This is a genomic window from Pseudomonas sp. AC247 (genome assembly GCF_979258015.1).
This window is the reverse complement of record NZ_OZ409829.1, coordinates 849723-900000: the sequence shown is the minus strand read 5'-3', so window position 1 is coordinate 900000 and position 50278 is coordinate 849723. Positions and strand designations below refer to the sequence as shown.

Below are 50278 nucleotides of genomic sequence, written 5' to 3'. Positions count from 1 at the left end.
AGCAGCAGGATTTCTGATCCTTGCCTTAATGAGTGGCGTTATGCATTTTTCGCTGTTCGAGGACGCCGAAATCACCCTGCCCCTGATTGCTTGCGGCGTCTTTTCGGTATTGTTTGTACTAGCTCTTGTTGCCGGGCGCAAAATCAAGTTTGACCCGGTGCTTCGCTAAGCCGGATCACATCCAGCAATTGATATACCGCGTCGACCAGATCACCCGAGTTGTCGATCATATGTACTGCCCCATCGCTTGAGCGCCTGTCCTTGAACAGTGCATTGCGAGCAAGACGCGCCTCTATCTGCTCAAGCGTCTCTCGACCTCGTCGAAGCAGACGCTCACGCAAAACCTGATCGTTTACCGTCAACAGAACCGGAACCAGCGCCGGATAACGATCAAGCGCCTGGCGCAAGTTGGCGCGAGATCCGTTTACCAGCACATGTCGCCCGGCCGCCAGCCAACGATTCATCTCGATAGGAATCCCATAGGAAAGACCGTTCGCCTGCCACGCGAGAGAGAAATCCCCCGCACGCTCACGCCGCGCAAACTCTTCTGGCGTCACACCGATCGCATCTTCGCCCACGGACTCGGCTGATCGTGTGATGACCCGCCGCATGATCTCGCAGTTCATCACCCGCAATGGTTCGCGCGCAGCTTCCAGCAGACTGTCCTTGCCCGAACCGGAAGGCCCCATCAGGTAAATAAGCTTGCCATCCATCCTGAAAACGCCCTCCGGCCCACGCCTGCCACTAGTAAATCGGCAATTTGCCACTATCCTGTAGAGACATGGAGCAAGGATAGAAAGCCGCTAGCATGCACGCTCTGAGGTCTTCGGACATCAACTGATGTGCAACGTGAAGCGACCAGTAGTGCGAACCAGGGCGAAGTTTTCAAACCAGTCCGCATTTCTGATGATTGGTGCTGGCATTACGCCTTTACCCAGCTCAATATTTGTCACAGAATTGACGCCAATGATCTGGCAATTTTGAGGCATGATGCCGGCCTCTTAACAATTCAGGTTGAACCATTTGGCGCGGATGCTTGTCCTACCACACATCCTGCGGCCAATCCCGAGAACCGCTCCCCTGAACTAACCGGTTAAATATATGCGCCCATTGAAACAGGCAATTTATTCCAGCCGTACGGCTGACAAGTTCGTCGTACGTCTGCCAGACGGAATGCGTGAACGCATTGCCGAGGTGGCTCGCAATCATCATCGCAGCATGAACTCCGAGATCATTGCGCGCCTTGAACAGAGTCTTATTCAGGAAGGTGCACTGGGCGAAGAGCTGAGCATGCGCCTGGACAGCCCTGAGCTGTCGCTACACGAGCGCGAGCTGCTGCAACGCTTCCGCCAGCTGTCTCACCGCCAGCAGAACGCTTTGGTATCTTTGATTGCCCACGACGCCGAAATGGCAGCAGACGCGTCCTGAGCCACACCGAACACCTCAAGCCAGCTTGATTGCTGGCTTTTTTTTGCGTGGATTTTAAGTATTCGCAGGCACAAAAAAGCCCGCCAATCAGGCGGGCTGTCTCGACACAGCAAATCAGAGCAGGAAGATTGTTGCTAACCCAAGGAAGATGAAGAAGCCACCGCTGTCGGTCATGGCAGTGATCATTACGCTCGCCCCCATCGCCGGATCTCGACCCATTTTCGCCAGGGTCATCGGGATCAATACCCCCATCAATGCAGCCAGCAGCAAATTAAGTGTCATCGCAGCTGTCATGACCACACCCAACGACCAACTTCCGTAGAGCAGATAGGCAACTACACCGATCACACCACCCCAAACCAGACCATTGATCAAGCCAACGGCAAGCTCCTTGCGCATGAGGCGTGATGTATTGCCGGTGCTGACCTGGTCAAGCGCCATGGCACGAACGATCATGGTGATCGTCTGGTTACCCGAGTTACCACCAATACCGGCAACAATCGGCATCAATGCCGCGAGCGCTACCAGCTTCTCGATCGAGCCTTCAAACAGGCCAATCACCCGCGAAGCGACAAATGCGGTGATCAGATTGACCGCCAGCCAGGCCCAACGGTTGCGCAGCGACTTCCAGACGGAGGCGAAGATATCTTCCTCTTCACGCAGACCCGCCATGTTGAGGACTTCGTTTTCGCTCTCTTCACGAATCAGGTCGACCATTTCGTCGATGGTCAGACGGCCGATCAGCTTGCCGTTCTTGTCGACCACCGGGGCCGAAATCAAGTCATAACGCTCGAATGCCTGGGCGGCGTCGTAGGCATCTTCATCCGGATGGAAACTCACCGGATCGCTGGCCATCACTTCGGCCACCTGCTTCTCAGGATCATTGACCAACAATCGCTTGATCGGCAGCACGCCCTTGAGCACGCCGTCGTAGTCCACCACAAACAGTTTGTCGGTATGGCCCGGCAGCTCTTTAAGGCGACGCAGGTAACGCAACACCACTTCGAGACTGACATCCTCACGGATCGTCACCATCTCGAAGTCCATCAGCGCACCGACCTGCTCCTCGTCATAGGACAAGGCCGAGCGGACACGCTCGCGCTGCTGGTTATCCAGACTCTCCATCAGCTCATGGACGACGTCTCGCGGCAGCTCGGAGGCCAGGTCAGCAAGTTCGTCGGCGTCCATGTCCTTGGCCGCAGCCAAGAGTTCGTGATCGTCCATGTCGGCGATCAGCGTTTCACGAACGGAATCGGATACTTCGAGAAGAATATCGCCGTCGCGATCAGCCTTGACCAATTGCCAGAGCGTCAGACGGTCGTCCAGCGGCAAGGCTTCAAGGATGTAGGCAACGTCGGCGGAGTGCAGGTCATCGAGCTTGCGTTGCAACTCGACAAGGTTCTGCCGGTGTACCAGGTTTTCAACCCGGTCGTGATGCGCGCCTTCCTGGCGGTGAGTGAGGTCTTCGACGACCCGTTGACGCTGCAGCAGCTCGACGACTTGAGCCAGGCGATCCTGCAGGCTTTCCTGTGTTTTCTTTACTTCGATTTCAGACATAGGCGAACTCCACTCCCAGCAGCGGGGCACGCCGGAAGGATCAATCAGTCAATTCATGATTGGTGAAACTGTTTACTGAGTAACTACTGGGTAAGTCCATGGAGGTTTTCCATAAGCCCCGGCGGGGCTGACGGGCGCAATGATACACCGCCTGACGGTTTTAAACGTTAAAAAATCACGGTCGAAACAAGCGCTTGCGAAACAAACCTGAGCGCTGTCCTGATCCTTGCAAATGCGACGACTCATTCTGAAAAGAAAACACACCTGCGTTAAAAAATGCAGCGACTACCCTTCAGCGTAGATCGTCACGGAGGACGTCGAATGCCATCAAAGCCAATTCTTTTCCTGTTGCCCTGTCTGCTCTACCTGCCACAAAACGGTGAGGCGGCAACCTTGCATCGTTGCGAAGCGGCGGACGGCAGCCTCACATTTACATCAATGAGTTGCGCGCAAGGCGAACGACTCTCGAAGCAGGAGGTTCACCCCTACTCGCCCGGCTCCGTCGTAGCGATCATGCCGGAAGCGAATCACGAAAAAACAATCGGTGGTCGAGAGCCCGGCATCATCGGCGGCGCAGAGCACATATGCGGCAACGTGATCGATGCCAGGCAACGCCGCGAAGCCATCATCAATCGGCGCGTCATTGCCGGGATGAGCGCACAAGATGTCGAGAGCGCTTTAGGCAAACCGGACAAGGTCAATATCAGGACATCGATGACGAGTTATCGATACGACCTCAAGCGAGGCCGTTCTGCTCAAGTCGATTTTGATCAGAGAGGATGCGTAAAGGAAAAAGCCAAATCCCGGACGGCAAAAAGCCCGCGATAAACGCGGGCTTTTTGGTATATGGTGCACTCGACAGGATTCGAACCTGTGACCGCTCGGTTCGTAGCCGAGTACTCTATCCAGCTGAGCTACGAGTGCATTTTGTGTTTTTAGCCCAGACCACAACTGGGTGAAACCAAGTTATTCACATTGCTGCAACTAACTCTTAAATGGTGCACTCGACAGGATTCGAACCTGTGACCGCTCGGTTCGTAGCCGAGTACTCTATCCAGCTGAGCTACGAGTGCATTTGTGTTTGTTAGACCAGATCACACCTGGTTGAAGCCGAGTTATTTACATCGCTGTAACTAACTCTTAAATGGTGCACTCGACAGGATTCGAACCTGTGACCGCTCGGTTCGTAGCCGAGTACTCTATCCAGCTGAGCTACGAGTGCATTTGTTGCGCCGCATTATAGCCCGTCTAATCTCTATTCCAACCACTTTTTCTATTAATTTCAACAACTTACAGAAAAAGCCAGATTACGACGTACTAAGCAAATAATGGCGGAGAACGGGGGATTCGAACCCCCGACACCCTTTTGAGGTGTACTCCCTTAGCAGGGGAGCGCCTTCGGCCACTCGGCCAGCTCTCCGCAACACGGGGCGTATCTTAACCAACCTTTTCCCCGTTTGCAAACATAAAAATCGATAAAAATTAATGGCTTGGTTCTTCGTCCTTCTCTTTCTTTATACGCAGGTAAATTTCCTCACGGTGCACGGCAACCTCTTTCGGGGCGTTGACGCCGATACGCACCTGGTTTCCTTTAACGCCGAGCACGGTCACGGTGATTTCGCCGTCACCGATAATCAGGCTTTCTGCGCACCGACGGGTCAGAATCAGCATACCTTTCTCCTTACGCAATTCAGTTCAGGGACAACAGTCTGCAAAAAAAAGGCACCCGACCTACAACCGGAGCGATCGTAGCCCTACATGCCTGAGTATTGACCAGCGCGAGCAAAAGAACAGTTCAGGGCTCGCGCCATTCAAAAAATAAAGGGCGCGGTCAGACCGCGCCCTTCAAGAATTGGAATTACTCGCCTTGACGGGCAGGCGCATCCAGTTCGAAAGCCGTGTGCAGGGCGCGCACGGCCAGTTCCAGGTACTTCTCTTCAATCACTACGGAAACCTTGATTTCCGAAGTCGAGATCATCTGGATGTTGATGCTTTCTTTTGCCAGGGATTCGAACATGCGGCTGGCCACACCGGCGTGGGAACGCATGCCGACGCCGACGATCGAGACCTTGGCAATCTTGGTGTCGCCAACCACTTCACGGGCACCGATCTCGCGAGCGGTATTTTCCAGCACGGTCTGTGCGGCCTGATAGTCGTTGCGGTGTACGGTGAAGGTGAAGTCGGTGGTGTTATCGTGCGCGACGTTCTGCACGATCATGTCGACTTCGATGTTCGCGGCACTGATCGGGCCGAGAATCTTGAACGCCACGCCCGGGGTGTCTGGCACGCCACGGATGGTCAGCTTGGCTTCATCGCGGTTGAAAGCGATGCCGGAAATGATCGGCTGTTCCATGGTTTCCTCTTCATCAATAGTAATGAGGGTGCCCGGACCCTCCTTGAAGCTGTGCAGTACGCGCAGCGGAACGTTGTACTTGCCGGCGAATTCCACCGCACGGATCTGCAACACCTTGGAACCGAGGCTGGCCATTTCCAGCATCTCTTCGAAGGTAATCTTGTCCAGACGCTGAGCGACCGGCACAACGCGCGGGTCAGTGGTGTAGACACCATCGACGTCGGTGTAGATCTGGCACTCGTCAGCCTTCAAAGCAGCAGCCAATGCCACACCGGTAGTGTCGGAACCGCCACGACCGAGGGTGGTAATGTTGCCGTGCTCGTCGACGCCCTGGAAACCGGCGACAACCACCACGCGACCTGCTTTCAGATCACCACGAATCTTCTGGTCATCAATCTGCAAGATACGCGCTTTATTGTGCGCACTGTCGGTCAGGATCCGCACCTGATTACCGGTGTACGACACCGCCGGCACACCGCGCTTGATCAGCGCCATGGCCAACAGGGCAATCGTCACCTGCTCACCGGTGGAAACAATCACGTCCAGCTCACGCGGAACCGGTTGACCGTCGCCACTGATTTGCTTGGCCAGATCGATCAGACGGTTGGTTTCGCCGCTCATTGCAGACAGCACAACCACCAGGTCATCGCCGGCATCGCGGAATTTCTTAACCTTGTCGGCGACCTGCTCGATTCTCTCGACAGTACCGACCGAGGTGCCTCCAAATTTCTGTACGATCAAAGCCATTTCAAAGCCGCCTCTGCCCATGAAGGGCGCCCAATAATCACTCGAACAGCCACCGCGCCCGCCACTAGACTGCGAGCGCGATGGACCGTCTTATAAACCCTGCTCGACGAATGGAACGGTCAGCGCCAGTGCGCCATCCAGTGCGCCGGCATCAACACCGCCGCCCTGCGCCATGTCCGGACGACCACCGCCCTTCCCGCCCACTGCCGCAGCAGCCTGTTTCATCAAATCACCGGCTTTGAGTTGGCCAGTCAGGTCTTTGGTTACGCCTGCAACCAGAACGACCTTTTCCTCATGGACACTGCCGAGCAGGATCACTGCGCGGCCGAGTTTGTTCTTCAACTGATCAACCAGCGCCAACAGCGCCTTGGCGTCCTGACCATCCAGACGTGCGGCCAAAACCTTCACGCCCTTGACGTCCAGTGCCGAGGACGACAGATCGTCGCCCGCCGCGCTCGCCGCCTTGGCTTGCAACTGCTCGAGTTGCTTCTCCAGTTGGCGATTGCGCTCCAGCACAGCCGACAGCTTGTCGATCAGGTTGTCGCGGCTGCCCTTGACCAGGCTGGCCGCTTCCTTGAGTTGTTCTTCTGCCGCATTCAAGTAGGCCAGAGCCGCAGCACCGGTCACTGCTTCGATACGACGCACGCCCGAAGCCACACCGCCTTCGCTGATGATTTTCAGCAGGCCGATGTCGCCGGTACGGTTGGCGTGGATACCGCCGCACAGCTCGACGGAGAAATCGCCGCCCATGCTCAGCACGCGCACGTTGTCGCCGTACTTCTCGCCGAACAGCGCCATCGCGCCTTTGTTCTTCGCGGTTTCGATGTCGGTTTCTTCGGTTTCAACCGCGGAGTTCTTGCGAATCTCGGCGTTGACGATGTCTTCCAGCGCTTTGATCTGCTCAGGCTTGATCGCTTCAAAGTGGCTGAAGTCGAAACGCAGGCGCTGGCTATCCACCAACGAACCTTTCTGCTGAACGTGCTCGCCCAGAACCTGGCGCAGTGCCGCGTGCAGCAAGTGCGTGGCCGAGTGGTTCAACGAAGTGGCGTGACGCACTTCGGCGTCGACGTGGGTTTCCACTGGCGCGCCGATGGTCAGGCTGCCCGAATCCAGCACACCGTGGTGCAGGAACGCGCCGCCGGTCTTGGTGGTGTCACGTACGTCGAAACGTGCGCTGCCGGCCTGCAGATAACCACAGTCGCCGATCTGGCCGCCGGATTCAGCGTAGAACGGCGTCTGGTTCAGCACGATCACCGCCTCTTCGCCTTCATTCAAGACGTCGACCGACTGGCCATCTTTATAGATAGCGACGATTTTTGCCGAACCGCTGGTGTCTTTGTAACCGGTGAACTCGGTGGCCACATCAACCTTGACCAAGGTGTTGTAGTCCAGACCGAACGAGCTGGCCGAACGCGCACGCACACGCTGGGCTTCCATCTCACGTTCGAAACCGGCTTCGTCGACGGTCAGGCTGCGCTCGCGGGCGATGTCGGCGGTCAGGTCCATCGGGAAACCGTAGGTGTCGTAGAGTTTGAACACCACGTCGCCCGGCACCACGGTGCCTTTGAGTTCCAGCAGATCCTGCTCAAGAATCTTCAGGCCGTGCTCCAGAGTCTTGGAGAACTGCTCTTCTTCTGCCTTGAGCACGCGCTCGATGTTGCTCTGTTGCTTTTTCAGTTCCGGGAAGGCTTCGCCCATCTCGGCAACCAGTGCGGCAACGATTTTGTAGAAGAAGCTGCCAGTAGCGCCCAGCTTGTTACCGTGACGGCAGGCGCGACGGATGATCCGGCGCAGCACATAACCGCGACCTTCGTTGGACGGCAGCACGCCGTCGGCAATCAGGAAGCCGCACGAACGGATGTGGTCGGACACGACTTTCAGCGAAGACTGATCGCCGTTTTCGCAGCCGATCGCTTCGGCCGAAGCCTTCAACAGGTTTTTGAACAGGTCGATGTCATAGTTGGAATTGACGTGCTGCATCACCGCACTGATCCGCTCCAGGCCCATGCCGGTGTCGACCGACGGCGCTGGCAACGGATGCAAGACGCCATCGGCGGTGCGGTTGAACTGCATGAACACGTTGTTCCAGATCTCGATGTAACGGTCGCCGTCTTCTTCCGGCGAGCCCGGCGGGCCGCCCCAGATGTGGTCGCCGTGATCGTAGAAAATCTCGGTGCATGGGCCGCACGGGCCGGTATCGCCCATGGTCCAGAAGTTGTCGGAAGCGTATGGCGCGCCCTTGTTGTCGCCGATGCGGATCATGCGCTCGACCGGCACACCGATTTCTTTGGTCCAGATGTCGTACGCTTCGTCGTCGGAGGCGTAGACGGTGACCCAGAGTTTTTCCTTCGGCAGTTGCAGAACGCCGGTCAGGAAGGTCCACGCGTAGGTAATCGCGTCTTTCTTGAAATAGTCACCGAAGCTGAAGTTACCGAGCATTTCGAAGAACGTGTGGTGACGAGCGGTATAACCGACGTTTTCCAGGTCGCTGTTCTTGCCACCGGCACGCACGCATTTCTGGCTGCTGGTCGCACGGGTATACGCACGTTTTTCCTGGCCCAGGAAGCAGTCCTTGAACTGGTTCATCCCCGCGTTAGTGAACAGCAGGGTTGGGTCGTTGCCCGGAATCAAAGAGCTGGAGGCTACACGGGTGTGGCCTTGCTCTTCGAAGAAGCGAAGGAAGGCTTCACGGATTTCTGCGCTTTTCATTAGGTTCTTCCACGGAGGCTGCGGCCAAAGGCCTGTTCGAAACGTCAACAGACGAAGCGACGGCAAAGGGCCGCATTATATCGGCCCTGCGCGCGGGGTACAGCGTGTTTATACGATAGAAACGGTCAATTGGACGGCTAACGCTGTCACTTGCGCGAAAAGTCGACGAATGTCGCGATCACTTGCTCGATTTGCGCGCGACTGACGTCCATGTGCGTGACCATACGCAGACGCGCGGCGGCACTCAACTTGATCCCGCGCTCGGCAGCAAACGCCTTGATCGCTTCGGCCTTGTCGCCCATTTGCACATAAACCATGTTGGTTTGCACCGGTTCGACGATGAAACCTGCTTCACGCAGACCGTCGGCCAAAAACTGCGCGTTGGTGTGGTCATCCGCCAGACGCTCGACGTTGTGATCCAGTGCATGCAGCCCCGCCGCCGCCAGCAAACCGGCCTGACGCATGCCGCCACCGACCATTTTGCGCAAACGGCGGGCCTTGCCGATCAGTTGCTCGGAGCCGCACAGCACTGAACCCACCGGCGCGCCAAGGCCTTTGGACAGGCACACCGATACCGAATCGAAATGTTTAGTGATTTCCCGCGCATCCACCCCGAGTTTGACCGCTGCGTTGTAAAGACGCGCGCCGTCGAGGTGCAGTTGCAGGCCATGGTCTTGGGTGAATTTACGCGCCCGCGCCAGATATTCCAGCGGCAATACCTTGCCCTGCATGGTGTTTTCCAGCGCCATCAAACGGGTACGAGCGAAATGGAAGTCGTCCGGTTTGATCGCTGCCGCGACTTGATCCAGATCCAGCGAACCGTCGGCCTGCACTTCAAGCGGCTGCGGCTGAATCGAACCCAACACCGCCGCGCCACCGCCCTCGTACTTGTAGGTGTGCGCCTGCTGACCTACAACGTATTCGTCGCCGCGCTCGCAGTGCGCCATTAACCCGAGCAGGTTGCTCATGGTGCCGGTCGGCACGAACAGCGCTGCGGCAAAACCCAGACGTTTGGCCAGTTCGGCCTCCAGACGATTGACCGTCGGGTCTTCGCCGTACACATCGTCACCGGTGTCCGCAGCGGTCATCGCGTCGAGCATGGCGGGTGTCGGTTGGGTGACGGTGTCGCTGCGAAGATCGATAACGCTCATGAACCTGGCCTCAATTCAGCAGGGGAAATCCCTTTACGAAGTGGAATTACTGCGGTCATGGCGCAGATTAATCAACCCTTGCGCAAGGATTTTTCGTTTCAATCCGTCTGGAAAATCGATAGCAATCATCAAAAAGGCGCAATGCACCGACACAAAATCTGTGTTAAAAACGCTGCGCCGCCCGAGAAAGGGCGGCAAAAACGTTCTCAGGGCGGGGTGCAATTCCCCACCGGCGGTAATTGCGCGCAATGCGCATAGCCCGCGAGCGCTTGGCGACGACCACGGCATTAAGCGGTGATCGGCGGCAAGGTCAGCAGACCCGGTGTGATCCCGGGGCCGACGGTCATAGTCCGGATGAAGAGAGAACGGGATTAACGCCAAAGGGCCGTCCGCGCGATGTTGTGCGTGAGCGCACCCTTGAATCCCTTTCGATTCATAACGCCCTGTTTTTCACACAAACAGGAGTCAGAACATGCAACCCACCGCTATCGACAGCAAAAGCAAACACCCACACGGCGAGCGCGTTGCGTTCATCCAGGCCTGCTGGCACAAAGAAATCGTCGACCAGAGCCGTAAAGGCTTCGTCGCCGAAATGATCGCCCTGGGTTATCAGGAATCGGACATCGATATCTTCGAAGTCGGCGGCGCTTTTGAAATGCCTCTGCACGCCAAGTTGCTGGCCAAAACCGGTCGTTATGCCGGCATCGTCGCCGCAGCCTTGGTGGTGGATGGCGGCATCTACCGTCACGAGTTCGTCGCTCAGTCGGTGGTCAGCGGCCTGATGCAAGTGCAACTGGAAACCGAAGTGCCGGTGTTCTCGGTGTCGCTGACGCCGCATCACTTCCATGCGGGCGACGAGCATCAGAAGTTCTTCTTTGAGCACTTCGTGCACAAGGGTCAGGAAGCGGCGCGGACTTGCGCGGATACGCTGCGCAAGGTTCGTGCACTGCGCCGTACTGAGCCGCATGCTGTAGCGGTCTAAGCCTCTAACGATCGTTCCCATGCATCGCTCGGGAACGATCATTACCTGTAGGAGCTGTCGAGTGAAACGAGGCTGCGATCTTTTGATCTTTTAACAACAAGATCAACAGATCGCAGCCTTCGGCAGCTCCTACGGGGTTTGGACCGCGTACCAGAGTTTGTGGACCATCCCTGCAGTTAAGTCAGGCGAGGTTTTCGTCGGTGGCCGGGACGATCAGGATGCCCGCGCGCAAGCCGTTCTTGACCTTGGGATTAGGGAAGATGATCCGTGCGCCCTCTTCCTCGATGATCCAGCGGGTATTGGCCAGATCCTCGGCCAGCACATAGCCCATCTCCAGCTCGGAAAAGTTTTCGACGTCCTGTGGCAGGTTCAAGCGAAAGGCATCGCTGTGCTTGATGATTTCCCGCGCCACACTGAACAGCTGCAAACCGTCCAGATGCGCTTCAGCCATCTCTGGCTCAGTGCCTTCAATGATCTGCTGCAGGCGGGTTTCCAGCAACGAGACGTTAACCCCGTCGTTCTGCCCGAACGGCCGCGCCTTGCCCAGTTCCAGGGTGAAAGCCTCGGCATTGAGCTTGTCGTAGGTGTAAGCGCTGAACACGATCGACGGTTTGTTCTGCAGCAGCACCGCTTCCATCCCGGCAGCCCGTAGACGCGCCAATTCCTGGCGCGAATGCTGGCGACCTTCCTTCCACGGATACAGCGCAAATTGTTCGATCTTCGAACCGCGAATCGCCGTGTGCAGGTCGTAGTGCAGGCGCTGGCGATCCGGCAGGCTGAAAAAACTCGCCGCCAACCGTTCCAGCTCACAAGCACGCAGCGCTTCCGAGCCGCTGCTTTGTTCATGACGGCCGTTGAACAGCCGATTGACGTCCTGCTCGATGAAACGCTCGCCTTTGCGAATCGCTTCCGGGTTGCCGAACAGGAACAGAATGCGTGCACGCGGCTTCAAATCGCCGCGAGCGATGTCGTGCAGCAGCCGATCAAGCAATTCGATCGGCGCTGTTTCGTTGCCGTGGATGCCTGCCGACAGCAGCAGGTCCAGGCCATTGTCGCGCGCTTGCGGTGGCCGGACTTCCAGCGCACCTTCGCTCAACCAGCGCATGCGCACGCCTTCGACAGTCAGTTGAGTCTTCTCCGCCGGTTCGCGGCCGGCGAGGGTCAGTTCAAGCAGTTTGCCGAGGGCGAGCATAGAGCGGTTTCCTTAGTGGTCGTGGTTGCAATCCGGGCCGTGCACGTGGTCTTCGTCGTCGCCAACGTCGGCCGGTTCCATTTCCAGTTGCAGACTTACCAGATTAGTCGCCAATGGGCGCAGCAGCAGGTTGGCGTACTCGGCGTCACCTTCTTCAACGTCGACGCCGATCAGCAGTTGGCCACGGCCGTCCTGCTGGATCCACAGCTCTTTGCCTTGCCACATGACCGCAACGCGGGTGCAGGAAGTTTCCAGTTGCGTGCCGTCGGTGTCTTCAAGGATCAGCTGCAGGGAATCGCTCATGTTTTTACTCTCTTGGTGAGACAAGCCGCGCGCCGCGTTCGGGCGACGCGCCGGCCATCAATTGATCTGGAATGGATAAACCGCGCCCAGTTTAAGGATTTGCGTCAGTTCATCCAGTGCCGTCCGGCATTCAAGCAACAATTGCGGGTCCGCCAGATCGGTTTCGCTCAGGCGGTCGCGGTAGTGCTTTTCAACCCATGCGGTCAACGAACCGTACAACGGTGGCGTCATGATAACCCCTGGGTTGACCGCCGCCAGTTCGGTTTCGTTAAGCGCGACGCGCAGTCGCAGGCACGCCGGGCCGCCGCCGTTCTGCATGCTTTGCTTGAGGTCGAAGACTTTCACTTCGCGAATCAGACCGCCGGAGCTGGTCAGGCTTTGCAGGTAAGCCCAGACGCGTTCGTTGGCCTGGCACTCTTGCGGCACGATCAGCAGCATCGAACCGTCAGGACGCGACAGCAACTGGCTGTTGAACAGGTACGAACGCACTGCGTCATCCACGGTGACTGCCGAACGCGGCACACACACGGACTGGAAGTTGCCGCCGACTTTGGCCAGTTTGCTTTGCAGTTCGGCCAGCATCGACTCGGTGTCGAGGAACGCGTCCTCGTGATAGAACAAGACCTCGCCATTGCCCACGGCGATCACGTCGTTATGGAACACGCCCTGATCGATCACGTTCGGGTTCTGCTGGGCGTAAACCACGCCTTCGTCACGCAGACCGTGCAGACGCGCAACCGCTTGCGAAGCTTCGAGAGTCTGGCGTGCCGGGTACTTTTGCGGCGCCGGGAAACGGTTGTCGAACGCACTGCGACCGAACACAAAGAACTCAACGCCCGCCTCGCCATACTCACGGCAGAAACGTGTGTGGTTGGCCGCGCCTTCGTCACCGAACTGCGCCACTGCCGGCAACGCGGAGTGATGAGCGAAGTGTTGCTGATTGGCGAACATCGCGCCGAGTACGCGACTGGTAGTCGGGTGCTCGATGCTGCGGTGGTATTTGCAGTTGAGGTTGGCAGCGGTGAAATGCACACGACCGTCAGCGGTGTCGGCACTCGGGCTGACCGTGGCGGCGTTGGCCACCCACATGCTCGACGCCGAGCAACTGGCGACCAACAGCGGCATGGCTTCTTTGGCGGCGCGCTCGATGACCTGAGCGTCGGTGCCGCTGAAACCCAGACGGCGCAGAGCGGCCACGTCCGGACGTTCCTGCGGCGCCAGCACGCCTTGCTGAAAGCCCATTTCCATCAGCGCTTTCATCTTCGCCAGACCTTGCAGCGCCGCTTCCTTCGGATTCGAGGATTGCTGGCTGTTGCTCTGGGACGCAACGTTGCCGTAGGACAGACCACCGTAGTTATGGGTCGGCCCCACTAGACCGTCAAAATTGACTTCATAGGATTTCATCAGCGAGGCTCCACGAGAATCTGTTGTTATAGGCTTCAGGTAACAATTCAGTCAGACCGCATCGCGGCTATCGCGAGCAGGCTCACTCCTACAGGTTTAGCGCTGAACACATATGTTGTGTACGACAAAAATCCTGTAGGAGTGAGCCTGCTCGCGATGGCCGTTACGCCATTTTCACGCCTGGCGTCAGGGCCGATGGCAACACCAGGCTCGGCGTTTCCAGCGACGCTACCGGGTACGCGCAGTAATCCGCCGCGTAATAAGCGCTGGCGCGATGGTTGCCCGAGGCACCGACGCCACCAAACGGCGCGCTGCTCGCAGCACCGGTCAGCTGTTTGTTCCAGTTGACGATGCCGGCACGGCTTTCCAGCCAGAACTGCTGATAACGCGCTTCGGAATCCGACAACAGACCAGCGGCCAGGCCATAAGCCGTGTCGTTCGCCTCAGCGATCGCCGCTTCGAAATCAACGTAGCGGATCACTTGCAGCAACGGGCCGAACAGTTCCTCGTCCGGACGCTCGGCAACCGCTGTCACATCAACGATGCCCGGGGTCAGCAACGCAGCTTGTGCTTGCGGCTGAGTCATTTCCAGCAGCGACACCGCGCCGTTGGCCAGCAGATGTTCTTGAGCGTCCATCAGCGCTTTCGCCGCGCCGAGGGAAATCACCGAGCCCATAAACGGCGCCGGCTGTTGATCGAATGCGCCAACCTCAATGGTCGCGCTGACTTCAACCAGACGCTTCAACAGGCTGTCGCCCCACGCGCCTTGCGGCACCAGCAGGCGACGGGCACAGGTGCAACGCTGACCGGCAGATATGAATGCCGACTGAATAATCGTGTAAACCGCTGCATCCAGATCCGCGACCTGATCGACCACCAGCGGATTGTTACCACCCATCTCCAGCGCCAGAATCTTGTCCGGACGACCGGCAAATTGCTGGTGCAGATGATTGCCCGTACGGCTCGAACCGGTGAAGAACAGACCGTCGATGCCCGGGTTCGCCGCCAGCGCGATGCCGGTTTCGCGCGCGCCTTGCAGCAGGTTCAACACGCCTGCCGGCAGACCGGCTTCGATCCAGCACTTGACCGTCAGCTCGGCGACTTTAGGGGTCAGTTCACTTGGTTTGAACAGCACGCTGTTACCCGCCAGCAATGCCGGAACAATGTGGCCGTTCGGCAAATGGCCAGGGAAATTGTAAGGACCAAACACCGCGACCACGCCATGCGGCTTGTGGCGCAGCACGGCGGTGGCGTCACCCAACGGGCCGCTCTTCTCGCCGGTCCGCTCGTGGTAGCTCTGCACCGAAATCGCGATCTTGTTGACCATGCTGGTCACTTCGGTCGCCGATTCCCACAGCGGTTTACCGGTCTCTTCACCGATGGTGCGAGCCAGTTCGTCAGCGTGATTTTTCAGCGCGGCGGCGAATGCCTCAAGCACAGCGATGCGTTCGTCCAGCGAGCGACGCGCCCAATCCGGAAACGCCTGACGCGCAGCCTGCACAGCCGATTCAACCTGAGCAGCGGTGGCGCCCTCCCCCGACCACAGCACTTGCTGGGTCACCGGGTTCAGCGATTGAAACGCTTCGCCCTGACCGGCCAGCCACTCACCTGCGATGTATAGCGAATTCATTATTTCGACTCCCGTGCAGCGGACAACGCCACGGCGCGCACTTGATCGCCAGCGTTGAGTTGAAGACGTTTGGCAGTCTGCGGATCAACCACCAAAGTACCGGCAGCGAGACGCGCCGGCGCAGCCGTGATGCGGCAGTCTTCGCGCTTGCGGTTATGGATGATGAACGGCGTGGCGTCGTCGCCCGGCGTACCCACGGCCAATACCAGCGCTTCACTGTCACGCACCGCGCGGATCTTGCCGGTTTCGCATTCGATGGCCGGACCTGCGTCGAAGATGTCGACGTAACCCTGATAGCTGAAACCTTCACCCTTGAGCATCGCCAAGGCCGGCTCGGTGTCCGGATGGACCTGACCGATGACGCTACGCGCGCCTTCGGACAGGAAGCAGGTGTACAGCGGAAATTTCGGCATCAGCTCAGCGATGAACGCCTTGTTGCCTACGCCGGTGAGGTAATCGGCCTGGCTGAATTCCATCTTGAAGAAGTGACGACCGAGGCTTTCCCAGAACGGCGAACGGCCGGCGTCATCGGAGACACCGCGCATTTCGGCGATGATCTTGTTGCCGAACAGTTCAGGGAACTCTGCGATGAACAGCATCCGCGCCTTCGACAGCATGCGGCCGTTCAGACCGCTGCGGTAATCGGCGTGCAGGAACAGCGAGCACAGCTCGGAATTACCGGTAAGGTCGTTGGCGAGAAACAGCGTCGGGATCTCGCGGTAGATGTTCAGTTCTTGCGAAGCGCTGACGGTGAGGCCGACACGGAAGTTGTACCAAGGCTCACGCATGCCGACAGCGCCTGCGATGGCGGAAATCCCCACCACGCGGCCGTCATCGTCTTCGAGCACGAACAGGTAGTCCGCATCACCACGGCCAGCTTCGCCGCGAAAAGTCTTCTCGGCCCAGCCGACCCGATGGGCCAGACGTTCTTCGTTGGCCGGCAAAGTCGTGAGGCCGGTGCCGGTGCTGCGGGCCAGGTCGATCAGCGCGGCTAAATCGCTGCTGCGTACGGGACGAACAATCATGCTATCTCCTCAAACGGGCCGCCTTCGCCACCCGTGAAACTCGCTAAGGCGTTAAACCGCCACCAGGCGCACGCTGGCACCTTCACCGACGCCCAAGGCTTCGGCCGCTTCCAGATCCAGAGTCACCGGTTTGCCCGGCGCGTAATCCAGTTCCAGCAGCACCGCGCGGTAATCCTGCAACTGCGCGTTCGCCACCAGATACTGGCGCCCGGCACCTTTAACCGGCTCGCCGATCTTCACTGGCACTACACGGCTCTGGGCGATCGAACGGATCCCCGAAACACGCGCATGCAGGGTCGGGCCACCGTCGAAAATGTCGATGTAGTGATCGGTCTCGAAGCCTTCGCGCATCAGGATGTCGAAGGTGATCTGCGCACGCGGGTGCACTTGGCCCATCGCCTCTTGGGCGGAGTCCGGCAGCAGCGGCACGTAGATCGGGTAATGCGGCATCAGCTCGGCGAGGAACGTGCGGCTTTTCAGCCCGCACAGACGCTCGGCAGCGGCGTAATTGAGGTCGAAGAAATTGCGACCGATCGCATCCCAGAATGGCGAGTCGCCATTCTCATCGCTGTAACCAACGATCTCGGTCACCACCGAGTCAGCGAAACGCTCGGGATGGCTGGCGACGAACAGCAGACGACCACGGGAGTTAAGCTCGGACCATGGCGAACCGACCAGCTCGCGCTGCACGTAGAAACTGGTCAGCAAGCTGTTGCCGGTCAGGTCGTGGCACTGCGAGAGCACGTGAATTTTGTTGTGGATCTTCAGCTCGCGCGAAGCGTGCACAAAGGTCTCGTTACGGAAGCTGTAGAACGGCTCTGAGTAACCGGCGGACGCGACAATCGCCGAGCAGCCAACCAGTTTGCCGGTGGTGGATTCTTCGAGGACGAAGAAATAGCTCTCTTCACCGTTGAAGCTCACTTCGGCGGAGAACGACGCTTCGCTCGCGGCAATCTTGTCGCTCAGACGTTCCACGTCATCCGGCAAGGAAGTGACACCAATCGGGCTGTCCGCAGCCAGACGCTGTACCTCGCCCAGATCAGCCATTTGCGCGGGGCGCATCACCAGCATGGTGTCACTCCTTTTCTCTTATCAATTCACAGAAGAAATAACCGGGCCTACATGGAGATCAATGTAGGAGTGAGCCTGCTCGCGATTGCGGTCTGTCAGAAACCAATGAGTCGACTGACATACCGCAATCGCGAGCAGGCTCACTCCTACAGTTGATCTGGTCCGGCATAAAATTTTGATCGACGCCTGAAAAGCTCCAGGCGCCGAAAGGTCTATCAGGCTTGTGTCAGTGCTGCAGCAGCGCGCTCGAAACGATCCAAACCGGCATCGATATCGGCGTCTTCGACCACCAGGCTCGGGGCGAAACGGATCACGTCCGGGCCGGCTTGCAGAATCATCAGGCCTTCTTTTTCAGCGGCGTTGAAGATGTCTTTGGCCTTGCCTTTCCAGGCATCGCTCAGCACGCAACCGATCAGCAGACCGAGACCACGCACCTGAGTGAACAGGCCATATTTCTCGCCGATCTGCTCGAGGCGCGCCTTGAACTTGTCGTGCTTGGCGTTTACGCCGTTCAACACTTCAGGCGTGTTGATCACATCGATCACCGCTTCCGCGACCGCGCACGCCAGCGGGTTGCCGCCGTAAGTGGTGCCGTGGGTGCCGACAACCAGATGTTTGGCCAGCGCTTCGGTGGTCAGCATCGCCGCGATCGGGAAACCGCCGCCCAGGCTCTTGGCGCTGGTGAGGATGTCCGGAGTCACGCCGTAATGCTGGTAGGCGAACAGCTTGCCGCTGCGGCCCATGCCGGTTTGCACTTCGTCGAACACCAGCAGCGCGTTGTTCGCGTCGCAGAGTTCGCGGGCACCTTGCAGGTACGCCAATTCGGCTGGCAGCACGCCGCCTTCACCTTGAATCGGTTCCAGCACGACCGCACAGGTCTTGTCGGAAACCGCCGCTTTCAGCGCGGCCAGGTCGTTGTAAGGCACGTGGGTGATGCCGGTGATTTTCGGGCCGAAACCGTCGGAGTACTTCGACTGACCACCGACGTTAACGGTGAACAACGTACGGCCGTGGAAGCTGTTCAGCGCGGCAATGATTTCGTATTTCTCAGTGCCGAAACGGTCAAACGCCACACGACGGGCCAGCTTGAACGCGGCCTCGTTGGCTTCAGCGCCGGAGTTGCAGAAGAACACGCGCTCGGCGAACGTGGCGTCGATCAGCTTGTGCGCCAGGCGCAGGGCTGGCTCGTTGGTGAACACGTTGGACACGTGCCACAACTTGTTCGCTTGCTCGGTCAATGCACCGACCAGCGCCGGGTGCGCATGGCCCAATACGTTAACGGCAATCCCGCCGGCGAAGTCGATCAGCTCGCGGCCGGCCTGATCCCAGACACGGGAACCGGCGCCACGCACCGGAATGAAAGCGGCAGGCGCGTAGTTGGGAACCATTACCTGGTCGAAATCGGCGCGTTGTACCGCAGCGTGCTCAACGGACATCGGAGTCTCCTGATGAGAAGCACTCGCCTGAAACTGGCGAGCTTGGTGAGGATTGTAAGGACAGTTTTCAGCCCGGCCTTGCCGCCAAGCGACAACTTCTTATAGCGCAAACCCCGGATTTTCCCGGGTTTACGGCAATGCGACATATAGCGTCGCAAAGGCGCAGTTTAAACTGCCCAAGGGGATCTGCGGTGGCTCGACGGTAATTGATCGAGGAATTCAATGTGCGGTAACTATGTACCGCACATGACAAATATTTTTCTGCTTTGCTGGGCGCTCTCCGCACGCTAATGGATGAGCGCATGAACCTGCCACAACCGCTGCAACCTGCCGCCCGCCTCGATACTTTCTATACCGAGCACAACGACACGCACTTTCTGCCGTTACACCGAGCCGCGCCTGATTGGCTGGCGAACGCTTCGGCGTTTCGACGCCATGCCCTGCGACGCGCAATCCCCCGTCATGAGCCCCTGCTGGCGGCTTCCGCACGTCAGCACCACGCCCGGTTAGGTGTGCTGAATGCCCAGCACTGGGCGGCACAGAACCAGGTGGATCACCTGCTGACCAACCTCAAGGACGTCGAAGCCTTCGCTGCGCCGTTACTGGCAGCGGCGATCAAGGATCAATGCGGCCTGATACTCGACGTCAAAAGCACGTTCGTGCGCCTCTACATTCCAGTCACGAACCCTTGGTTTGGCTTCTCTACCGGCGCCAGCCGAATCTGGACGCTGTCCGTGCTAGACGCCGCACTGCGCAACTTCGAAAGCCATGAAACCGAAACGGATGCTTTTGACTCCGATTCCTGCTTCATCACCCAGCCAGACGATCGCGAACAATTTGAAATCCTCGCGGATATCAGCCAGGCACTGTCGATAAACACCTTCATCAAACTGTGCCGAAGCCTCGATCTCGGTGCGCAATACCAACAACATTTGCAACAACATCTAGGCATCGACCAGCCCAATCTGGCGGCCACGCTGCGCTTGCATGTCGAAGTCAGCCAAAAGGCTGCACTGAAATCGGCGCTGATCTACGCCCGAATGAACAACGACATACAGGAAGATCTGTATCGCCTCATTGGTGGTTTGATCGACGGCCTGCAAGGCATGCGGCTGGATGGCGAAACAGTGCGCGGTCACAGCCTGTCGCTGCTGTCTTCGCAACTGCACGGCATCATTGTGTTTGCGCCGGATCTGCACACCAGCGAGCGCGTCACCCGGCTGGTTGCTTATGTGCCGAACGACCCCGAACACCCGATCAAGGAATACACCTCCAGCGCTGCATTCGCCGCCGAACTGACACGCCAGTTGCGCCAAAACGACTACCAGCATTTTTTCAGTCAATTCATTGCTCACAGCGAGCGCGGTCGCTTCTTCTCCACGCTCAAAGCACGCCTCACGCACATTGAGTATTTCGCGCACCAACCGGGTGATCCACGACCCGCCTGGCGCGAAGTCACGGTGGAAAAACCCGACCTGCAATTCCACGCCGACGTCATTCATTCATTGCTATGGCAATACCAATTCGAGAATGCGTTGAACAAGATACTCAACGACGGACAAAGCCTAGCCGTGCCCACAGCATTGGTGGATCAGCAGGCACGCTGGGCTTTCTGGGACTCGCTGATGAGCATCGCTACAACGTTGCTGACCGTCGCTGCGTTCGTGGCCACGCCGTTCGTGCCGTTTCTGGGTGAACTGATGCTCGGCTACATGGCTTATCAGTTCCTTGACGAGACCTTCGAAGGCATTGTCGAGTGGGCACAGGGGCAGCGCACCGAAGCCTTTCTGCATCTGATGGATGCGCTGGAATCGATTGTGCAATTCGGCATATTCGCCGCCGGCGGCATGCTGGTCGCCGGCGAGTTTCGCAACCTGCTGCCGCCGCATGTCGTGCGCTTCATTGACCGCTTCAAACCCGTTACCGCACCGAACGGAAAAACACTCTACTGGAAACCCGATCTAGCCCCCTACGAACAAGGTATTTCGCTGACCAAAGACTCCCTGCCGGATCAACACGGCTTGCATCAGATCGATGGAAAACTGCTGCTGCCACTGGACGACAAAGTGTTTGCGGTGAGATCCGATCCGGGCGCCAGAGGTTTTCGCATCGACCACCCGACACGCGCCGATGCTTACCCGCCGATGCTTGAACACTTCCACACCGGCACCTGGCAAACCGAGCTTGATCGCCCGCTCACCTGGTCCAGCGACAAACTGCTGCGACGCATTGGCCACACGGTCGACAGCCTGTCACCCAGCGAACTGGAGCAGGCGCTCGCCAGCAGCGGCTATCACGAAGATGTCCTGCGCAAATTTCACGCGCAACACGAGCCGCTTCCGCCGCTGCTTGAGGACACCCTCAAGCGCTTCACCCTCGACAAGCAGATTCGCAATTTCATCGATCAGATGAACAGCCCTCACGCAGCAGAATTTGCACAAGCCGAACCGATCACTCAACTGCAATTGCTCACCGAACATTGCCCGTGGCCGGAGACTAAAAGCCTGCGTTTGCTTGATCTGCAGGGCGAGACACTATGGAAAAGCAGCCGCCCGCAATTGCCAGCGATTGAACTGAGCCTTTCCCCGTCAGGATCAGGCGATTTGCTTGCCAATCTACTGGCGAAACTCGACGAGGGCGAACTCAAGATACTTCTCAGAGAGGAGCCCGGTCTTCCTCCCAGAGGTCTTACGGTGCGAGCTCAGGCGTTGAGAAAAACCCTGGCGAACATCGCCGCCGAACGCCGAAACATCCTGTTCGAAGCACGTTATCGAGCGGCTGAACACATCACCGACGCAGCGGCGCACAAGCTCATCGACACAACGCCCGGCCTGCCCACCAGCGTCGCCCGGGAAATACTGCGCACGGCAACGGGCAAAGAGCGTCAGCAACTCAAACAAATGCCGGTTCCCAAGCGCCTCGTGCAACTGGCTCGCTGGGCCTTGGAGGACGTTCGCGCTGCTCGCGCTTTTGAGGGTTTGTACCTGGAATCAATCAACCCGCTGGACACCCAGCGCCTGTCCTTGCATTCAATGGAACGTCTGCATGGCTGGCCGAAAAATTTGCGCATCGACGTTCGCGACTACGGCATTCACGGCACGCTGCGCGACAGCATTGGCCCGACCGATACCACTCTCCACAAAACCATGGTGTTGCTCGAAGACGGTCAGTACCAGGCTTTCGACGAACAGGATCAACCGTTGTCGGCGGCCCTCGATTTCTACAATGCTGCATTGCAAGCCTTGCCAGACCACGCGCGCGATGCGCTGGGCATCCACATCGGAGCAGGTGCAAAACTCAAGCAAGCCATCCGTGATCACGCCCTGCCCCGCGATGAGCTGAAAAATATCCTGCTGCTGCATCGCGAACTAAAGCCCCTCTATAACCCGCAGATCATGCGCTTGCCGGGAGGAAACGGTACCTACCGACGATTCAATCCAATCGCACCGCCCTTGGAACAACTGGCGATGACGCTCAACCCAGCGTTCACATTCGAGCAGTTGCAGGCGTTCATGCAAAGACTGGCCATACACCCCGCCGGGCCACTCGCCGAGTTGTCGCGCCTGACTGCCGAACTCGCGAAACTGCGTGTCGACCTGCACACCTGGACCGCGCAAACACCGACGCAACATCCCTTGACCGGTATGCGCTTCGACGCAGAAGCCTTTGTCGAGGCCAAAAATGATCGTCGGGTATTCAAGGAAACGCTGCTGAGTTGCTGGCTCGAACGCACAACGTTCAACGAGGCCGATCCTCACGCGCGAACATCGCTGATTTTTGCCCACCCCGTCATCGGCGAGTTTCCAGCACTCACCGCAGACTTCAGCCATGTCACCCATCTTTCGCTGGAAGGTAGCAATGCCGCTCAAGGCACTGACGCTTTCCTGCACCTGTTTCCCAGACTGCAGCAACTGGAAATCCGCAGCTTCAATCTTGCACGACTGCCCCAAGCCCTCGACGCCATGCCACATCTGCACCAACTGATCCTTGCTGAATGCGGCATCAGCCTCGATGACGTCGCGGTAGAGAGGCTGAACAAACTCACCTCGCTCGGCGCATTGGATCTTTACGGCAATCCCCTGGGACGCACACCCGATATCACAGCCATGACCGAACTGACCTACATCGACCTGGCCGATACCAGCATCAGCCATCTGCCGAACGGGTTGTCGAATCATCCGCGGCTGAGCACCGGTATTTTCAGCAACAACCAGATCAGCGAAATACCGCCGGAGTTTTTTCATTACCCACCGGAAACCACGTCCGGTTTCGAGTTTGCTCACAACCCTGTTTCACGCGCTACACGTGACCGGATCAGAGCGCACTTTCATCAGCATGGACAGACCCTGGGAGTGCTCAGTGAGCCGGTCGACATTGCTCGAACAAGACAGATTTACTCGCTGTTCAATGTCAAAGAAGCGAGCCAGTTTTTCTACCGCTTACCCGGCCTTACGGAGGACGCCCGACTCGAACTGACCCGACTGGAGAACGAATACTCGACGCTGCAAAGCGACTTGGCTGCATGGACTGGCAACATCCCCGACATCAACCCGTTCACGCACAGCCCTTTCACCGCCCAGGAACTGGCAGAAGAACAGTCTGCACGGGATGAATTCAAGACGCTGGTCGAGGAATGCTGGCGCAGGGAAAGCGAGTTCGACGAACTCGGTGAACAGGGCGAAACGCTGTACGAGCTTAATTTGCCGACCACCATCATCGGCGAGTTACCCCTACTGACGGCGGACTTCAGTCACGTATCGACCTTGACGCTGCTCAGCGAAGACGGTGCGACAACAGGCGCCAATCAATTCCTCAACCATTTCCCCAAGCTCAGAACGCTGAACATCCGCGAGTTCTCACTCGGCGACATTCCCCAGGCAATCTTCAAAATGGGTGATCTGACCGCGCTGTACCTGACTGAATGCAACATCAGTCTAAACGCACACGACGTCGCGGCTTTGGGCGAAATGGTCAATCTGGAATTGCTCGACTTGAGCTACAACCCCTTGGGGCTGGCGCCGGACCTGCGACAACTGACCTTGCTCACGGATCTGATCCTCAACAACGCCGGCATCAGTGAACTCCCCGATGGCCTGTTCCAGCTCAAGGATTTGCTCAAGGCTGATTTAAGTGAAAACCACATCAGCGCAATGCCCAGCGATATTCTCGAACTCCCCGGAGAGATCGCTGAGGCGATCAATTTACGCGGCAACCCGTTCGACGCGCAGAGCCAGTTCATCCTTCGCGCCTACTTCAACAAGCACGGCATGGACTTTGGCATCGAAAGCACGATCAACGAGGCAGAGATGGAGGTTTCATCGTCCGACGGATCGGAAGTCGACGAGTAGGTTTCGCCGACTGACGCGCGGCGATCACCCGCGCTCTGACGGCACCGACGACAATTCGAACGGGCTGCTGCTGCGTCGCTGGTTGCGATCTTCCCGCGGCGTGGCGCCGAAGAAATTGCGATAGGCGCTGGAGAAATGCGGCCCCGAGGAGAAGCCACACGACAGGCCGATCTGGATGATCGACTTGCTGGTTTGCATCAACATCTGCCGGGCCTTGTTCAGGCGCAGTTCCAGGTAGTACTGGCTCGGCACACGGTTGAGGTATTGCTTGAAGATGCGCTCCAACTGTCGACGGGACACGCACACATGCTGGGCGATTTCGTCGGTGGTCAGCGGCTCTTCGATGTTGGCTTCCATCAGCAACACCGCCTGGGTGAGCTTCGGATGGCTGGAGCCGAGACGGTTCTGCAACGGGATGCGCTGGCGCTCGCCACCCTCGCGGATGCGCTCGACCACCAGTTCTTCGGAAACGGCGCCGGCCAGTTCCGCACCGTGATCGCGGGCCAGTACCGCCAGCAACAGATCAAGCACAGACATGCCGCCGCACGCGGTCAGGCGATCGCGATCCCAGTCGAACAGGTGACTGGTGGCGATGACTTTCGGGAAGCGCTCGGCGAAATCGTCCTGCCAACGCCAGTGCACGGCAGCGCGATAACCGTCGAGCAAACCAAGTTGCGCCAACGGATAAACACCAGCGGACAGACCGCCGATGACCGTACCGGCACGCACCAATTGCTTGAGCGCACTGCTGAGCGCCGGGGCCAGCGTGGTCGGCGGCTCATCGGCGAGCAGGAACAGTTTCTGGAAGTTTTCGAGCTTGCCGGCCCACGCTTCACCGGGCAGTTGCCAGGCGCCTTCGGCCGGAGGTTCTGCTTGCAGGAACGACAGTTCGTAAACCACGTCCGGGTGCACCCGCTGAGCAACACGCAAGGCTTCCTCCGCCAGCGCCAGCGTCAACGCTTTAGTGCTGGGCCAAATCAGGAAACCAATTCGATGGGCAGTCATGGGCGGGCAATCCGAAGCGAAGAACAGTGATGAAGGCATGAGCCAATGCTAGCCCGTAAATGAACACAAATCTTGAGCCTGACGCAGATCCACCATCGGAATGAAATGCCTTTCCCATGTAGGAGCTGACGAGTGAAACGAGGCTGCGATCTTTTGACCCTCAAAAACAGATCAAAAGATCGCAGCCTTCGGCAGCTCCTACAGTGGATTGGAGCCAGCCTTCAGGTTGCGAAGCATGCACTATTCCGGTGCATACCGGCAGCCCTGAATTACTTGAGACTGCCCGAGAGGAATTGTTGCAAACGTTCCGATTGCGGATTCACCAGCACTTCGCGCGGGTTGCCGCTTTCTTCCACCACACCTTTGTGCAGGAACACCAACTGGTTCGACACTTCACGGGCAAAGCCCATTTCATGGGTCACCACAACCATGGTGCGACCTTCCTGAGCCAGCGCTTGCATGACTTTCAGCACGTCGCCCACCAGTTCCGGATCGAGGGCCGAGGTCGGTTCGTCGAACAGCATCACCTCAGGCTCCATCGCCAGCGCACGGGCAATCGCCACACGCTGCTGTTCGCCACCGGACATGTGCCCAGGGAACGCGTCTTTACGATGGGCCACGCCGACCTTGTTCAGGTAGTGCTCGGCTTTCTCACGGGCTTCGGCCTTGGACACGCCAAGGACGTGAACCGGCGCTTCCATGATGTTTTCCAGCGCAGTCATGTGCGACCACAGGTTGAAATGCTGGAACACCATCGACAGGCGCGAACGCATGCGTTGCAGCTGCTTCGGATCAGCGGCTTTCAGCGCGCCGTCCTTGTTCGCCACCAGTTTCAGCTCTTCGTTGTTGAGCAGAATCTTGCCCGCGTGCGGCTGCTCGAGCAGGTTGATGCAGCGCAGGAAAGTACTTTTGCCGGAGCCACTGGAGCCGATGATGCTGATCACATCGCCAGCTGCCGCTTTCAGGGACACGCCCTTGAGCACTTCGTGACTGCCATAGCGTTTATGCAGGTCTTGGACTTCAAGTTTGTACATGCGGTCGGTTCTCACAAAAACAGTCAGTCAGTCGTTGAGCAAGCGCCCGTGACGCAGCGCTTCGCGCCCCGCCACCTTGGCCAGCCAGAAACCGGGTTGGGCATAACGCAGCCGTTCAATGGCAAACAGCACCCCGGAGGTACCAGCACACACCGTGCTGACCCGATCGGACACAGGATCAATCACTTCAAAAATCTCGTCGCCCGCCTCGACCCACTCGCCGGGCTTGCGCAGAAAACTCACCACGCCAGGGTGCGGCGCGAGGAGCAATTCGGTGCCTTCGAACGGCATGCCTTCACAGGCTTCGTGCGCAGGATTCGGCCACTCGCCGGTGATCAAACCTTGCTCGGCGAGGAACGCCAGAATGCCTTCAGCATACGCCTCGGCCTCAGCGCGACCGGTGTCGGCCTGACCGCCCAGCTCAATCGTCGTCGCCAGGCACGCCAGCGGAATCTGCGCATCAGGAAACTGCCGTGACAGACGCAACCACGGCAACGAGCACGCCTCATCGAACGAGCTGCCGCCGGAATCTTCCGCGAGCAAACCCACGCGCACATTCAGGTGCGCAGCCAGCGAACGCCACTGCGGCCAATGCTGCGGCAACGCGTACATGTGCAACGCGGCTTCGGCATCGCAGTGCAGATCAAGCACCACATCGGCGCTGCAGGCATGGCTGAGCAACACGCGCTGCATGCCTTGCAACTGGCTGCTCGCCTCCGGCAATGCGGCGAGATGGTCGGCCATCGCCTGACGGATCAGGCGCACATTGGCGTGCGGATCATCACCGAGACTGTCAGCCAAAGCGGCCGCAACCGGCGCGCTCAGCTCAACGAAATCACGGTTGAAATTCTTGCCGCTGCCCGCCTCGAAACGGCCTTGGTGATTGCCTTGCAGCAACTGCCCGAGACCCAACGGGTTGGCGACCGGCACCAGTTCGATGACCCCATTGAGCAAGCCTTTGGCTTCGAGTTCGCCGAGGCGCTTTTTCAGCTCCCAGGCGGTGCGCATGCCCGGCAATTCATCAGCGTGCAGGCTGGCCTGAATGTAAGCCTTGCGCTCGCCATGCCCGAAGCGAAACACCGAAATCTTGCGCTCGCTGCCCAGATGGCTCCACGGCAATACGTGGTCGATGCGTTCCATATCAGTGCTTCCGCGGCGCGAGGTAGCTCAACCAGCGACGCTCGGCCAACTTGAACAGCTTGACCAGAATGAACGTCAGGCAGAGGTAGAAAACGCCAGCGGTGATGTACGCCTCGAACGGCAGATAGTACTGCGCGTTGACGGTACGGGCCGCGCCGGTAATGTCGATCAAGGTCACGATGGACGCCAGACTGGTGGTCTGCAGCATCATGATCACTTCGTTGCTGTACTGCGGCAGTGCCCGGCGCAGGGCCGATGGCAGCAGGATGCGCTTGTACAATTTAAAGCGCGACATGCCCATGGCCTTGGCCGCTTCGATCTCACCATTCGGCGTGGCCTTGAGGCTGCCGGCGATGATTTCAGCGGTATAGGCGCTGGTGTTGACCGCAAAGGCCAGGCACGCGCAGAACGTTGCGCTGGACAGCCATGGCCACAAGAAGCTTTCGCGTACCGCTTCAAACTGGGCCAGACCGTAGTAGATCAGAAACAGTTGTACCAGCATCGGCGTGCCACGGATCACGTAGGTGTAAAGCCACGCGGCGCCGTTGACCACCGGGTTCTTCGAGACGCGCATCAACCCCAGCGGCAGGGCCGCGAGCAAACCGAAAAACAGCGACAGCGCGAGCAGTTTGAGGGTGGTCAGCAGGCCGCCGAGGTACAGCGGCAGGGCCTCCCAAATGACGTTGTAGTCGAAGATCATAGATCAGCCGCCCTTACGCCTACCGAGTAGCGCTTCTCAAGTTGACGCAGGATCAGCAACGAAACACTGGTAATCACCAGGTACATCGCCGCCACTGCGAGGAAGAAGGTGAAAGGCTCGCGGGTGGCATCTGCCGCCTGCTTGGCCTTGAACATCATGTCTTGCAGACCGACCACGGAAATCAGCGCGGTGGCCTTGGTCAGTACCAGCCAGTTGTTGGTGAAGCCCGGAATCGCCAGGCGAATCATCTGCGGCACCATCACCCGGAAGAACACCTGAAAACTGCTCATGCCGTACGCCATGCCCGCTTCTGCCTGGCCCTTCGGAATCGCCATGAACGCGCCACGGAAGGTTTCCGACAGGTACGCACCGAAGATGAAACCGAGAGTGCCGATGCCGGCGGCCAGCGGGTTCAGGTCGATGTAGTCGTCATAGCCGAGCATCGGTGCCACGCGGTTGAGCAAGTCCTGACCGCCGTAGAAGATCAGCAGGATCAGCACCAGATCGGGAATCCCGCGAATCACCGTGGAATACAGATCGCCCAGCCAGGCCAGCCAGCGCACCGGCGACAGGCGCAACGCGACACCGATCAGCCCGAGAACGATGGCCAGAGCCATGGACGACAAGGCGAGCTGAAGCGTCAGCCATGCGCCATCGAGGATGACAGCCCCGTAGCCTTTCAACATGATTCAGGTCCTCGAAAGTTGGGATGAAAAAATGGCGCAAACCGCAGAGATCCTGTTGCTTGCGCCATTTCGGACTTGTCGCAGAGACGTGTTACTTGCCGTAGATATCGAAGGCGAAGTACTTGTCCTGGATTGCTTTGTATTTGCCGTTTTCACGGATGGCCGCGATGGCAGCGTTGATCTTGTCTTTCAGGGCGTCGCCCTTACGCACTGCGATGCCTACGCCGTCGCCGAAGTATTTGACGTCGGTGAACGCAGGACCGACGAACGCGAAGCCTTTACCGGCGTCGGTTTTCAGGAAACCGTCGTCCAGCAGGGTTGCGTCAGCCACGGTACCGTCGAGACGACCGGCAGCCACGTCGAGGTAGATTTCGTTCTGCGAGCCGTACGGCTTGATCTCTGCACCCAGTGGCGCGAGGACTTCGCGGGCGAAACGTTCGTGGATCGAACCACGTTGTACGCCGATGTTCTTGCCTTTCAGCTCGCTCAGGTTTTCGCTGACCTGAGTGCCGGCCTTCATGACCAGACGTGCCGGGGTGTTGTAGTACTTGTTGGTGAAGTCGACCGACTTCTTGCGATCTTCAGTGATCGACATCGACGACAGGATCGCGTCGATCTTGCGCACTTTCAGTGCCGGGATCAGACCGTCGAACTCTTGCTCGACCCACACACACTTGACCTGCATCTGCTCGCACAGAGCGTTGCCGATGTCGTAGTCGAAACCAACGATGCTGCCGTCCGGCGCTTTCGAAGCGAACGGAGGGTAAGCCGCTTCGATACCGATCTTCAGAGGTTTTTCGTCAGCGAAGGCATTCAGCGACAGCACGGACAGTGCCAGGGCGCCAAGCAGCACAAGTTTCTTCATCTTGGGACTCCATCGGTAAAGGGCAAAAACGGCAGAGTGAGCGACAGCCCAATATGCGAATGGGTGAATCGGGAAATCGGTTGCTGCATCGGTGGGAAGTTTCCCATTGAAACCATCGCAGGTTTCAACGTCAGCCACGATGAGCGAGTGATCGGCATTCTAACGACAGGCCGGAAGCCGATATTTCTTCAATGCGACAACTAATTACAGATGCACAGAGAAAGCGACTTTGGCACATTGACAGCCCCGCAATTTCATGCAAGAGCGAAAGACAGTGAACCGATCTATGCTGCAAATTGCGGGCCTATTATTCGCAAACCCTTCTAATCCGGCAAGCGCAGCGTTGTGTCTTATTTTTCACTGGTGGTTTGGAGGCTCTAAAACGGGGCGATGCGTTTCCCAACGCCCCGCTCCGGGGCGGGCGGTTACACATTCGGTTACGTGGAAGGCGGCGGGTAACAGTGGGAAACGGCTTACGGCGCAGGTCGATAATTATTGGTTGGGTGGTTTCGGTTTCTGGCAGTGGGCTACACCGGTGCCTGACAGATTGCTATCGCGAGCAGGCTCACTCCTACAGTTGATCGCATTTCTGCAGGTGGAATGCGATCCCTGTAGGAGTGAGCCCTCGCGATGAGGCCCACCCAGCCACCACAAATCCACCAGACATAAAAAAGCCCCACCCGGCATTCACCGGACAGGGCTCCTATGCATCTACCGCTTAAGCCACATTCATCGTCTTGTGCGTATCAATCAAATGCTGCACCACACCCGGATCCGCCAGCGTCGAGATATCCCCCAACCCGTCGTATTCCGCCGTGGCAATCTTGCGCAGAATGCGGCGCATGATCTTGCCCGAACGCGTCTTCGGCAGCCCCGGTGCCCACTGGATCACGTCCGGCGAAGCAATCGGCCCGATCTCCTTACGCACCCAGTTCTTCAGCTCCAGACGCAATTGCTCGGTCGGCTCCTCGCCATTCTTCAACGTGACATAGACATAAATGCCCTGCCCTTTGATGTCATGCGGAACCCCAACCACCGCTGCCTCAGCGACTTTCGGATGCGCAACCATCGCGCTCTCGATCTCCGCCGTGCCCATACGGTGGCCGGACACGTTGAGTACGTCATCGACACGCCCGGTGATCCAGTAGTAACCATCGGCATCACGGCGCGCGCCGTCACCGGTGAAATACATGCCACGGAAGGTCTTGAAATAGGTATCGACGAAACGATCGTGATCGCCGTACAGCGTGCGCGCCTGACCTGGCCACGAATCGAGAATCACCAGATTACCCTCAGCCTCGCCCTCAATGATGTTACCGAGGTTGTCGACCAGCGCCGGCACCACACCGAAGAACGGACGCGCCGCCGAACCCGGCTTCAGCGCGTGAGCGCCCGGCAGCGGGCTCATCATGTTGCCGCCAGTCTCGGTCTGCCACCAGGTATCAACGATCGGGCAACGCGACTTGCCGACATTCTTGTAGTACCAATCCCAGGCTTCCGGGTTGATCGGCTCGCCGACCGAACCGAGCAGACGCAGGCTGCTGCCATCCGCGCCTTCAACCGCAGCCTGACCCGAGGCCATCATCGCGCGGATCGCGGTCGGTGCGGTGTAGAGGATGTTGACCTTGTGCTTGTCGACGATCTTCGCCACCCGGGTGATGTCCGGATAGTTCGGCACGCCTTCGAACAGCAGCGTGGTCGCGCCATTGGCCAGCGGGCCGTAGACGATGTAGCTGTGGCCGGTGACCCAGCCGACGTCGGCGGTGCACCAGTAAACTTCACCCGGACGGTAGTCGAACACGCGCTCGTGGGTCATTGCCGCATACAGCAGATAACCGCCGGTGGTGTGTTGCACGCCCTTCGGCTTGCCAGTGGAGCCGGAGGTATAAAGGATGAACAGCGCTTCTTCCGCGCCCATCTCTTTCGGCGCGCAAACGGTGCCCGCCACTTTCATCAGGTCTTCGTACCAGATGTCGCGATGCTGGTTCCACTTGATGTCGCCACCGGTGCGCTTGCAGACGATGACTTTCTGAATGCTGCTGGTTTCCGGGTTGGTCAGCGCGTCGTCGACGTTGGCCTTGAGGGAAATCTTCTTGCCGGCACGGATGCCTTCGTCAGCGGTGATCACCACTTTCGATTTGCAGTCGATGATGCGACCGGCCAGGGCTTCCGGCGAGAAACCACCGAACACCACCGAGTGAATCGCGCCGATCCGGGTGCAGGCCAGCATGGCGACCACGGCTTCGGGAATCATCGGCATATAAATGGTCACCACGTCGCCGCGGTGCACGTCCTGACCACGCAGGGCGTTGGCCAGCTTGCACACTTGTTCGTGCAGTTCGCGGTAGGTGATGTTGCGGCTTTCGGAAGGATCGTCGCCTTCCCAGATGATCGCGACTTGATCGCCGCGCTCGGCCAGATGACGGTCGAGGCAGTTGTAGGAAACGTTCAGGGTGCCGTCGGCAAACCACTTGATGTCGACATGGTGATCGTCGAACGACGTCTGTTTCACCGTGGTGAAAGGCTTGATCCAGTCGAGACGCTGAGCTTGCTCGCGCCAGAAACCGTCAGGGTTGACGACCGACTGCTGGTACATGGCTTTGTAGGTCGCCTCGTCAGTCAGCGTGTTAGCCAGAACCTCGGGACGAACGGGATACAGAGAAGCCGCACTCATCTTTCCTACCTCGGTGTAATAGTTGTTTTTGTATGACCCCGTTGTAGCCGGGCCGGCCCCATAGAACCATTCGACGATGGTAGTAACAACCCCTCCCCCACCCACACACCCCCGTAGGAGCTGCCGAAGGCTGCGATCTTTTGACTTTGATCTTTAGGTGCAAGATCAAAAGATCGCAGCCTTCGGCAGCTCCTACAGGGGATTGAGGTGGATTTGGGGGATTGTTACCAAATCTGCCAAAGGTGTTTATCAAAACCCGCTCTGTTTACCCCCGCCCCAACTCCCTAAAATTCACCTCGCCAACAAGGCAACCGCGATTAACAACGATACAGCCCCCACGAAGGCCGTTAATCCAGCTCTCAAGTAACAACCGCAAACGATGAAGTTCCACACGCAACCCTAAAAAGGTTGCGTGACCCCACTCGACCTCAAAAAGGTAAATTTGAAATGAAAGCTTTATTGGTTCTGGCCCTCAGCAGTCTGTGCGCAACCGCCATGGCAGATGAGGTCCCGACTGATGTCGCACAGCAACAACCAGTGATCGAGGAATACACTTACTCCACTCACCTGGACATCGCCAACGTCGTATCGATGAGTGAAATTCCGAACGTCTGCGAAGTAGTACCGGCAAAAATGGAATACGACGACTCCAAAGGCCAGCGTCACATCCTGCGTTACAGCGTCATGGGCAACGGCTGCACCAATTGATGATTCGAGACTGCACCGAATTGGATCTCTCAGCGCTTCATTGAGGGTCGATTCCAGCCCGACTTCGGTCGGGCTCAGTTGTGTCTGGAGTCGTGCAAAAGGCTTGCAAAACACAAGATATAGTGAAAAACGCGGTTTTTTGCTCATTTCTTGAGCAACCAAACACCGACGAAAAAATTAATCAAAAAAAATTCTCACGGGCCAACATCCGCGAAAGCCCTGTAAACCCTCGCTCCGACTCAAATCGCCCTCCCGCTCGACCGCCCTGCGCGCTTTCGCCCTCCCCCACGAGCACAATTTTTTCCCTATAATGCCGCCCTAATCGGGTCAGCAATATTCCCTTACAGGGATCAAAAGCCATTCTGAAGCCCCGCAGCAGTGTCCAACACTGATTGCGCCCGTCAGAGGCTCTCGGAAACCCGTACAAAATTCTGTTTGATGCCTGCGTTTAGCTGCTGCAAAGAACGATTCCTTTAGATCCAACGCGGTCTGTACGACCGTGTGAAAAACCAACCAATCAGGTTTCACACGGGCGACAGGCCCTCACGCAGGAGACGACACGTCATGCTGAGCTGGGACGAATTCGACAAAGAAGACAGTGAAGTAGCAACCGTGAAAGGCGCCAACGCCGGCCACGCTACTGAAGCCAACATGGACCGCCTCGACAACGCCGGCGGTGCCGCCGCGATCGAAGCCCGCGCCGTGACCGCCGACGACTCGGCCGCTGTCGCCCGCGCCAAGGCTGCACTGAACTCCCTCGACGTCGCCGAAGGCCTCGCCGAACTCGAAGGCGCCTCCGCCCGTGTCGCCGTTGACGAAAAGCGCATGATCAACTGCCGCGCCGACCTCAACCAACTCGTGCCATTCAAGTACGACTGGGCCTGGCAGAAATATCTGGATGGTTGCGCAAACCACTGGATGCCGCAAGAAGTCAACATGACCGCCGACATCGCCCTCTGGAAAGACCCGGAAGGCCTGACCGACGACGAGCGCCGCATCGTCATGCGCAACCTCGGCTTCTTCTCCACCGCCGACTCCCTGGTTGCCAACAACCTGGTACTGGCCGTGTACCGCCTGATCACCAACCCGGAATGCCGCCAGTACATCCTGCGCCAGGCTTTCGAAGAGGCGATCCACACCCACGCCTACCAGTACTGCATCGAATCGCTGGCCATGGATGAAGGCGAAATCTTCAACATGTACCACGAGATCCCATCGGTCGCGAAAAAAGCCGCCTGGGGCCTGAAATACACCCGCTCGATCTCCGATCCGAAGTTCGAAACCGGCACCCCGGACACCGACAAAGAACTGCTGCGCAACCTGATCGCCTACTACTGCGTTCTGGAAGGCATCTTCTTCTACTGCGGCTTCACCCAAATCCTCTCCATGGGCCGCCGCAACAAAATGACCGGCGTCGCCGAGCAGTTCCAATACATCCTGCGCGACGAATCCATGCACCTGAACTTCGGCATCGACGTGATCAACCAGATCAAAATCGAAAACCCGCATTTGTGGGATGCTGAGATGAAGGAAGAAGCGACCCAGATGATTCTGCAGGGTACGCAGCTGGAGATCGAATACGCGCGTGACACCATGCCTCGCGGGGTGTTGGGTATGAACGCGGCGATGATGGAGGATTATCTGAAGTTCATCGCTAACCGTCGTTTGTCGCAGATTGGTTTGAAGGAAGAGTATCCGGGGACGACTAACCCGTTCCCTTGGATGAGCGAGATTATGGACTTGAAGAAAGAGAAGAATTTCTTTGAGACTCGCGTGATCGAATACCAAACTGGTGGTGCGTTGAGCTGGGACTAATAGTCTCGCTTGGCACGATTTGACGATTGCTGCCTGAGTCGGCGAGTCGAGAAAGCAAAAAGCCCCGATCTGATCGGGGCTTTTTTATGGGCGATTGGTAATCATATTTACGCCTACGTCACAGCGTTCAATCTCCTACAGCACTTACAGTCGCTTCCCATTGAAGCCTGCCACGAGCACTACTAAGCTCTATCGCAGGTGCCTAAGAAACGCCCAACGTAGAAAGCTTGGTCAGTGACACAGACGCGTAATTCGTCGGTGGCAACTGCTCTGCTCGTTGGGATTTCATAAGTCCGCTCTACGTTGGGGTCAGGCCCTCCCAATCCATAACGTAGAGGTCATTAATATGTCTGATCCATGCTCGGTAACCGTCTTCTCTCGCCACAATCTTTTTTTACATGCCCTTCTATGGGAAAACCAGCCTTGGTTTTCCGCCCGCGATGTCGGCCGCTTGATTGGTTTTCATCTGAATGACCGGGTGGTCAATAAGCTAGATAGCGATCAACGCCGCATTATGTGGATTGAGTACTTTCGAGAACCAGAACAGCATCTGATGCTCAGTGAATCCGGGGTGTATGCGCTGCTGGTCTATCACTACGTTCCGGGGAATCGGTTGTTGCGTGAGTGGTTGACCAATGAGGTAGTGCCAACCTTGCGGGATGCTGCAGATTCAGGAGATTCGAATCGGCCAATGTTGAGCTTGTTGGATTGGCCGGAGATGTCTTTGAGTTTGCTGCATTGGCAGGATGAGGGCTGGATTCGGCTAAGGGATATGCCTTATCTATTAAATGAACCGACCAAACGAGAGATGAAAGCAGCCAAGCCATGGTGGCAAAGACTACTACTGTCGAAACAGTCAATCAGCTGACGAGACCGCGTATTGAAAGATCAGATGCACAGCCTCATCTGTAGGATTTTTCCTGGACACCTATGAAGGCCACTACGTATCGTTCGAGGAATTTCAAGCCTCGGACGATTTATGGATACTGTGATTGGCATCAACGCTTGGAGCGAAGAGGAGATTGAGGCAACGGTAGAAGCCTACTTTCAGATGCTTTTAAGCGAAAAAAGTGGCCAACCTATGAATAAGGCGCATGTAAATCGTGTACTGCGTGAGGGCCCTCTATCCGGCCGGACGAAGGGCTCAATCGAGTTCCGCATGCAAAATATTTCTACTGTATTTGAGCAGTTAGGCATACAACGAATTTCGGGCTATAAACCCTCGAACAATATCGGCGCCAATGTAAGCAACAGCATTCGCAACGCTGTCGTGCGATTAACTGAATTTGACATATCTAAATTAGGCCCAGAGTGGTTCGAAAGGCAAAAGAGCTCTTTTCTATTCAATTATCTAACGACACATTCGTCGGAAGCCATTCGAACAACCAAAGAACTTAGCGCCGAAGCATCCGACCTTGATTCCTATGCGGAAAACCAATCCGAAACGCTCGCTAACCGGTCAAAACTAGAAGAGGAAATAGTTAGCGTCATCGAGCGAGGCGGAAAAGTTACTGAGCTCTCTGTTGAAGCTCATCGATATCTAACTGTATTCCTTAGTTTTTTCTGGGAAAAATTACAGAAATTTCTTAATATCGTTGCATTGATAGCACTAATCACCACTTATCAAAACAATATAGACGCTTCAAAAACCTCTGAAGAAATACGCTCATCCGTTCGGGCACTCTCAAAAGGCCAAAGAGCTTTCCTCCAAGGTCAGAGCATTGTAACTGGCCATGAAGTAATCCTTAGAAAAGAACCCAACAAAAACTCAGCCGAACTGACCCGTTTAGAGAAGGGAGTTTGGATAGAAAATTTAGAAGGTGATACATCTGACTGGATCCATGTCAGAGCAGAAGTTAACGATGAACATATCGATGGTTGGATATATAGAAGCTATTTAGTAAAAATTTAAATTATCAGACTCACAGTGCTCACGCTAACGCCTATTGCAACGGTGCTCGCCCTCATCCTAGGAGGACGCGAATGAAAAATCCTCCAGTGGCGTAGGAAATTTCGTAGACATCAGTGATGGCCACTCAGTATCGTCCGAGGGTTTTCAACCCTCGGCGATTGTATGGACACGGATAAAAGTAACAGCGATTGGAGTGAGGTCGAGATTCAGGCGGCAGTCGATGCCTATCTCAAGATGCTTGCACGCGAGCAGAGCGGCCAGAAATTCGTCAAGACTGAGGAAAATCGAATCCTGCGTGAAGGCCCGTTAGCCGGTCGGACTAAAGGCTCTGTCGAGTTCCGGATGCAGAACATTTCTACCGTGTTGGTCGAAATGGATAGAAAGCGTATTGAAGGCTACAAACCTGCCAAGAATGTTGGTGCGAATGTGACGCGTAGCATCCGCAAGGCACTTGACGCTTCTACCGTTCTGACACTTGAAGATTCTAAGCCAACGGCGGACGAAGAACTGCTCGAGCAACGCGCGGCTAAATTTGAGCAAAAGCAATTTGATTACGTCCCCAAAGGGATAAAAACACCTATCCAAACGACTTCGACTAGAAAGGTTTACTTTCGCGATCCTGAATTGAGGGGCTGGGTTCGTCAGCAAGCCGATGGAAAGTGCGAAGGTTGTGGCAACGCAGCGCCATTTGAAAAGGATGGGAAACCGTTTTTAGAAGTGCATCACGTCAAGCACCTGTCGCAAAAGGGTTCGGACCTTGACACGAATGTTGTGGCTTTGTGTCCCAACTGTCACCAACGTTGCCATCATTCGGACGACAGAGCGGAATTCACTGCTTGGCTTTATGACAACGTTGAAAGACTAGAAAAGGAATAATTGTCCGTTGCCTTGCTAACCGAATTTGCTGGTTTGGGGCAGCTTCGCAGCCCAGCGGGAGCAAGCTCCCTCGCCACAGTTTTTGTGTGCTGCTGAACAACGCTTACCGTGACCGAGAGCACTCTCGAAAACGCACATGGACGAACATCACATGCAGCCACCAACGCAAAATTCGACCACCCCGGGTCAATCCCGACTCCTGACCGCCTCATTTCTAATCGTCTTTTTCTGCCTGCTGCATATGGCCCTACGTATCGTTCAAAAGAACGAAATCATGGCCGTTGGAGCAGTCTGGGTCGCAAATGCGCTAACAATGGTGCTGCATGTTATTTACTGGAAGCGTTATGGCCTGTCCGTCGGCTTTAAAATCGCGGTTGTGATTCAAATCGTCATTACCATTCTGCCCTTCCTGTTTGGCAATCTCGGTTTTTTGGCTGTTCTGTTGATGCTGGGTGGCGAGATCTATTACTAGTAACCCGGGCCGCCGCCCGCTATTAATACCCCTCCCCCCACTCAAGGATCCGAGCCCCACCATGAAATTCGATCTCGCCTACTGCCTCAGCCTCGACGACAAGTTGTCGATCTATGATGTTCGCGATCTCAATTTCGATGAGACGGTTGCCTTCGACTCCGCGAAAGAACACTTCCAGTGCCCCAACGATGCCTGTCATTCGGCGTTCGAGGCGTCCAACGAGCTGGGCACGTTCAACGCCAAGAACGTGAATTACGTGCGCACGCCGCACTTCAAGAATCTGCCGACTACGCAGCATGTGGCGGGTTGTCCGTATGTGAGTTTGAAGGCGTCGGCGTCTGGCGTTGAGACGGCGGATGGCGAGGTGGATGACGGTCGCGAGGAGCACTTCCCATCGGAGTTGTTGCTGACCCGGCGTGAGTATGTGCGCAAGCCTGTCGCGCCAGCGGGGGTGGCGGATGTGTTGCGCGATGATCCGGTGCGGGTGGCGGCGGAGAGTGGTAAAGAGTCGGCGGGTCGTGAATCGGCGCCGGACAAGACCAGTGTGTTTGCGCATCCGGTGGAGTGCTTTGTTTCGAACTTCGCCGACAAGGAGTTGCTCAAGCGGATGCCGTTGAAGGTCGGCGAGCATTCGGCGCCGTATAGTTCGTTCTTCAAGAAGATTGAGTATCTGACGGACAACAAGGGGCTGATTTACTGGGGGCGGATCAAGAAGATCGAGGACTTCCACAGTGCCAGTTTTCGTATCGATTTCGAGGACAAGGTCTGGTTCAAGAAGCCCGAGGACAGTAAGAAGAAGCCGTATCCGGTCAGTGTTTATCTGAACAAGAAGCTGATCGACAACTACCGCAAGCGCAAGGCGTTTCTGGAGGAGATCAAGCACGCGGTGGATAGCGACAAGGCGTTGTTCTGTTTCTTCTATGGGGTGACGCCGGAGTTGAAGCGGGTGCCCGGCAAGAAGAACCCCGAAAAGCCTTTCGAGGTCTTCAATGCCAATATCGAGAACCTGGATCACTTCATTATTCGTGAAGCGCCGGGCCTTGAATGACGGTTAGCCCTGGGGCAGTTGCAGTTTGACGGCGCCGGGGTGTTGTTTGACGAGTGAGTACGGCAGGATCGACCAGTCGGGTCTATCGCAAGAGCGTTGTACGCGAGCGAAGTAGGCGCCGAGGTACAAGCCCTTCTCGGTGAAGAACCACGGCGAAGAACCCCAGATACTTTCATCAGTGAAGTTGCAGTCGTCATCTCCCGTCGGTTTCTTCATTTCTGTGGGGTAGAGGGCGGTGAATTGCTTGATCACCCAAGGCACCAACTCTTTGCTTTCATACTGATAACGCGCGTCACTTTCGGCCTCGCTCAGAGGTTTGTCGCCCGGGCTGTCGCGCTCGGCATGCAAAATCGGCGTGCCCTTACCTACCCACAAGACATCTTCGAGTGACAATGGGTGGCCGGTTTTCACATCAATGTTGAGGGGTGAATCGCCAAAATCAGGATGCGCGCCGCCGCAGTAATAGCTGGTCGAGATATTCAGGCTGACCACGGCAGGCGAGATCATTTTCGGTTCTGCCTGCTGCATGAACTCCACGTTCTCCCCGCCCTGTAATTGGCAGCCGTGATAGCTGATGACTTCATTCCAGAGACGCCCGAGCAACTGCTGGTTAACCCGTTGCTGATCATCTTTCGACAATCCGGACTCCACGCTGAACAGCGAAATTTTTGTCTCAGGCTCCGTCCACCATTGCAGGTCGTAGCCCATGAAGTTTTCTTTCTTCACCGGTTTCAGCTTGAGTCCCAGCAGGCGCAGATACTCGTAAGGCTCGCCATTGGGCAGTGCGGCAATGAACGGCAAAGTTGCTGAGGTGGGCGCGGGAAGTTTGGCCTCGGTGAGCTTCACCGGCAGTTTCTTGCCCTTCGGACTTTGCCACTCGCCCTGCCAGCCGTTGCCGGTTTCTTCCAGTTTCAACGTTGACAGCGGCTTGTCGTCACCATAGCGATTATTGCCCTCGGTCAAGGTCAGCGTGCTGTTCTGCAACGCGCCACTGAGCGGCAAATCACGATGGTATTTTTCGTAGAAGTAACGACCGGTTACTTCGTCCTGCTGCGTGGTATTGAGCTCTACGACGATCGGCATTTTGCCCAACGTGCCGGTGAACACGCGTCGGCCATCATCGGCGTGGACACTTGGAGTCAGCGAGAACAGCACAGCAGCGCAGGTTGCCAGGCGCATCAGTCCCTTGAGCATTGATCGTTCCTTGAAAGAGGCGGAGGCCGCGCCGGCATTGGAGGGCTGGCGCGGATAAATTCGCGGCGATTATGGCGGGGTTGGGGTCAGGAATCGAGGGGCTGCGTTTGAAAGATAGCGCCGCCTCAAGGCAGTTGCAGTGCAACCCCGCCCGGATGTTGTTTGACGAGTGTGTACGGCAGAACGCTCCAGTCCACTGATCCGCAGACCGCCACGACGTGCGCAAATGATGGCTCGATCTTTATGCCCTGTTCCGTGAAGTGCCAACCCGGAAATTGCCAGGGATAGTTCTCGTCATAGCCGCAGTCGTTTTCACCCTCGGGGGTGATGGTCATTTCGGTTGGGTAGAGTTTCAGCAACTGTGCGACCAACCAAGGTGCCAGTTCAGTGGCGCGGTAGTTCGACCACGCTGTCGAAGAGCCGGGTGAGCCCGCGGCGAAATCTTCATATTCCTCGTAGTGCAACGGCTTGCCCTGCCCCACCCACAAAACATCATCAAGGGTCAGAAACTTGCCTGTCTTGATATCGATGTTGAGCGCGTCGTGACTTTGATCCGGATAGGCGCCGCCACAGTAATAATCCGATGAAATCCCCACACTCATCACTGTGGGCGACATGTACAGTGGCTGGCTCCATTGCGCATAACTTCCAGAACAGCCATAAGACGACAACACTTCGCCCCACAAACGCGCCATCAATTTTTGGTTGATACGTCGACGCTCTTCGAGGGAGTAACCGGTCACCACTTCAAACAGAGAAGTGTCTGTCTTCGGCTCGGTCCACCACTGCAGCGTGTAGCCCATGAAGGTGTCGGTCTTGCCTTTCTTGAGTGTTACGCCTTGCAGCCGCAGATATTCGTAAGGGTACTTGTCGTGAAGTGTGGTGAAAAAGGGCAAGGCATCGTCGGGTACATCGGGGATGACGGCTGGTTCTAACTCGACCTTCAGAACTTTCCCAGCGGTACTCGTCCACTCGCCATACCAACCATGAGTTGTCGGCTGCAGACGAAGGGTCGGGCGCGAGTCTTCCATCCGCGAACCTTCTTCCAGCACCAGTGTTTCCCCGTCCAGGGCACCGTCGAGTGGCAGATCCTTGCGGTACTTCTTATAGAAGTAACGACCTTCTCCAATGCGAGTATTTATTTCGAGGACGATGGCCGCTTTACCCAAGGTGCCGGTGTACACCTGCGCGCCGTTGTCGGCCCACGTTGCAGTCGAGACAAATAACCCCGTCAGAAAAAGAACAGCGTAAAGGCGTAACAGTCCTCGGAACATCACTTCATCCTTGAATAAACGAGCAACTGCCCGCAAAAAGAAGTTGCGGATTATGTCGAGGTTGCGCGGGAGAATCGAGCGCTGTCGCCTTCAACTCAAGCACATGCTGATCATCACCATCAGCAACAGCCCGATGTACACCCGCGCATGCACCCGATCCGGAATCCGCCCGATCCAAGGCGTGGCCAATCTGATTCCCAACAACGAACCCAACGTCAGCAGCGCAAACGCCAGCAAATCCACGTACCCGACAAACCAGGCGCCCAACTCAGCCTGACTGAACCCGGCTAGCGCCATGTACGTCAGCGTTCCCGCCAGTGCCACCGGCACGCTCAGCGGGTTGGCCATGGACGTCGCTTGCGACATGCTCAAGCCGCAACGGCGCAACAGCGGCACGGTCATGACGCTGCCTCCTACACCGAGAAACGTCGCGATGGCGCCGATGCCTACACCGCCTGCGGAAGTTTCCGTGCTGCCAAGTCGGCGTGGGCTGACGTCTGCGTTCTGGGTGAGAAATCCGCGCCTGAGCACGCAGTCGACAATGGTCACGCCGAGGTAGGCGATGAACGCGTAGCGAATCACCTCGCCACTGACCCACACCGCCGCTATTGCGCCGATCACTGAGCCCACGGCAATAAACCCGCCCAATGGCCACAGGTAATGGCGGATGAGATTGCCGGCGCGGCGGTGTTTGTCGGTGGCGATCAGGGCGTTGACGATCATCACGCAGGTCGAGGTGGCGACGGCGATGTGCATTGCCGATTGGCCGATCGGGCCGTCGGCGCCGTGGCTGGCGCTGAGCAGTCGGTAAAGCAGCGGCACGACGACAAAGCCGCCGCCGAAGCCGAACAGTACGGCGGTGATGCCGGTCATGCAGCCGAAGCATGTGAGCAAGAGGTAGAACATTTCGCGGCGTCCTTTTAGGGAAGGCTCACGAAGATAGAGCGGGACGTCTTGGCCTGCTTCAGCAACTCAGCCAATAATGTTTGCGTTTACGCCAACCCTTGAGAATCGCTCGATGCGCAATGTTTCGATCAATCTGCTGGATGACTCGCCGCGCGCGGTGGTGGCGATCGGTACGGATTATTCCTACGGTCACCTGTTACCGCGTCATACGCACCGGCGGGCGCAATTGCTCTATGGCGCAACGGGAGTGATGCAGGTCAGCACCCATGAGGGCAACTGGGTGGTGCCGCCGCAGAGGGCGGTGTGGATTCCGCCAGAGGTGGCGCATGAGGTGTTGATGCTCGGGGTCAGCACACGCAGTGTGTACATCGAACCGGGTGCGGTGGATTTGGGTGAGCGTTGCCAGGTGATCAGTGTGTCGCCGCTGTTGCGGCATCTGCTGATGGAGGCGGTGGAGTTGCCGTTGGCCTACGACGAAGCGGGCCGCGATGGTGTGTTGATCGATTTGCTCCTGCATGAACTGACGCGCAGTGCGCCCCTGCCCTTGCACATTCCACTGCCGGCTGACGGAAAACTGCTGGCGCTGTGTCAGAGCTTTCTGCATCAGCCCAATGCGCATCAAACACCGCAACAGTGGGCGGACCAGTTGCACGTAAGCTTGCGCACCTTCAATCGACTCTTTCGCCAACAGACCGGGCTGAGTTTCAGCCAGTGGCGCCAACGTGCCTGCGTGGTGCTTGCGCTGGCCCGACTGGCGGCGGGCGAAGCGGTGACGCGGATCGCGCTGGACTTCGGTTATGAGAGCCCGGCGGCGTTCTCGACGATGTTTCGCCGGGTGCTGGGACAGGCACCGTCCGTCTGGTTGCAGGCGGCGAACTAGGGCAAATCAAAAAATGCGTTTGATCCCGGCCGAAAACAACTGTACAAAAACACAGTACATTTTCAATCAGCACGCTTGAGCCCGGAGCACACCATGGCCACTTCTGCGATGAACCTCATTCTCGAACATATTGCGCTTTTCCAGTTCACCCCGACGCATTGCGCCCAGGCCCGAGCGATGCTGGGCTGGAGCACCGAACAGTTGTCGCGTGAATCCCAGGTTTCGGTAGAAGACATTCAGCGTTTTGAGGCGCAGCAAGACGTGGCCGATGCGGCGCGTCTGGCACTGGCCTATCGCCTGGAGGCGCAGGGGTTGGTGTTCTTTCCCGGGTTTGCGCCGGGGCGTAAATTGAATCCACAAGGGATGCAGCAGAATGCCGTCGAGCGTGGTGACTTTGCGATGGCTGATTGAAAAGACTGTTTGATATTTATCCCTATATAGGTATATTTTCGCATGAGTGCAAGGAAGCCGCTCTTGTGGGTCTGTAGCAGCAAGAAAGATCTAAAACAGATGCCCATAGAGATACAGGATGTTTTTGGTTACGCATTGGATTTAGCCCAACTGGCTTCAAGCATCCAGATGCAAAACCCCTGAAAGGATTTGGGGGTGCGGGTGTACTGGAGTTGATTGAAGACTTCGACACCAACACCTACCGAGCCATTTATACGGTTCGTTTCGGCAGTGCAATTTACGTTTTGCACTGTTTTCAGAAGAAGTCGAAGTGTGGAATTAAAACCGCTCAGGCCGACATCGATCTGATCCGAAGCAGACTTCGAGCCGCTCAGGATCATGCGAAAGGATCAGAAAATGATAGAAATTGAACAAGGTAGCGGGAATGTCTACCAAGATCTTGGCTTGCCTGATTCCAGCGAAATGCAGGTCAAAGCCCAGTTGGCGGCAAAGATCGGCGAGATCATCAAGGCACGCCATCTCACTCAAAATCAGGCCTCGGAGATTTTGGGACTTTCACAACCCAAACTATCCGAAATGCTGCGCGGAAAATTTCGCGGTATCAGCGAGGCCAAAATGATGGAGTGCCTTTCTCATCTCGGACGAGATGTGCAAATCGTGGTTAAGGCGGCCCCCCGTTCCCGAAAAGAGGGCCGAATTGAAGTGGTGTTTGCTTGATGCTTAATGTCGTCAGGCCCCCTGCACCACCGCCTCATCAGCGCCGTCAACCGCCAACCACCACGCCTGCCCACGCTGCGGCTGCGCCAGGTTAAACGCCTCGCCCATTCGCGGCGTGGTAATCGAAACACTGCGCTCCCACGCCAGCGCCAGAATCCGGTCGAACGGTTCATGCCAGGCATGCATCGCCAGGTCGAACGTGCCGTTGTGGATTGGAAGCAGCCACCGCCCCTTGAGGTCGAGGTGCGCCTGCAAGGTTTCTTCCGGCTGCATGTGCACGTGCGGCCATTCGACGTTGTAGGCGCCGGTTTCCATCAAGGTCAGGTCGAACGGGCCGTACTGTTCGCCGATGCGTTTGAAGCCGTCGAAGTAGCCGCTGTCGCCGCTGAAGAAGATTCGCGTGTCGCCGTCGATCATCACCCACGACGCCCACAACGTGCTGTTGCCGTCGAACAGGCCACGGCCGGAGAAGTGCTGCGAGGGTGTGGCGACGAAGCGGATGCCGCCGATTTCTGCGCCCTGCCACCAGTCGTACTGACGCACTTGGCTGGCGTCGATGCCCCATTTGATCAGGGTGTCGCCGACGCCCAGCGGGGTCAGGAAGTAAGTGGTTTTCGCGGCCAGTGCCAACACCGCCTGGTAATCGAGGTGGTCGTAATGGTTGTGCGAAAGGATCACCGCTTCGATCGGCGGCAATTGGTCGAGGCTGATCGGTGGCTGGTGAAAGCGTTTCGGCCCGGCCCATTGCACCGGCGAGGCGCGTTCGGCGAAGACCGGGTCGGTGATCCAGAATTTGTCGCGCATTTTCAGCAGCAGTGTCGAGTGGCCGAGGCGATAGACACTGTGGTTTGGCGCCGCCAGGAGGTCTTCGCGGGTCAGCGGCTGTACCGGAATCGCCGACGCGGGCCGGGTGTCGCGCGGTTTGTGGAAGATCATGTTCCACATGATTCGCAGCATTTTGCGCAGGCCTTCGCGCTGCACCGGCGCATGATTGCGGAACAGTCCTTGAGTCTGGCGCGAGGCTTCAGGCGTAGAAACGGAATTGGAATGGGCCATGTCTGAGTGACTCCAGGAGCACCGCACAATTCACGGTTTTCCACGGTGGGACGATAAATGGCCATGGCTGCACGCAGTGGCCGAACATACGGGTTTTTAAGTTGCGAGGATTAACGCAACATTACACTCATCGGTGTAGTTTCAAGGTTGCATCAAACCCGGCGACAAGTAAACTGCCAAGTGTAATTTCATTTTTTTCCTGCCGAAGCGTACTTATGACAGCTCCACAGCGACTCACCGACCGCAAACGTGAAGCCATTATTCAGGCGTCGATTGCCGAATTCCGGGCCAATGGTTTCGAGGTCACCAGCATGGACAAGATCGCCGCCACTGCCGGTGTGTCCAAGCGCACGGTGTACAACCACTTCCCCAGCAAAGAAGAACTGTTCGCCGAGATTCTCAATCAGTTGTGGGCGCGCATCAGCGCCGAGCAGACGGTCAGCTACAACCGCGATCAGCCGCTGCGCGAGCAACTACGTCAGATGCTGCAGGCCAAGGTGCAGATGATGGCGGACGAGAATTTTCTGACACTGGCGCGGGTAGCAATTGCCGCGACGATTCATTCGCCCGAGCGTGCGCAAAACATGGTCGAGCGCATGGGTGAACGCGAAGAAGGCCTGACGGTGTGGATTCGAGCAGCGCAAGCCGATGGCCGCTTGAAACCGGTTGACCCGGAGTTCGCGGCGCATCAGTTGCAGGGCTTGCTCAAGACCTTCGGGTTCTGGCCGCAGATGTCCATGGGCCGCGCCGCCCTCGATGCCGAGATGCAAATCACCGTGGCCGAATCGGCGCTGGACATGTTTCTGGCGCATTACCAGCGCTGAAACGCGCTCTGGATCACCCCTCTCCTGCGCAAGCCCTCCATTAAATGGCTCGGAAGGACACTGATTATTCCCGTTGGAATAAATGACAATGTCCGACAATCGACCGACGGACGGTCGGCCTGAAGAAATATACTGCAAAGTATTTCAGGATGAATTTCGCGCAGGGCCTCATGGAAAACCACCGCGGCAAAGGCTTGTCATTCGCCCGACGCATTTACCTGCCACGAGCCATCGGGCTGGGCGTCGGTTTTTTCAGCGTCGGCGCCGCGCTGTATCCGCTGGGCTTGCCGAGCTGGATCTGGGCATTGCTGTTGTTCAACGGTTTTGCCTGGCCGCATCTGGCTTACCAGATCTCCACGCGTGCGGCGTTCCCCTATCAGGCCGAGCGACGCAATCTGCTCTATGACTCGATGTGCGGCGGTTTCTGGGCCGCGTGTTTCCAGTTCAATGCGCTGACCACCGTAACCATCCTGTCGATGATGACCATGAACAACGTCGCCGCCGGTGGCCATCGATTGTTCGTGTTCGGCGCCCTCGCCCAACTCGCTGGTGTGCTGTCGGGCTGGGCGATCTTCGGTTTCAAATTCAACCTGACAATGACGCAGACGCAAGTCTGGGCCTGCCTGCCGATGCTGACGCTGTACCCGTTGGCGCTGGGCATGGTCTGTTACCAACTGGCGATCAAACTCGCGCAACACAAGCGCGCGCTCAGTGCCCTCAGTCGCACCGACAGCCTCACCGGCCTGCTCAACCATGGCGCGTGGAAAGACCTGCTGCACCTGAAGTTTCAACAGTGCCGGCAACACAACACCGCCGCCACGCTGGCACTGATCGACATCGATCACTTCAAGGGAATCAATGACAGCTACGGGCATATCGTCGGCGACGCGGCGCTGCGCCAGTTGAGCAAGGCGCTCAAACACGTGCTCGATGAGTACGAGTTGGCCGGCCGATATGGCGGTGATGAGTTCTGCGTGATTCTGCCGAGCCTGCCGCTGAACAAGGCCGAAGCCGTGATGGAGCAGTTGCGGGAAGCCTTGCAGCGGTATCGCCACCCCGATGTGCCCGAGCTGCGAGTGAGCCTGAGTATCGGTTTGGCGCGGTATCAAAACGTGTACAAGGACGCACTGGATTGGCTGGATGATGCCGACAAAGCGCTGTATACCGCGAAACACACGGGTCGTAACACCATCAGCGTAGCCTTGAGCCGCCCCGTCACTCAGGACGCTGGCGCCTGAAAACTTATACAAAATTGTAAAAAATTACTTTCTTGTACAAGTTTATGAAGTTTTGTATAAGTAGCCATCTGCCAGCCATGGAACGCTGGCATTGAGCAGTCACCGCCGAATGCCACCCTGCGTATTCGGCCTGCAAGCGCGGGAACAGGGACTGAATCACCCACTCGTCCCTTCTTCCAGAGTATTGCGAACATGTTTTTCAACCGTCACAAAGCTGCCCTCGACGAACTCCAGCACACCCTGACCGAACAATCCGGCCTGCTCGACGCGATCAATCGCTCGATGGCAGTGATCGAATTCACTCTCGACGGCGTGGTGCTGCGCGCCAACGACAACTTTCTCAAGACCATGGGCTATGCGCCCGAGCAGGTGATCGGTCAGGCACACCGGCATTTCTGCACGCCCGAATTTGGTCGCAGCGCTCAGTACAACGAGTTGTGGTCACGTTTGAAAAATGGTCAGTTCCAGTCCGGCACGTTTGAGCGGGTCAATGGCCAGGGCCAGCCGATCTGGCTCGAAGCCAGTTACAACCCGATCAAGGATGCTTCCGGCCGCGTGGTCAAAGTGGTCAAGTACGCCATGGACGTGACCGCCAGGGTGCAGCAGGAAAGTGACGCCAATGCCAGGTTGCAAGCGATTGACCGGGCGATGGCGGTGATCGAATTCAATCTCGACGGCAGTATTCTCACGGCCAATCAGAATTTTCTGACACGCATGGGTTACACCCTCGCCGAGCTCAAGGGCAAGCATCACCGTTTGTTCTGCACCGCCGCGCTGGTCAACAGCAGCGCCTATCAGGATTTCTGGCGACGCTTGAACCAGGGCGAATTTTTCCACGGGCAATTTGAGCGCGTCGACAAACGCGGGCAAACGGTGTGGCTGGAAGCCAATTACAACCCGGTCTACGACGCTGCGGGGCGGTTGTGCAAAGTGGTCAAGTTCGCCTCCGACGTCACCGCGCGGGTCGAGCAGCACGAACAAGATGCACGCAGCGCCAGCGCGGCCTATCACATCTCGGTGGCGACGCGAAAAGTCGCTGAACAAGGCACTCAGGTGATTCAGCAGGCCGCCAGTGAAATGCGCGAAATCGCCGATGACATCGCGCAGTCTTCAACCTTGATCGCCCAGCTGGGCGAGCGCTCCGAGCAGATCACCGCCATCGTCAACACCATCCGCGCGATTGCCGATCAGACCAATCTGCTGGCGCTCAATGCGGCGATCGAGGCCGCGCGTGCCGGTGAGCAGGGTCGCGGTTTTGCCGTGGTCGCGGACGAGGTGCGGCAACTGGCGGCGCGCACCAGCGGGTCGACGGCCGAGATTTCCAACATGATCGGTTTGATCCAGAGTGAAACCCGCCAGGCGATCAAGAGCATGGACGGCACCCGAGGTCGTGCGGCGGACGGCGTCGAGTTGGCGAATCAGGCGGGGACGGTGATTTTGCAGATTCGTGATGGTGCCAGTGAAGCGGTGGAGGCAGTGAGCATGTTTGCCAATGAGCGGGCGCCGGGGTGATGTCGGCGGCAGCCAGGTAGATCGCGTCGCCGCCATCGTTCTGTAGGAGCAAGGCTTGCCCGCGAAGAGGCCGCCCACCACAACGCAGGGCTATAGTGACTACACGTCCACGCCCTGCCGAGTACCTCATGACCACTGAAAAACCCGCAACACCTGAAACAGCCCCCGTCGATCACCTGCGCTTCCACCGCCCCCACGCCCACCTCGCCACCACCTTCGGCAACGACACCTTCGCACTGCGCGCCGAGGCGTTTGCGCGGTTCTTCGGTACGCCGACGTTTCTCGGTGCGCAAACCCTGATCGTGCTGCTGTGGGTCAGCCTCAACGTTTTTGGCGTGACCACATTCGACGTCTACCCGTTCATCCTGCTGAACCTCGCGTTCAGCCTGCAATCGGCCTACGCCGCGCCGCTGATCCTGCTCGCACAAACCCGTCAGGCCGCGCGCGACAAGGCGCAGGCGGACGCCGACGCGCTGCACCGTGAAGCCCTCGCGCAGGCCAACACCGAGCGTCAGGCCCAAGCCGCGCAGAACACCGCGCAACTGCTCGAACTGCTGCAACAGAACACCCGCCTGACCGAGATGACCAAGAGCCTGACCGAACGCATCGAGAATCTCACCAGCGAGATGCATCAGCACATGAAGCAAAACCCGCAACGCTGATCAGGGCAAGCGTAATGCCCGTCCGAGTTCATCGAACAACGTCACCACCGAGCGCAACGCCCGGCAGTCCGGACGGGTCAGCAACCATAACGCCGTGTCATAACCGTGCAGCGGTTCGCCCAAGGCTTGCAAACCTTCGCTGATCAGAAAGTCCGGCAGCGCCGCTACACCCAACCCGGCGCGCACCAGTTCGGTGACGGACAACATGCTGTTGCAGCGATAACTCGGAGTGACACCGGGCAATTGCTGGCGGCGCCAGGCGATCGTCGGGTGATCGGGCAGGAAGTCGTCCGGGGCAATCCAGGTGAGCGCGGCCAGATCCGTCGCATCGAC

Annotated in this window: 44 protein-coding genes, 4 tRNA genes, 1 pseudogene and 1 riboswitch (2 of these 50 only partly in view); of the genes and pseudogenes, 20 read left to right on the top strand and 29 right to left on the bottom strand. The window is 57.5% G+C overall.

Annotated elements, in window-relative coordinates; translation table 11 throughout:
• A protein-coding gene (locus ACZZ0B_RS04305; RefSeq protein WP_008086073.1) for a PA3371 family protein crosses the window boundary here: on the top strand, positions 1–169 show its 3' portion. It extends 11 nt beyond the left edge of the window; 169 of the gene's 180 nt are visible here — the last part of the coding sequence; its start codon lies beyond the left edge, outside the window; it ends in the stop codon at positions 167–169.
• Here the strand turns inward: ACZZ0B_RS04305 and phnN are convergent.
• The gene (gene phnN / locus ACZZ0B_RS04300; RefSeq protein WP_440094750.1) at positions 144–713 is read right to left on the bottom strand and encodes a phosphonate metabolism protein/1,5-bisphosphokinase (PRPP-forming) PhnN; all 570 of its coding nucleotides are present in this window, start codon (positions 711–713) and stop codon (positions 144–146) included. The two genes, ACZZ0B_RS04305 and phnN, sit on opposite strands and share 26 nt — an antisense overlap.
• A 388-nt stretch (positions 714–1101) precedes the next feature.
• Here phnN and ACZZ0B_RS04295 point away from each other — a divergent pair, with 388 nt between their 5' ends.
• Entirely contained in the window at positions 1102–1428 is a 327-nt protein-coding gene (locus ACZZ0B_RS04295) for an Arc family DNA-binding protein (protein ID WP_003178899.1), read from the top strand.
• A gap of 114 nt (positions 1429–1542) precedes the next feature.
• Here the strand turns inward: ACZZ0B_RS04295 and mgtE are convergent, their stop codons facing one another.
• Positions 1543–2985: a magnesium transporter gene (mgtE, locus tag ACZZ0B_RS04290; protein WP_008086078.1), complete on the bottom strand. Its 1443-nt coding sequence runs from the start codon at positions 2983–2985 to the stop codon at positions 1543–1545.
• A gap of 321 nt (positions 2986–3306) precedes the next feature.
• On the opposite strand from mgtE, the gene ACZZ0B_RS04285 reads away from it, so the two are divergent.
• Positions 3307–3813: a cell envelope protein SmpA gene (locus ACZZ0B_RS04285; protein WP_463544443.1), complete on the top strand. Its 507-nt coding sequence runs from the start codon at positions 3307–3309 to the stop codon at positions 3811–3813.
• A gap of 19 nt (positions 3814–3832) precedes the next feature.
• Here ACZZ0B_RS04285 and ACZZ0B_RS04280 read toward each other — a convergent pair.
• From ACZZ0B_RS04280 to ltaE, 8 genes are all read right to left on the bottom strand, one after another.
• Positions 3833–3909 (bottom strand) — tRNA-Arg (locus ACZZ0B_RS04280).
• A gap of 72 nt (positions 3910–3981) precedes the next feature.
• Positions 3982–4058, bottom strand: a tRNA-Arg gene (locus ACZZ0B_RS04275).
• 72 nt (positions 4059–4130) lie between these two features.
• Positions 4131–4207 (bottom strand) — tRNA-Arg (locus tag ACZZ0B_RS04270).
• A 107-nt stretch (positions 4208–4314) separates the two neighbouring features.
• Positions 4315–4405: transfer RNA gene (locus tag ACZZ0B_RS04265), tRNA-Ser, on the bottom strand.
• A gap of 62 nt (positions 4406–4467) precedes the next feature.
• Entirely contained in the window at positions 4468–4656 is a 189-nt protein-coding gene (gene csrA, locus ACZZ0B_RS04260) for a carbon storage regulator CsrA (protein WP_002554426.1), read from the bottom strand.
• A gap of 187 nt (positions 4657–4843) precedes the next feature.
• Positions 4844–6085: an aspartate kinase gene (locus ACZZ0B_RS04255; protein ID WP_008086083.1), complete on the bottom strand. Its 1242-nt coding sequence runs from the start codon at positions 6083–6085 to the stop codon at positions 4844–4846.
• Positions 6086–6175: 90 nt separating this feature from the next.
• Positions 6176–8794 carry an alanine--tRNA ligase gene (gene alaS, locus ACZZ0B_RS04250; RefSeq protein ID WP_038366539.1) on the bottom strand — a complete coding sequence of 873 codons (2619 nt, stop codon included), beginning with the start codon at positions 8792–8794 and terminating at the stop codon, positions 6176–6178.
• A 146-nt stretch (positions 8795–8940) separates the two neighbouring features.
• Entirely contained in the window at positions 8941–9945 is a 1005-nt protein-coding gene (gene ltaE / locus ACZZ0B_RS04245; protein WP_463544442.1) for a low-specificity L-threonine aldolase, read from the bottom strand.
• 198 nt (positions 9946–10143) lie between these two features.
• A riboswitch (FMN riboswitch) is annotated at positions 10144–10316 on the top strand.
• 101 nt (positions 10317–10417) lie between these two features.
• Between ltaE and ACZZ0B_RS04240 the strand changes: the two genes are divergently transcribed.
• A complete protein-coding gene (locus tag ACZZ0B_RS04240) occupies positions 10418–10927 on the top strand; it encodes a 6,7-dimethyl-8-ribityllumazine synthase (RefSeq protein WP_007919335.1) in 510 nt (169 codons plus the stop codon).
• A gap of 181 nt (positions 10928–11108) precedes the next feature.
• Here ACZZ0B_RS04240 and astE read toward each other — a convergent pair whose 3' ends face one another.
• From astE to ACZZ0B_RS04205, 7 genes are all read right to left on the bottom strand, one after another.
• On the bottom strand, positions 11109–12119 hold the full coding sequence (gene astE / locus ACZZ0B_RS04235) for a succinylglutamate desuccinylase (protein WP_463544441.1): 1011 nt from the start codon (positions 12117–12119) through the stop codon (positions 11109–11111).
• Between the two features lie 12 nt (positions 12120–12131).
• Positions 12132–12422 carry a hypothetical protein gene (locus ACZZ0B_RS04230; RefSeq protein WP_007919345.1) on the bottom strand — a complete coding sequence of 97 codons (291 nt, stop codon included), beginning with the start codon at positions 12420–12422 and terminating at the stop codon, positions 12132–12134.
• Positions 12423–12479: 57 nt separating this feature from the next.
• Positions 12480–13826, bottom strand: a complete 1347-nt coding sequence (astB, locus tag ACZZ0B_RS04225; RefSeq protein ID WP_463544440.1) for an N-succinylarginine dihydrolase — start codon at positions 13824–13826, stop codon at positions 12480–12482.
• A 163-nt stretch (positions 13827–13989) separates the two neighbouring features.
• Positions 13990–15459 (bottom strand): succinylglutamate-semialdehyde dehydrogenase, encoded by a 1470-nt coding sequence (astD, locus tag ACZZ0B_RS04220; RefSeq protein WP_463546909.1) that lies wholly within the window; start codon positions 15457–15459, stop codon positions 13990–13992.
• On the bottom strand, positions 15456–16481 hold the full coding sequence (astA, locus tag ACZZ0B_RS04215) for an arginine N-succinyltransferase (protein WP_008077921.1): 1026 nt from the start codon (positions 16479–16481) through the stop codon (positions 15456–15458). The genes astD and astA overlap by 4 nt, the downstream gene beginning before the upstream one ends.
• 51 nt (positions 16482–16532) lie before the next feature.
• Positions 16533–17552 (bottom strand): arginine/ornithine succinyltransferase subunit alpha, encoded by a 1020-nt coding sequence (gene aruF / locus ACZZ0B_RS04210; RefSeq protein WP_008077922.1) that lies wholly within the window; start codon positions 17550–17552, stop codon positions 16533–16535.
• A gap of 215 nt (positions 17553–17767) precedes the next feature.
• A complete protein-coding gene (locus ACZZ0B_RS04205; protein WP_008077923.1) occupies positions 17768–18988 on the bottom strand; it encodes an aspartate aminotransferase family protein in 1221 nt (406 codons plus the stop codon).
• Between the two features lie 302 nt (positions 18989–19290).
• On the opposite strand from ACZZ0B_RS04205, the gene ACZZ0B_RS04200 reads away from it, so the two are divergent.
• Positions 19291–24336, top strand: a complete 5046-nt coding sequence (locus ACZZ0B_RS04200) for a dermonecrotic toxin domain-containing protein (RefSeq protein WP_463544439.1) — start codon at positions 19291–19293, stop codon at positions 24334–24336.
• A 24-nt stretch (positions 24337–24360) separates the two neighbouring features.
• On the opposite strand, the gene argR is transcribed toward ACZZ0B_RS04200, so the two are convergent.
• The 7 genes from argR to acs all read right to left on the bottom strand — a co-directional run bounded on the left by argR (position 24361) and on the right by acs (position 32440).
• Complete coding sequence (argR, locus tag ACZZ0B_RS04195) at positions 24361–25341, bottom strand: transcriptional regulator ArgR (RefSeq protein WP_440094736.1); 981 nt, start codon at positions 25339–25341, stop codon at positions 24361–24363.
• Positions 25342–25610: 269 nt separating this feature from the next.
• Complete coding sequence (locus ACZZ0B_RS04190) at positions 25611–26375, bottom strand: ABC transporter ATP-binding protein (protein WP_003227281.1); 765 nt, start codon at positions 26373–26375, stop codon at positions 25611–25613.
• Positions 26376–26402: 27 nt separating this feature from the next.
• Positions 26403–27515 carry a M14 family metallopeptidase gene (locus ACZZ0B_RS04185; protein ID WP_463544438.1) on the bottom strand — a complete coding sequence of 371 codons (1113 nt, stop codon included), beginning with the start codon at positions 27513–27515 and terminating at the stop codon, positions 26403–26405.
• A gap of 1 nt (position 27516) precedes the next feature.
• Positions 27517–28215: an ABC transporter permease gene (locus tag ACZZ0B_RS04180; protein ID WP_008077928.1), complete on the bottom strand. Its 699-nt coding sequence runs from the start codon at positions 28213–28215 to the stop codon at positions 27517–27519.
• Positions 28212–28901, bottom strand: coding sequence for an ABC transporter permease (locus ACZZ0B_RS04175; protein WP_007912702.1), 690 nt, complete (start codon positions 28899–28901; stop codon positions 28212–28214). The genes ACZZ0B_RS04180 and ACZZ0B_RS04175 overlap by 4 nt, the downstream gene beginning before the upstream one ends.
• A gap of 91 nt (positions 28902–28992) precedes the next feature.
• Positions 28993–29766 (bottom strand): ABC transporter substrate-binding protein, encoded by a 774-nt coding sequence (locus ACZZ0B_RS04170; protein ID WP_158833097.1) that lies wholly within the window; start codon positions 29764–29766, stop codon positions 28993–28995.
• A gap of 718 nt (positions 29767–30484) precedes the next feature.
• Positions 30485–32440: an acetate--CoA ligase gene (gene acs, locus ACZZ0B_RS04165; RefSeq protein WP_034153332.1), complete on the bottom strand. Its 1956-nt coding sequence runs from the start codon at positions 32438–32440 to the stop codon at positions 30485–30487.
• Between the two features lie 447 nt (positions 32441–32887).
• Here acs and ACZZ0B_RS04160 point away from each other — a divergent pair, with 447 nt between their 5' ends.
• From ACZZ0B_RS04160 to ACZZ0B_RS04130, 7 genes are all read left to right on the top strand, one after another.
• Positions 32888–33148, top strand: a complete 261-nt coding sequence (locus tag ACZZ0B_RS04160; RefSeq protein ID WP_008084846.1) for a DUF2790 domain-containing protein — start codon at positions 32888–32890, stop codon at positions 33146–33148.
• Between the two features lie 564 nt (positions 33149–33712).
• Entirely contained in the window at positions 33713–34963 is a 1251-nt protein-coding gene (locus ACZZ0B_RS04155; protein WP_008084848.1) for a ribonucleotide-diphosphate reductase subunit beta, read from the top strand.
• Between the two features lie 346 nt (positions 34964–35309).
• Entirely contained in the window at positions 35310–35831 is a 522-nt protein-coding gene (locus ACZZ0B_RS04150; RefSeq protein WP_463544437.1) for a BRO-N domain-containing protein, read from the top strand.
• 111 nt (positions 35832–35942) lie between these two features.
• Positions 35943–36875 carry an SH3 domain-containing protein gene (locus ACZZ0B_RS04145; protein WP_463544436.1) on the top strand — a complete coding sequence of 311 codons (933 nt, stop codon included), beginning with the start codon at positions 35943–35945 and terminating at the stop codon, positions 36873–36875.
• Between the two features lie 162 nt (positions 36876–37037).
• A complete protein-coding gene (locus ACZZ0B_RS04140) occupies positions 37038–37751 on the top strand; it encodes an HNH endonuclease (protein WP_463544435.1) in 714 nt (237 codons plus the stop codon).
• Positions 37752–37887: 136 nt separating this feature from the next.
• Entirely contained in the window at positions 37888–38223 is a 336-nt protein-coding gene (locus tag ACZZ0B_RS04135) for a hypothetical protein (protein WP_463544434.1), read from the top strand.
• Positions 38224–38284: 61 nt separating this feature from the next.
• A complete protein-coding gene (locus tag ACZZ0B_RS04130) occupies positions 38285–39271 on the top strand; it encodes a hypothetical protein (protein ID WP_463544433.1) in 987 nt (328 codons plus the stop codon).
• Positions 39272–39274: 3 nt separating this feature from the next.
• On the opposite strand, the gene ACZZ0B_RS04125 is transcribed toward ACZZ0B_RS04130, so the two are convergent.
• The 3 genes from ACZZ0B_RS04125 to ACZZ0B_RS04115 all read right to left on the bottom strand — a co-directional run bounded on the left by ACZZ0B_RS04125 (position 39275) and on the right by ACZZ0B_RS04115 (position 42645).
• Positions 39275–40465 carry a hypothetical protein gene (locus ACZZ0B_RS04125; RefSeq protein ID WP_463544432.1) on the bottom strand — a complete coding sequence of 397 codons (1191 nt, stop codon included), beginning with the start codon at positions 40463–40465 and terminating at the stop codon, positions 39275–39277.
• Positions 40466–40590: 125 nt separating this feature from the next.
• On the bottom strand, positions 40591–41739 hold the full coding sequence (locus ACZZ0B_RS04120; RefSeq protein WP_463544431.1) for a hypothetical protein: 1149 nt from the start codon (positions 41737–41739) through the stop codon (positions 40591–40593).
• A 90-nt stretch (positions 41740–41829) separates the two neighbouring features.
• Entirely contained in the window at positions 41830–42645 is an 816-nt protein-coding gene (locus tag ACZZ0B_RS04115) for a sulfite exporter TauE/SafE family protein (RefSeq protein ID WP_463544430.1), read from the bottom strand.
• A 112-nt stretch (positions 42646–42757) separates the two neighbouring features.
• Here ACZZ0B_RS04115 and ACZZ0B_RS04110 point away from each other — a divergent pair, with 112 nt between their 5' ends.
• From ACZZ0B_RS04110 to ACZZ0B_RS04095, 4 genes and pseudogenes are all read left to right on the top strand, one after another.
• Positions 42758–43525, top strand: coding sequence for an AraC family transcriptional regulator (locus ACZZ0B_RS04110; RefSeq protein WP_463544429.1), 768 nt, complete (start codon positions 42758–42760; stop codon positions 43523–43525).
• A gap of 93 nt (positions 43526–43618) precedes the next feature.
• The gene (locus ACZZ0B_RS04105) at positions 43619–43936 is read left to right on the top strand and encodes a helix-turn-helix domain-containing protein (RefSeq protein WP_008084866.1); all 318 of its coding nucleotides are present in this window, start codon (positions 43619–43621) and stop codon (positions 43934–43936) included.
• 99 nt (positions 43937–44035) lie between these two features.
• Positions 44036–44346: pseudogene (locus ACZZ0B_RS04100) on the top strand (type II toxin-antitoxin system RelE/ParE family toxin).
• Complete coding sequence (locus tag ACZZ0B_RS04095) at positions 44333–44653, top strand: helix-turn-helix domain-containing protein (RefSeq protein WP_463544428.1); 321 nt, start codon at positions 44333–44335, stop codon at positions 44651–44653. Before ACZZ0B_RS04100 ends, ACZZ0B_RS04095 begins: the two are co-directional and overlap by 14 nt.
• A 12-nt stretch (positions 44654–44665) precedes the next feature.
• On the opposite strand, the gene ACZZ0B_RS04090 is transcribed toward ACZZ0B_RS04095, so the two are convergent.
• Positions 44666–45709, bottom strand: coding sequence for an MBL fold metallo-hydrolase (locus ACZZ0B_RS04090; RefSeq protein WP_463544427.1), 1044 nt, complete (start codon positions 45707–45709; stop codon positions 44666–44668).
• A 215-nt stretch (positions 45710–45924) separates the two neighbouring features.
• Here ACZZ0B_RS04090 and ACZZ0B_RS04085 point away from each other — a divergent pair, with 215 nt between their 5' ends.
• The 4 genes from ACZZ0B_RS04085 to ACZZ0B_RS04070 all read left to right on the top strand — a co-directional run bounded on the left by ACZZ0B_RS04085 (position 45925) and on the right by ACZZ0B_RS04070 (position 49945).
• Positions 45925–46533 carry a TetR/AcrR family transcriptional regulator gene (locus ACZZ0B_RS04085; RefSeq protein ID WP_463544426.1) on the top strand — a complete coding sequence of 203 codons (609 nt, stop codon included), beginning with the start codon at positions 45925–45927 and terminating at the stop codon, positions 46531–46533.
• A gap of 170 nt (positions 46534–46703) precedes the next feature.
• Positions 46704–47771 (top strand): diguanylate cyclase, encoded by a 1068-nt coding sequence (locus ACZZ0B_RS04080; RefSeq protein ID WP_463546908.1) that lies wholly within the window; start codon positions 46704–46706, stop codon positions 47769–47771.
• Between the two features lie 192 nt (positions 47772–47963).
• Positions 47964–49283: a methyl-accepting chemotaxis protein gene (locus ACZZ0B_RS04075; RefSeq protein WP_463544425.1), complete on the top strand. Its 1320-nt coding sequence runs from the start codon at positions 47964–47966 to the stop codon at positions 49281–49283.
• Between the two features lie 128 nt (positions 49284–49411).
• Positions 49412–49945 (top strand): DUF1003 domain-containing protein, encoded by a 534-nt coding sequence (locus tag ACZZ0B_RS04070; protein ID WP_008084877.1) that lies wholly within the window; start codon positions 49412–49414, stop codon positions 49943–49945.
• Here ACZZ0B_RS04070 and ACZZ0B_RS04065 read toward each other — a convergent pair whose 3' ends face one another.
• A protein-coding gene (locus ACZZ0B_RS04065; protein WP_463546907.1) for a LysR family transcriptional regulator crosses the window boundary here: on the bottom strand, positions 49946–50278 show its final stretch. The gene runs 546 nt beyond the window's last position; only the last 333 of its 879 coding nucleotides appear in the window; its start codon lies off the right edge, out of view — the gene reads right to left on this strand; it ends in the stop codon at positions 49946–49948.

Bases quoted from the DNA above. Each gene is read 5' to 3' on its own strand.
- phnN (WP_440094750.1), bottom strand. From the start codon at position 713: ATGGATGGCAAGCTTATTTACCTGATGGGGCCTTCCGGTTCGGGCAAG.
- ACZZ0B_RS04295 (WP_003178899.1), top strand. From the start codon at position 1,102: ATGCGCCCATTGAAACAGGCAATTTATTCCAGCCGTACGGCTGACAAG.
- mgtE (WP_008086078.1), bottom strand. From the start codon at position 2,985: ATGTCTGAAATCGAAGTAAAGAAAACACAGGAAAGCCTGCAGGATCGC.
- ACZZ0B_RS04285 (WP_463544443.1), top strand. From the start codon at position 3,307: ATGCCATCAAAGCCAATTCTTTTCCTGTTGCCCTGTCTGCTCTACCTG.
- csrA (WP_002554426.1), bottom strand. From the start codon at position 4,656: ATGCTGATTCTGACCCGTCGGTGCGCAGAAAGCCTGATTATCGGTGAC.
- ACZZ0B_RS04255 (WP_008086083.1), bottom strand. From the start codon at position 6,085: ATGGCTTTGATCGTACAGAAATTTGGAGGCACCTCGGTCGGTACTGTC.
- alaS (WP_038366539.1), bottom strand. From the start codon at position 8,794: ATGAAAAGCGCAGAAATCCGTGAAGCCTTCCTTCGCTTCTTCGAAGAG.
- ltaE (WP_463544442.1), bottom strand. From the start codon at position 9,945: ATGAGCGTTATCGATCTTCGCAGCGACACCGTCACCCAACCGACACCC.
- ACZZ0B_RS04240 (WP_007919335.1), top strand. From the start codon at position 10,418: ATGCAACCCACCGCTATCGACAGCAAAAGCAAACACCCACACGGCGAG.
- astE (WP_463544441.1), bottom strand. From the start codon at position 12,119: ATGCTCGCCCTCGGCAAACTGCTTGAACTGACCCTCGCCGGCCGCGAA.
- ACZZ0B_RS04230 (WP_007919345.1), bottom strand. From the start codon at position 12,422: ATGAGCGATTCCCTGCAGCTGATCCTTGAAGACACCGACGGCACGCAA.
- astB (WP_463544440.1), bottom strand. From the start codon at position 13,826: ATGAAATCCTATGAAGTCAATTTTGACGGTCTAGTGGGGCCGACCCAT.
- astA (WP_008077921.1), bottom strand. From the start codon at position 16,481: ATGATTGTTCGTCCCGTACGCAGCAGCGATTTAGCCGCGCTGATCGAC.
- aruF (WP_008077922.1), bottom strand. From the start codon at position 17,552: ATGCTGGTGATGCGCCCCGCGCAAATGGCTGATCTGGGCGAGGTACAG.
- ACZZ0B_RS04205 (WP_008077923.1), bottom strand. From the start codon at position 18,988: ATGTCCGTTGAGCACGCTGCGGTACAACGCGCCGATTTCGACCAGGTA.
- ACZZ0B_RS04200 (WP_463544439.1), top strand. From the start codon at position 19,291: ATGAACCTGCCACAACCGCTGCAACCTGCCGCCCGCCTCGATACTTTC.
- argR (WP_440094736.1), bottom strand. From the start codon at position 25,341: ATGACTGCCCATCGAATTGGTTTCCTGATTTGGCCCAGCACTAAAGCG.
- ACZZ0B_RS04190 (WP_003227281.1), bottom strand. From the start codon at position 26,375: ATGTACAAACTTGAAGTCCAAGACCTGCATAAACGCTATGGCAGTCAC.
- ACZZ0B_RS04185 (WP_463544438.1), bottom strand. From the start codon at position 27,515: ATGGAACGCATCGACCACGTATTGCCGTGGAGCCATCTGGGCAGCGAG.
- ACZZ0B_RS04180 (WP_008077928.1), bottom strand. From the start codon at position 28,215: ATGATCTTCGACTACAACGTCATTTGGGAGGCCCTGCCGCTGTACCTC.
- ACZZ0B_RS04175 (WP_007912702.1), bottom strand. From the start codon at position 28,901: ATGTTGAAAGGCTACGGGGCTGTCATCCTCGATGGCGCATGGCTGACG.
- ACZZ0B_RS04170 (WP_158833097.1), bottom strand. From the start codon at position 29,766: ATGAAGAAACTTGTGCTGCTTGGCGCCCTGGCACTGTCCGTGCTGTCG.
- acs (WP_034153332.1), bottom strand. From the start codon at position 32,440: ATGAGTGCGGCTTCTCTGTATCCCGTTCGTCCCGAGGTTCTGGCTAAC.
- ACZZ0B_RS04160 (WP_008084846.1), top strand. From the start codon at position 32,888: ATGAAAGCTTTATTGGTTCTGGCCCTCAGCAGTCTGTGCGCAACCGCC.
- ACZZ0B_RS04155 (WP_008084848.1), top strand. From the start codon at position 33,713: ATGCTGAGCTGGGACGAATTCGACAAAGAAGACAGTGAAGTAGCAACC.
- ACZZ0B_RS04150 (WP_463544437.1), top strand. From the start codon at position 35,310: ATGTCTGATCCATGCTCGGTAACCGTCTTCTCTCGCCACAATCTTTTT.
- ACZZ0B_RS04145 (WP_463544436.1), top strand. From the start codon at position 35,943: ATGGATACTGTGATTGGCATCAACGCTTGGAGCGAAGAGGAGATTGAG.
- ACZZ0B_RS04140 (WP_463544435.1), top strand. From the start codon at position 37,038: ATGGACACGGATAAAAGTAACAGCGATTGGAGTGAGGTCGAGATTCAG.
- ACZZ0B_RS04135 (WP_463544434.1), top strand. From the start codon at position 37,888: ATGGACGAACATCACATGCAGCCACCAACGCAAAATTCGACCACCCCG.
- ACZZ0B_RS04130 (WP_463544433.1), top strand. From the start codon at position 38,285: ATGAAATTCGATCTCGCCTACTGCCTCAGCCTCGACGACAAGTTGTCG.
- ACZZ0B_RS04125 (WP_463544432.1), bottom strand. From the start codon at position 40,465: ATGCTCAAGGGACTGATGCGCCTGGCAACCTGCGCTGCTGTGCTGTTC.
- ACZZ0B_RS04120 (WP_463544431.1), bottom strand. From the start codon at position 41,739: ATGTTCCGAGGACTGTTACGCCTTTACGCTGTTCTTTTTCTGACGGGG.
- ACZZ0B_RS04115 (WP_463544430.1), bottom strand. From the start codon at position 42,645: ATGTTCTACCTCTTGCTCACATGCTTCGGCTGCATGACCGGCATCACC.
- ACZZ0B_RS04110 (WP_463544429.1), top strand. From the start codon at position 42,758: ATGCGCAATGTTTCGATCAATCTGCTGGATGACTCGCCGCGCGCGGTG.
- ACZZ0B_RS04105 (WP_008084866.1), top strand. From the start codon at position 43,619: ATGGCCACTTCTGCGATGAACCTCATTCTCGAACATATTGCGCTTTTC.
- ACZZ0B_RS04095 (WP_463544428.1), top strand. From the start codon at position 44,333: ATGATAGAAATTGAACAAGGTAGCGGGAATGTCTACCAAGATCTTGGC.
- ACZZ0B_RS04090 (WP_463544427.1), bottom strand. From the start codon at position 45,709: ATGGCCCATTCCAATTCCGTTTCTACGCCTGAAGCCTCGCGCCAGACT.
- ACZZ0B_RS04085 (WP_463544426.1), top strand. From the start codon at position 45,925: ATGACAGCTCCACAGCGACTCACCGACCGCAAACGTGAAGCCATTATT.
- ACZZ0B_RS04080 (WP_463546908.1), top strand. From the start codon at position 46,704: ATGGAAAACCACCGCGGCAAAGGCTTGTCATTCGCCCGACGCATTTAC.
- ACZZ0B_RS04075 (WP_463544425.1), top strand. From the start codon at position 47,964: ATGTTTTTCAACCGTCACAAAGCTGCCCTCGACGAACTCCAGCACACC.
- ACZZ0B_RS04070 (WP_008084877.1), top strand. From the start codon at position 49,412: ATGACCACTGAAAAACCCGCAACACCTGAAACAGCCCCCGTCGATCAC.